Genomic DNA, 55,189 nt, shown 5'->3' with positions numbered 1-55,189 from the left:
TCAACATGACCTACGACCTCGTTGGCGTCGAGCGGGTCGACCTCCAGGTCGAGTCGTGTGACTTCCTCCGGTCCGGAGTGGAGCGCACCTACCAGTGCCGGGGCAGCTGGCAACTGGCGGACGGCCGTACGGCCACCGGGTCGATTTCTTCCGTCGGCAGGTTGACGCCCGGTGATCGGGTCGAGGGCTGGGGCAACGCGAAGCGGGCCACCACGAGTCTGACCATCTCGCTCGTCCCGTTGATGATGGGCGGGCTCGTCGTGCTCGGGGCGGTGGCCGGCATCGTGCTGTCGCTGCGGCTGCGCTGGAGGGCGCGGCGGGGCCGGTGACGCCCGAGCCCGCCGCAGGGCCGCAGCACGACGGCCATCCGTGGCATCCGGGTGCTCAGAAGGTGTAGAAGACGTACACCCCGCCGATCGCCAGGCCGGCGCCCACCGTCAGCAGCGTGACGAACGGGACGACCACGGACTGGGTGCCGCTGCCTCCGCCGGCGACGACCAGGACCCGCGATGGCCGGGAAGGGTCGTAGACCACAGTGACGGGTTTGCCGTCCGGTGTGAAGGGGGCCTGGCGCCCCCGACCGGGCGACGAGGTGATCGGCACCCCGTCGGCGGTGCGGAAGCGCACCACGGGCGTGTAGCTCTCGCCGCTTTTGGTCTTGTTGACCAGCAGGTCGACCACCTCGCCGGGCACCCGGTGGCCCTCGCGCAGCAGGCGCCGGTCGCGCCAGAACCGGACGGTCCCGTAGCCGATCCCGGTCAGCCCGAGGCCGGCCATGATGAGTAGCACCAACAGGTTTATGGTCATCTGTCTCTCCGTTCGGTCGAACCGCCGCGCGGCGAACCGTGTGCGGGTCACTCCACCCAGTCGAGGGTGCGCTGCACGGCCTTGCGCCAGTTGCGCAGCTCCCGGTCGCGCAGCGCCGGGTCCATCTCCGAGGTCCACTGCGCGTCCGCGCGCCAGTGCTCGCGCAGGGTGGCCAGGTCCGGCCAGAAGCCGACCGCCAGCCCGGCCGCGTACGCGGCGCCGAGGCAGGTGGTCTCGGTGATCCGGGGGCGGACCACCGGCACGTCGAGCACGTCGGCGAGGAACTGCATCAGCAGCGCGTTGCCGGTCATCCCGCCGTCGACCCGCAGCCGGCGCAGCGCCACGTCGGAGTCCGCGTTCATCGCGTCGACCACCTCGCGGGTCTGCCAGCCGGACGCCTCCAGCGCCGCCCGGGCCAGGTGCCCCTTGGTGATGTAGCCGGTCAGCCCGGCGATCACGCCCCGGGCGTCGCTGCGCCAGTGCGGCGCGAACAGCCCGGAGAAGGCCGGCACCACGTAGCAGCCACCGTTGTCGTCCACCGTGCGGGCCAGCTCCTCGACCTGCGGGGCGGTGGAGATCAGACCGAGGTTGTCCCGCAGCCACTGCACGAGCGAGCCGGTGACCGCGATCGCGCCCTCCAGGGCGTAGACGGCCGGCTGGCCGTCGATCCGGTACGCCACGGTGGTGAGCAGGCCGTGCCGGGAGACAACCGGGCTGGTGCCGGTGTTGAGCAGCAGGAAGCTGCCGGTGCCGTAGGTGCACTTGGCCTCGCCGGGCTGGAAGCAGGTCTGCCCGAAGAGGGCAGCCTGCTGGTCGCCGAGTGCGCTGGCCACCGGCACCCCGGCGAGCACCCCGTCGGCGACGCCGTAGACCTCCGCCGAGCCGCGGATCTCCGGCAGCATCGCGGCCGGCACCCGCATCGCGTCGAGCAGCTCCGGGTCCCAGTCCAGGGTCTCCAGGTCCATCAGCATGGTCCGGCTGGCGTTGGTCACGTCGGTGACGTGCCGGCCGGTCAGCTTCCAGATCAGCCAGCTGTCGACCGTGCCGAACAGGACCTCGCCCCGCTCGGCCCGCTCGCGCAGCCCGTCGACATGGTCGAGCAGCCAGCGCAGCTTCGGCCCGGCGAAGTAGGTGGCCAGGGGCAGGCCGGTGCGGGCCCGCAGCCGCTCCTCGTCGTACGCCGCGGCCAGCTCGCGTAGCAGCGGGCCGGTGCGGGTGTCCTGCCAGACGATGGCGTTGGCGACCGGGCGGCCGGTGGCCCGGTCCCAGACCACGGTGGTCTCCCGCTGGTTGGTGATGCCGACGGCGGCCAGCCCGTCCGGACCGGTGCCGGCGGCCGCCAGGGCCTCCCGCACCACCTGCTGGACGTTCGCCCAGATCTCCTCGGCGTCGTGCTCGACCCAGCCGGGCTGCGGGAAGAGCTGCCGATGCTCGCGTTGCGCCACGGAGACGACCTCCCCGGCACGGTCGAAGACGATGCACCGCGACGAGGTGGTGCCCTGATCGATGGCGGCGACGAACTCTCCGGTCACGGCAGCACCGTACCCGCCGGGATGGTCCGTCGCCCGCCCCGCACCGACCCGTACGATCGGCAGGCGTGCGTGACATTGCCGTGTTCAGCGGGACCGCCCACCCCGACCTCGCCGCCGAGATCTGCGCCCACCTCGACGTTCCGCTGCACCCGGTACGGGTGTCCAGGTTCGCCAACGACTGCCTGGAGGTGCAGTTGCAGGCGAACTGCCGGGAACGCGATGTCTTCCTCATCCAGCCGCTGGTGCCGCCGGTGCAGGAGCACCTGGTCGAGCTGCTGCTCATGATCGACGCGGCCCGGGGCGCGTCGGCCGGCCGGATCACCGTGGTGTTGCCGCACTACGCGTACGCCCGGTCGGACAAGAAGGACGCGCCCCGCATCTCCATCGGCGGCCGACTGGTGGCCGACCTGCTCACCTCGGCCGGGGCGCACCGGGTGCTGGCGATGACCCTGCACTCGCCGCAGGTGCACGGCTTCTTCAGCGTTCCGGTGGACCACCTGCACGCGCTGCGCGAGTTGGCCGCCCACTTCCGGGGGTACGACCTGAGCAACGCGGTGGTGGTCTCCCCGGACCTCGGCAACGCCAAGGAGGCCGCCGCGTTCGCCCGGATGCTCGGCACCCCGGTCGCCGCTGGCGCGAAGCAGCGGTTCAGCGACGATCGCGTCAAGATCAGTACGGTGATCGGTGACGTGGCGGACCGGGACGTGATCGTGCTCGACGACGAGATCGCCAAGGGCAGCACGGTGATCGAGCTGATGGCGCACCTGCGCGAGCGGAGGGTCCGGTCGATCCGGTTGGTCTGTACGCACGGCCTGTTCTCCAGCGGCGCGCTGGAGCGGCTGAGCGAGCAGGAGGGGGTGCTGGAGATCGTCTGCACCAACACGGTGCCGATCCCGGAGGAGAAGCGGGTGCCGAAGCTGGCGGTGCTGTCGGTGGCGCCGGCCCTGGCCGAGGCGATGCGGCGGATCCACAACGGTGAGTCGGTGAGCGCCCTCTTCGCCTGACGGGAGGTCACTCGCCCGTAAGGCGATCTTGGTAGGACGTGGCCCGCCAGGGGCCGAGATTCACCAAGATCTCCTGCTCTTCCCGCGGATCTGCTTGGGAAGACCGAGTGTCGCGGTGATCCGTACCGTCGTGCCCGCGTCGCCGGTTGCGACCACCATGGTGTCGCTCAGCTCCCGGGCCAGCCACAGGCCCCAGCCGCCGAGGGTGTCGGGGGCGGGCCGGTTGCGGTCGCTGAGCTGCTGGGCGCTGATCCCGTGACCATGGTCGGCGACCTCGCAGACCAGTTCCCCGCCCTGGTGCCACAGCCGCAGCCGGCCCTGACCGCCGCCGTGCCGGACGGCGTTGGTGAGCAGCTCGTTGACCGCCAGCACGAAGTCGTCCAGCCGCTGGCCGCGCAGCCCCATGGCGTGTGCGCAGGAGGTGACCGAGTGCCGCAGCGCGGTCACCTGGGGCTGGTCGAAGGTCTCGGCGATGAGGAGGGCCGGTTCGATGGGCGCGACCGTACGTAATGCGGGGGGTTCATCGTTCGTCATGGCCCGTCCCGGCGGTGCTCGGCGACTTTGCGGCATTTCCACCGTACGTCAGGGTTTCCCGGGGCGCACCCGTCACCCGGTCCGTGACCGGCTGTGGCATGGTGTCGCGCATGCCGTCGTCCCCCGGTGGCCTGGAGGTCCCGCTCTGGCGGTCGATCGCGGTGTTCCGGTTCGCCTCGCTGGCGTACGTCGGGCTGCTGGTGCTCCGCGACGCCCACCGGTACGCTCACCCGCTCGCCGCCGGCGGCGTACTCCTGGCGATGCTGGCCTGGACCGGGGCGACCGCGGCCGGCTACGCGCGCCCGGCCGGGCGGCGCTGGCCGCTGCTCCTGGCCGACCTCGGCGTGGTCCTGGCGATCATGCTGGCCACCCCGTGGGTGGTGGGCCACGCGGCGCTCGCCGCCGGCGTGCCCACCCTGACCGTCGCGTGGCTGGCCGGCCCGGTGCTGACCTGGGCGGTTTCCGGCGGCCGGCGACGCGGCGGGATCGCCGCGCTGGCACTCGGCGGGGTCGACCTGGCCACCCGGGAACGGATCAGTCAGTCCTCGCTCACCGGGGTGATCCTGCTGCTGCTCGCCGGGGTGGTGGTCGGGCACGTCGCCCGGCTGGCCGTCACCGCCGAGCAGCGGCTGCAACGGGCGGTGGAGCTGGAAGCGGCCAGCCGGGAGCGGGAGCGGCTGGCCCGGGACATCCACGACTCGGTGCTCCAGGTGCTGGCGCTGGTGCAGCGGCGTGGCGCGCACCTGGACGGCGAGGCGGGCGAGCTGGCCCGGCTGGCCGGCGAGCAGGAGACCGCCCTGCGCGCCCTGATCGGCGGTGCGGACACCGCGCCGGCCGAGGAGGGGGCCGATCGCGACCTGCGCGACCTGCTTGACCGGTACGCCTCGGCGACGGTCGAGGTCGCCGCGCCGGCCACCCCGGTGCCGCTGCCCGCGCGGCTGGCGGACGAACTGGCCGCCGCCGTCGGTGCGGCACTGGACAACGTGGCTCGGCACGCCGGCGGGCGGGCCTGGGTGCTGATCGAGGACGAGGGGGAGACGGTGACCGTGTCGGTACGCGACGAGGGCCCGGGAATTCCGGAGGGTCGGCTGGCCGAGGCCGCGGCGCAGGGCCGGCTCGGGGTGGCGCAGTCGATCCGCGGCCGGGTGGCCGATCTGGGCGGCGAGGTGCGGATCGTCTCCGCCCCCGGCGCGGGTACGGAGATCGAGTTGAGCGTGCCGAGGAGCGGCCGATGAGCACCGGGGTACGGGTGATGGTGGTCGACGACCACCCGATGTGGCGGGAGGGGGTGGCCCGCGACCTCACCGAGGCCGGTCACCTGGTGGTGGCGACCAGCGGGGAGGGGCGGCAGGCGGTCCGGGTGGCCGCGGCGGCCCGCCCGGACCTGGTCGTGCTCGACCTGCAGTTGCCGGACGTCTCCGGCGTCGAGGTGATCCGCGGGCTGCGCGCCGTGCTGCCCGAGGTACGGGTGCTGATGCTGTCGGCCAGTGGCGAGCCGCAGAGCGTGCTGGACGCGGTGAAGGCCGGCGCCACCGGCTACCTGGTCAAGTCGGCCGCCCCGGCCGAGTTCCTGGACGCGGTGCACCGCACGGCGGCCGGCGAGCCGGTCTTCACGCCCGGGCTGGCCGGGCTCGTGCTGGGGGAGTACCGCCGGCTGGCCGTCGCACCGGGCCCCTCCCACGAAGCGGCACCCCAGCTCACCCAGCGGGAGACCGAGGTGCTGCGTCTGGTGGCCAAGGGGCTGTCGTACAAGCAGATCGCCGAGCGGCTCGGGCTCTCCCACCGGACGGTGCAGAACCACGTGCAGAACACGCTCGGCAAACTCCAGCTCCACAACCGGGTCGAGCTGACCCGGTACGCCATCGAGCAGGGCCTGGAGTGATCGGTCACGGGGTCGCCTCGGGCGGGCGGGTCTCGTGGATGGCCAACTCCTCGGCGGTCGCCCCGCCGCCGGCCGAGCCGGCGTCGTACCCGATGTTGTCGGTCTCCTGATCGGTGTGCGCGCCCTCGTCCGGCTCGACCAGCCGGCCCACCTCGTGGTCCGCGACGGCGCCGAGTTGGCCGTGGTCGTAGAGGGAGACCGGCGAATGCGGGTCGGAGGTCGGGCCGGGGTCGATCACGTCCGCGTCGAACTGGGCCTGCGCGGCGGCCTCCTCGCTGTCCGCCTCGGCGGCGATGTCCGGGTCGACCGGGCCGGCGAGCGGGTCGTCGACAGGCCGCTCGGAAAACTCCCGTTGGAGTTTGTAGTCCAGCGACTCGCCGTCGAGCTGCTCCTCGGCGGTGGTCCCGAACTGGTCCACCGCCACCGGGTCGCGGTCGGCGGGAAGCTGAGCCGGCTCGGGGCCGTCCGCCTCGCGTCCGGTCAGCACGTCGTCGTTGGCCGTGGAGTCGTCGTCGGCGGTGTCGGGCAGGCCCTCCGCCTCCGGGTCGGACACGGGGGTGGGGTAGTCGTCCTCGCGCATGACCGGTCACTACCCGCCGAGCTGACCGGGCTAACCGTCTCCGACGGGGTGGATCAGGAGGAACAGTCGGAAATCGGCCGGTTCCGCCGCCGTCGCGGTTCATCAGCGCCCGGTCCGCGCTCGCCGGCTGATCGCGGCCACGGTGCCGACGGCGGTGCCTGCGGCCAACCCGAACGCCGCCATGCGGACCAGTCGCCGGCGGCGGCCGTGCCAGCCGCCGGTCGGCTCGGCCGCCGCGTCGGGAGCGAACACGTTGCCGGTGGCGCCCAGACGTACGCCGGGGCCGAACCGGGTGCGGGCGGTGTACCAGCCGAGGAGCCGCTCGACCAGCGCCGGGGCCAGCCGCCACTGGAGCCCGACCAGCCGGGCCGCGCCGCCCGCGTACGCCTCTCGCCGGGGCCGGCGCAGCAGCCGGACGATCGTCTCGGCCACCACCTCCGGCGGGTAGACCGGCGGGGGCGGGGTGAGCCCCCGGCGGCTGTGGTTGGCGGCGCGCCGGAAGAACGGGGTGTCGAGGGCCGCAGGCAGCACCGTGCAGAGGGAGATGTGGTTCCGGCCGGTGACCCGCAACTCCTGCCGGACCGTGTCGGCCAGCCCCCGGATGCCGTGCTTGGTCGCGCTGTAGGCCGACTGGTACGGCATGGCCACCTCGGCCAGCATCGAGGCGTTGTTGACCAGGACCCCGCCGCCGGCGACGTCGAGCCAGCGCAGCGCCGCCTTCGTCCCGTGGATCGTGCCGAGCAGGTTCACCGCCACCACCCGGCGGAACTCGGTCACCGGGATCTCGTCGAAGAGACCCACCGCGCTCTCCGTGGCGTTGTTGATCCAGGCGTCGATCCGGCCGAACTCCGCCGCCGCCCGCGCCGCGAGCCGCTCCACCGCCGTCGGGTCGGTCACGTCGGTGGGTACGACCAGCGCCTGGCCGCCCAGCTGCCGGCAGCGTTCGGCGACCCGCTGCAGCGCCTCCTCGGTGCGGGCCGCCAGCACCACGTCGGCGCCCCGGCGCGCCAGCGCGTACGCGGTCGCCGCCCCGACGCCGCTGGAGGCACCGGTGATCACGACCGTGGCGTTGCCCAGGCTGCGGGTGAGCGGCATTCCTCGCCGGTACCCCTGGCCCGGCCCGGTCATGCGGCCGTGGCCGCCCGGAAAACGGCCCGGCGGCCGGCCGGCCCTGGCAGGTGCCGGGAAGCTGACGGAACGTCGGGATCGATCACCACCTGACATGGCCCGCCGGGCGGCTCCCGATCTGCCAGGTTTCGGCGCACCGGGCCCAGGTTAATGGGACCCTCTGACCGGAGGAACATCGCTGGACAGAACGCGTGGAGGTGCACCATGCGCGTCGGCCTTGTGTGCGCGCACGCCGGCCCGCCGGTCGAAGGTTCCACCGTTGGCACGCACCAGCACGTGGCGCGGGTGGCGGCCGAACTCGCCGCGCGGGGTCACGACGTCCGGGTCCACGAGCGGCGCGACGAGCCGGGCCAGCCCGAGTCGATCGAGCTGGATGGCTACCGGTTGGAGCGGGTGCCGGTCGGCCCCCCGCTCCCGCTGGCCACCGCCGAGTTGGTGCCGCACGTGGCCGAGTTCGGCCGCTGGCTGGCGCAGCGATGGTCCGGGGACTGGACGCCGGAGGTGGTGCACGGGCACTACTGGGTCGGCGGCCTGGCCGCCGCCCACGCCGTACGCGAGACCGACATTCCGGTTGTGCAGACCTTCCACTCGCTCGGGATCGAGCAGCTGCGCCACCTCGGCCAGCGGTACGACGGGCCGGGGGAGCGGATCCCGCTGGAGCGCGCGCTGACCCGGGCCGTGGACATCGCGGTCGCCCAGTGCAACGACGAGGTCGACGAGCTGACCCGGATGGGGCTCCAGCGCACCGCGGTGGCGATGGTGCCGACCGGGGTGGACACCACGCAGTTCCACCCGGACGGCGAGGCGGCACCCCGGGACCAGCGACCCCGCATCCTCTCCGTCGGCGGGCTCTCGCCCCGGCACGGCCAGGAGGACGTGATCCGGGCGATGCGACTGGTCGGCGACGCCGAGCTGGTGATCGCCGGCGGCCCGCCCGCCGCGCAGCTCGCCGATCACGCCGAGGCGCGCCGGCTGCGCGAGCTGGCCGAACGGAACGGGGTGGCCGACCAGGTGAAGCTGGTCGGCGCGGTCCCGCACGACCAGATGGCCACGTGGTACCGCTCCGCCGACGTGGTTGCCTGCACGCCGCACTACTCCTCCGCCGGGCGGGTGTCGCTGGAGGCGATGGCCTGCGGGGTGCCGGTGGTCGGCTACGCGATGGGCGGCCTCGCCGACGCGGTGGTCGACGAGGTGACCGGGAAACTCGTTCCGCCCGGAGACGTCCGCGCCCTCGGGGTGACCCTGCGCCGGATGCTGGCCGACAACGCCGGACGGTTCGCGTACGGGCACGCCGCGGTGGACCGGGTGCGGTGCAGCTACACCTGGGAACGGACGGCCGGCGCCCTGGAACGGCTCTACGAACGGGTGGTCAGCCGGCGTAGGCCGGTCGAGGCGGCCTGAGTCAACGCTCGACTCGGGCCCGGCTCAGTGGCGCGGCCGGGCGGCCGTGCCAGCGGTGATCATCGAGCGTTCCCGCTCGCGGGCGACCGCGTGGTGGTGCTGCGGCTCGGCGTACCGGGTCAGGCCGACCACCGAGATCAGCGTGGCCAGGAAGCCGAGGCCGGCCAGCCACTCCCGCCCGGGCCAGATCCGGTCGTTGAGCAGCAGCAGGCCGATGATCGCCGCGGGAACCGCCCCGGCGGCGTCCATCGCGGCCACCGCTGCCGTGGTGGAGCCGCGCTGCATGGCCAGGCCGAGCAGCAGCTGCCCGACCACCGAGTGGGCGATCAGCAGGTAGAGCAGCGGGTCACGGACGAACGCCTCCGCCGAGTCGGCCGAGGCGAGCGGGCGCGCGGCCACCGCCGCGGCGGAGAACGCCATGCCGGCCAGCGAGCCGAGCGCCACCGAGCCGGGGGCGCCGCGCAGCCGGGCGGTGAAGAAGCCGAGCACGGCGATCACGACCAGCGCCACCGCCAGGCCGGCGACCGCAGTGGCGCCGAGATGCCGGGACGGCGCGGGCTGGGCGGCGAGCACCAGCGCGGTGATCCCGCCGAAGAGCAGCACGAGCAGCACGATCTCGGCGACCGGAAGCCGCCACTTGAGCACCAGCACGCCGAGCAGGGCGGTCACCCCGAGCCCGGCCGCCACGCTGGCCTGGACCAGGAACAGCGGTAGGTCTCGGCGGGCCAGGAAGGCCAGTACGAAACCGCTCACCTGACAGAGCAGCCCGACCAGGTAGGTCCGGTGGCCGGCCAGCCGCAGCAGCAGCCCCGGGTCGAAGGTGTGGTGCACGCTGGTCCGCGCCGCGGCCACCGACTGGAGCAGGTTGGCGAAGCCGTACGCGACGATCATCGCCGCGAGGAAACACCAACTGGAGGACGCCACCTGGCGAGGATAGAGGACCGGCGGCGGGTCATCGCGCTGCTGGTCGGCCGAGCCGGGCCAGGATGTCGTCGTGCAACGGGCCGTTGGTGGCGATCGCGCTGAGCTGGTCGGGGCTGGTCCCGGCCGGGGCGGGTCGTCCGGCCAGGTCGGTGAAGGCGCCCCCCGCCTCGGTGACGATCGGGACCAGGGCGGCGATGTCCCAGAGCGACAGCTCCGGCTCCACCATCACGTCCAGCGCCCCCTCGGCCAGCAGCATGTAGCCGTAGAAGTCGCCGTACGCCCGGCTGCGCCAGGTGTCGCGCATGATCTGGAGCACGGCGTCCAGCCGGCCCGCGTCCTCCCAGCCGGTCAGCGAGGAGTAGCAGAAGCTGGCATCGGGCAGGCTCGTCACGCCCGAGACCCGGATCGGCGCGCCGGAGGCCAGGTCGGGGCCGGCGTACGCGCCCGTGCCCTGGGCGGCCCACCAGCGCCGGCCGAGCGCCGGGGCGGAGACCAGGCCGAGCACCGGACGGTCGGCCTCCAGCAGGGCGATCAGGGTGGCCCAGACCGGTACGCCCCGGACGAAGTTCTTCGTGCCGTCGATCGGGTCGATCACCCAGCGCCGGCCGCCGGGTTCGCTGGCGGGCTGTTCGCCGTACTCCTCGCCGAGCAGGCCGTCGCCCGGTCGGTGCTCGGCCAGCAGCGCGCGGATCGCCCGTTCGACGGCGGTGTCCGCGTCGGAGACCGGGGTCAGGTCCGGCTTGGCCTCGACCCGCAGGTCAAGCGCGCGGAACCGGGCCGTGGAGACGGCGTCGGCGGCGTCGGCGAGCAGGTGGGCGAGGGCGAGATCATCGTCGTACCCGGTCATGCCGGACACGGTAGCGACGCCCGGGCGACCGTGGCGGCGGGCTCGCCGGGGTCCCGCCGGTCAGGAACCGGCGAGCGGGTCGATCGGGCCCAGCCGGTCAGGAACCGGCGAGCGGGTCGCCGGGGTTGCGGTCGGGCTCCCGCGGGTCGCCCTCGCCGGACCGGGAGGCCAACAGCCGGCGGTACGACGCCAGCCGGCGCGGGTCGGCCTTGCCGGCGGCCACCCAGGCGTCCAGCGCGCAGTCCGCCTCGTCGGCGGTGTGCTGGCAGTTCGCCGGGCAGTCGACCGTCCCCTCCACCAGGTCGGGGAAGCCGTGCAGCAGGCTCTCCGCCGAGACGTGGGCCAGCCCGAAGCTGCGCACCCCGGGGGTGTCGATGATCCAGCCCTCGGCAGCATCCGGGAGCCGCAGCGCCACCGCGCTGGTCGAGGTGTGCCGGCCCCGGCCGATCGCGCTGACCGTGCCGACCGCCCGGTCGGCCTCCGGGACGAGGCGGTTCACCAGCGTCGACTTGCCCACCCCCGAGTGCCCGACCAGCACCGACACCCGCCCGGCGAGCAGCGCGCGCAGCGCGTCCAGCGCCGAGTCCGGCCGGATCAGCACGTACGGCAGCTCCAGCTCGGTGTAGTAGTCGAGGACCGCCTCCGGGCCGGCCAGGTCGGCCTTGGTCAGGCAGAGCAGCGGCTCGATGTCGGCGTCGAACGCGGCGACCAGGCAGCGGTCGATGAACCCGGTGCGCGGCGGCGGGTCGGCCAGCGCGCTGACGATCACCAGCTGGTCGGCGTTGGCGACGACCACCCGTTCCAGCCGCCCCTCGGCGGTGGTGGCGTCGTCCTCGGCGGTACGCCGCAGCACCGAGCTGCGCTCGGCGATCCGGACGATCCGGGCCAGCGCCCCGGGCGCACCCGAGGTGTCGCCGACCAGCCCGACCCGGTCACCCACCACCACCGACTTGCGGCCCAGCTCGCGGGCGCGCATCGCGGTGACGGTCGGGGCCTCCGGCCCCGTGTCAGGGAGCACGCAGGTGTAACGTCCCCGGTCGACGGCGATGACGAACCCGTCGATTGCGTTCTCGTGCCGAGGCCGGGTACGCGTACGCGGGCGCGACGACTTCCCGGGTCGGACCCGGACGTCGTCTTCGTCGTACTCCCGTCGCCTGGTCGCCAGGACGTCCCCCCGTCGCGTCAGCTCTTGCCGGTCACCATCCCCGACCATAGTGCCGGGAACTCCGGCATGGTCTTCGAGGTGCACGCCACGTCGTCCACCTCGATGCCGGGGACGGCCAGCCCTGCCACCGCCGCGGCGTGCGCCATCCGGTGGTCGGCGTACGTGCGGAAGGTCCCACCGCGCAGCGGGCGGGGGCGGATCTCCAGCCCGTCGGCGGACTCGGTGATGTCCGCGCCCAGTGCGGTGAACTCCTTGGCCAGCGCGGCGATCCGGTCGGTCTCGTGCCCCCGGATGTGCCCGACCCCGGTCAGCCGGGACGGCGAGTCGGCGAGCATCGCCAGCGCGGTCAGCGCCGGGGTCAGCTCGCTGACGTCGGAGAGGTCGGCTTCCAGGCCGTGCACGCGGCCGGTGCCCCGGACGGTCAGCCCGGCGGTGGTCAGTGTCACCTCGCCGCCCATCCGGGTCAGCAGGGTGCGGAGCTGCTCGACCGGCTGCATGCTGCCGTGCGGCCAGCCCTGCAAAGTGACCTCGCCGCCGGTGACCAGCGCGGCGGCGAAGAAAGGCACCGCGCCGGAGAGGTCCGGCTCGATCTCCCAGCAGCGCCCGGTCAGCCGGCCGGGCTCCACCGTCCAGACGTCGGGGGTGGTGTCGTCGACCGCGGCACCGGCGGCCCGGAGCATCTGCACGGTCATCCGCAGGTGCGGCGCGGACGGGACCGGCGGGCCCTCGTGCCGGACCACCACGCCCCGGTCGAAGCGGGGTGCGGCCAGCAGCAGCCCGGAGACGAGCTGGCTGGACGCGGAGGCGTCGATGACCACCTCGCCGCCGGCGACCCGGCCGGCGCCGAGGACCGCCAGCGGCAGGCTGCCGGTGGCCGGGGTGTCGATGCGTACGCCGAGGGCGCGCAGCGCGCCGATCAGCGGGCCGAGCGGGCGGACCCGGGCCTGCGGGTCGCCGTCGAAGGTGACCCGACCCTCGGCGAGCCCGGCCACCGGGGGCAGGAAGCGCATCACCGTGCCGGCCAGGCCGACGTCGACGTGGGCCGGGCCGACCAGCCGGTGCGGCCGGACCAGCCAGCGCTCGTCGTCGGAGATCGACATGTACGCGCCCAGCTCGCGCAGGCCGCCGGCCATCAGCTCGGTGTCCCGCGCCCGCAGCGGCCGGTCGAGCGTCGACGGGCCGCTGGCCAGCGCGCTGAGCACCAGGGCCCGGGCGGTCATCGACTTGGAGCCCGGCAGGCGCAGGGTGGCGGCGACCGGGTCGGTGGCGGTCGGTGCGGTCCACGGCTGCGGCGGCCGGGTCGCGGTCAGATTTCCCACGCTCACATTCTGCCAACTCCCGGGGCAGGTGGAACCGCCCATCGTGCCTGCTCCCGGTTTGCGGGACAGCCGGAACCCGGGCGGCGCGTTAGCGTATGCGCCATGTGCGGGAGGTACGCGACGAGCCGGAGCGCGGGCGACCTGAGCGCGCTGTTCGAGTCGTCCGACGAGACCGGCGCCGGGGTCGGCCCGGACTTCAATGTCGCCCCGACCGACCCGGTGCCGCTGGTCCGGCTGGCCCCGGAGGGGCACCGGTTGCTCTCCGTCGGCCGCTGGGGTCTGGTGCCGCACTGGTCCCGCAGCGCCGCCGGCGCGGCCCGGATGATCAACGCGCGGGCGGAGACCATCGCCACCAGCCGGGCGTACGCCCCGTCCTTCGCCCGCCGGCGCTGCCTGGTCCCCGCCGACGGCTGGTACGAATGGGTCCGCGAGCCGGACGGCCGGCGGCAGCCGTACTACATGACTCCGGTGGACGGTTCGGTGCTGGCCTTCGCCGGCATCTGGTCGGTCTGGGAGTCGGCGGACGCCGCCCTGCTCACCTTCAGCGTGCTGACCACCGCGGCGGTCGGTGAACTGGCCGAGGTGCACGACCGGATGCCGCTGCTGCTGCCCCGGGAGCGCTGGGCGGCCTGGCTCGACCCGGCCGGCGAACCCGCCGCGCTGCTCGCCCCGCCCGCCCCGGACTGGCTCGCCGGGCTGGAGATCCGCCCGGTGTCGCCGGCGGTCGGCGACGTCCGTAACGACGGGCCCGGGCTCACCGCCCGGGTGCCCCTGGCCAAAGGAGAGACGGCCTCGGAAATGACGCTGTTTTGATCATTCTCGGCGCATTGTCGTGTGCTGATTTGCCGGGGTTGCGGCTGAAACGTCGCCCAGCCGTTTAGGTTTGTTTACCGCAGAGGCTTGTCCCCGTGTCCGAAAGTGCGATAGAACACAGCGCTGGCGTTGGGCGTCTGTTCGCACGGGGCGGATGGCACCCATCGATCATTTATGATCATTTGCCGGTCCCACGGGGGAGGTGGGTGTATTGACACGGGCGCGCATGCCCCGCCCGCACGAGGTGGCCGCCGCACGACGAGACCCGCGACTGCTGCGGGCGTTGCGTGAGCGGCGGCAGGACGAGGCGTGGCGGACCAGGGGAACCTGCCAGAGCGTGGATCCCGAGACGTTCTTTCCGGCACCGAACGAGCCGGCCGACGCGGCCGTGGCGCTCTGCCGCGGTTGTGACGTCCAGGGGCCCTGCCTGGCCTGGGCGCTGGAGGTGGGCGACTGCCACGGCGTCTGGGGCGGCACCACGCCGCGCGAGCGGCGCGCGATGCTCGTCGCCTGGCGCGGTGAGGTGCAGCCGGATCCGGACGCGGCCGACGAGGCCGGGCCGCCGGTCCGCGACCACCTGCTCGCCCTGGTGCCGTCCCGCTGATTCCGCGCACCGTCGCCCGCGTCCGGCAAGGACGCGGGCGACGGCCTTTCCCGGTAGGTGCGCGTCGTGCCGGTGAGCACGGTCGTCCCCGCCGGGCGCCATCTGGGCTGGCGCAGTGTGGCGATGCGCCGGGCGCAGAATGGGACGGTGCGGCACAGCGACGAGATCGAGACGCCCCGGGGGCCGGCCCGGGCCGACACCGACCTGCCGGTCGGGCCGGTGGACACCCTGCTGGTGCTCGGGCACGGCGCGGGCGGCGACGTGGACGCGCCGGACCTGCTCGCGGTCCGGGACGCGGTGATCGACGCCGGGATGGGCGTGATCCGGGTGACTCAGCCGTACCGGGTCGCCGGCCGGCGCGCGCCGGCGCCCGCCGGGCACCTCGATGAGGCCTGGCGGGCCGTGTTGACCGTGCTCAGGCAGCGGCACCCGACGGTGCTCCGGTGGGTGGTGGGCGGCCGCTCCAGCGGTGCCCGGGTCGCCTGCCGCACGGCCCGTGCCGTCGGCGCGGTCGGTGTCGTCGCGCTCGCCTTCCCGCTACATCCCCCGGGGCGTCCGGAGCGCTCGCGCGCCGACGAACTGGCCGCCGGCCTGCCCACCCTGGTCGTCAACGGCGACCGTGACCCGTTCGGCGTCCCGAAGCCGGTCCCGGGCGTCGAGGTGGTGGTCCGCCCGGGTGAGCGGCACGACCTGCGGGTCGACCCGGCGGGCACCGCCGCCGTCGTCCGCGACTGGCTGCACGCGCGAGGCTGGGCCTCCGCCTGACTCCGGTCCGGGGGTGGAGCGTGACCGCCGGCGGCGGCGGGTCGTTGCAACGGATGGTGTCGGTCGCCCGGTCCGGGCCCCGAGGCCATCCTCCCAGGCCCTTCCTGGTCCCAGCGCCGGTCGCGGCCGGGGCCGGGACCAGGAACGGCGGGTGGCCGGCGGAATGGGCCGTCGACGGCGGGCGTTACCACCCCCGGACGACTTTTCCAGCCGAGGGGGGTAACCGGTGTCGATCGAGACACGGAGCCGGGAGCGGGACGAGCGGGCGCTGCGACGGCTGCTCGAGGCGCCGGAGTGGCCTGCGGCGGCGGTGACTGCCAGCACACCGGCCGGAACCGAATCTACGGACCGGCCCGTACGCGTATCCTCGGCGGGAAAGCAGCCGACGCGAGGGGATGTGCGGTTGACCACCGAGAAGACGGACGAGCGTAGGGCCCGATTCGAGCGGGACGCGATGCCCTTCGTCGATCAGCTCTACGCTGCCGGCCTGCGGATGACGCGGAACCCGGCGGATGCCGAGGACCTGGTTCAGGAGACCTACCTGAAGGCGTACGCCGCCTTCCACCAGTTCGAGCAGGGCACCAACCTCAAGGCCTGGCTCTACCGGATCCTGACCAACACCTACATCAACTCCTACCGCAAGCGGCAGCGCCAGCCCGTGCAGGCGCCCACCGACGAGATCACCGACTGGCAGCTCGCCGAGGCCGAGTCGCACACGTCCAGCGGGCTGCGCTCGGCCGAGACCGAGGCGCTCGACCGGCTGCCGGACAGCGACGTCAAGGAGGCGCTCCAGCAGTTGCCGGAGGAGTTCCGCCTCGCCGTCTATCTGACCGACGTCGAGGGCTTCTCCTACAAGGAGGTCGCCGAGATCATGGGCACGCCGATCGGCACCGTGATGTCGCGCCTGCACCGCGGCCGACGTAATCTGCGCAAGCTGCTCGAGCGGTACGCGGCCGAGCGTGGGTTCACCGCCGCGCCGTCGAAGGGTTCGACTGCCGCCGCCGGCCGGGAGGTGTGACCGTGAGCTGTGGGAAGCCGCACGAAACGGACTGCCGTGAGGTCCTCGCGGAGGTCTACCTCTACCTCGACCTGGAGTGCGCCGACGAGCGGCGCATGCTGATCCGGACCCATCTGGACGAGTGCGGGCCCTGCCTGCGCGAGTACGGCATCGAGCAGGAGGTGAAGGCGCTGGTCGCCCGCTGCTGCGGCAACGAGACCGCGCCCGAGCAGCTGCGTGAGCGGCTGCGCGCCCGCCTGACCGAGCTGGTGGTCTTCGAGACCACCGAGTCCCGCGAACTCGCCGACTGAGCGTGAGCGCGACGAGCTGAAGGCACCGGTGGCCCGGGTCCGACCGGACCCGGGCCACCGCCACGTCCCGACGATCAGGAGTTGGGGCGCTTGCCGTGGTTCGCGCCGCTCTTCTTGCGCGCCTTCTTCTTCCGGGCCTTCTTCGCCATGCTCTGCCTCCTTGTGCTGGTCACGTCCGGCCGCGGGCGAGCGCGGCGGAGGTCGCGTACCGGTCCCGGGGACCGACCCGCTGATGCTAGTGCCGGCGGTGGCCCCGAACGTCCGGTGGGGGCGGAACCGGCGAGCCGCCCGCTCTCCGTCCGAAGTGACCGCGGTCATGATTGGATACCGTTCGCAGAAACACCGGTGGAGAGGGAGGGCCGTGAGAATGGCCGAGGAGATCCGCGCCGAGATGGTGGCGAACGTCTGGAAGGTCGTCGCGTCGGCCGGGGACAGCGTGTCCGAGGGGGACACGCTGGTGATCCTGGAGTCGATGAAGATGGAGATCCCGGTCGTCGCCGAGACCGACGGCGTCGTGCAGCAGATCGCGGTCAACGAGGGTGACGTCGTGCAGGACGGCGACCTGATCGCGGTGATCGGTTGAGCGGCCTCCTCGTCCGTCGCGCGGAGCCGGCCGACCATCCGGCGGTGGCCCGCCTGACGGTCGCCGCGTACGAGGCGGACGGGCAGCTCAAGGGCGAGAACGGCTACGGCACGGTGCTGGCCGATGTGGCCACCCGGGCGGAGACCGGTGAGGTGCTGGTCGCCGTCGACGAGGCCACCGGCGAAGTGCTGGGCGCGGTCACGTTCGTGCTGTCCGGCACCCCGTACGCCGAGCTTTCCGGCCCGGGCGAGGCCGAGTTCCGGATGCTCGCGGTCGACCCCGCCGCGCAGGGCCGGGGCGCCGGCGAGGCCCTGGTTCGGGCCTGCGTGGCCCGGGCGGCCGAACTCGGGTGCTCGGCCGTGGTGATCTGCGTACGCGCCGGCATGGCCGCCGCGGCGCACCGGCTCTACGCGCGGTTCGGCTTCGTCCGGGTGCCGGAGAAGGACTGGTCACCGCTGCCCGGCGTGCAGCTGCTGGGCCTGCGCCTGGATCTCACCAGCCCCTGACGCCGCCCCGCCCACGCCGCCGCCCCGCCCACGCCGCGTGCAGCGGGCGGCTCAGTCGCTGGTGCCGATCTTCGCCAGCAGTTCGTCGGCCACCTCGAGGGCGATCTTCTTGCGCTCGTCGTCGGTGATGTTCGAGGGGGTCCGGACCGCGAACCAGCTGCTGTGCACGGCGAACAGGGTCAGCGCGGCCCGCAGCTGGGCGGCCGGCGAGTCGTCGCCCCGGCACAGCTCGTTGGCGAGGAGCATCATCCGCTCCCGCATCTGCTGGCCGGCGACGAGGCTCTTCAGCACGGTCTGGTTCTGCTCGAAGAAGCGCATCACGGCCGGCAGTTCGCCGGCGAACATCGCGTCCGCGTACCTGCTGATGAGGGCGCGGCGGGTGGCCAGGGTGGCGGGCTGGGTGCGCGCCCACTCGATCAGCTCGTCCATCCGGCGCAGCCGGTCCTCGACGAAGCTGCTGACGATCTCGTCCTTGCTCTTGAAGTGGTAGTAGAGGGCGGCCTTGGTCACCCCCAGCCGCTCGGCGATCTCCCGGAGCGAGGTCCTCTCGTACCCTTGCTCGGTGAAGAGTTCCAGCGCGACGGCCTGGATACGTTCCCGCGTGCCGCCTGTGCTCTCCCTCACCCTTACCACCTATCTCGCTTGACGGCTTTCCGACCACCAACTTACCGTGCGGCTAGTAAGGTAACTAGCCGGGCGGCAAGTAAGTCGGTCACAGAATTTCGGGGAGCTTACCCATGAGCCAACCAGCACAGGTGATCGCGCGACCCAATGTCCGGGTCGTGCTGTTCGGCCTGATGATCGCGATGATGCTCGCGATGCTCGACAACATGATCGTCAGCACCGCGCTGCCGCGGATCGTCTTCGAGTTCGGCGGGGCCGGCCACTTCACCTGGGTGGTCACCGCGTACGTGCTGGGCACCACGGTCTCCACCCCGATCTGGGGCAAGCTCGGTGACCTCTACGGCCGCAAGGCCGTGTTCCTGACCTCGGTGGTCATCTTCCTCATCGGCTCCGCGCTCTGCGGCATGTCCGGCTCCAGCCTCCTCGGCGGCGTCCAGGACGGCATGATCGAGCTGATCGCGTTCCGGGCCGTCCAGGGCCTCGGCGCCGGTGGCCTGATGGTCGGCGTGATGGCGATCATCGGTGACCTGGTGCCGCCCCGCGAGCGGGGCCGCTACCAGGGCATGATCGCCGGCATCATGGCCATCGCCATGGTGGCCGGCCCGCTGGTCGGCGGCTTCATCACCGACCACCTTTCCTGGCGCTGGGCGTTCTACGTCAACCTGCCGCTCGGCGGTGTCGCGCTGCTGGTGCTGGCCACCACCATGCACCTGCCGAAGCACCGCACCGAACACAAGATCGACTGGCTGGGCGCCGCGCTGCTCTCCGTCGGCATCACCGCGATCGTGCTGGTCACCACCTGGGGCGGCAAGGAGTACGACTGGGCCTCCCCGCAGATCCTCGGCCTCTCCGCACTCGCCTTGGTCACCCTGGTGCTCTTCGGCTTCGTCGAGCGGCGGGCCGCCGAGCCGATCCTGCCGCTGGGGCTCTTCGCCAACCGGAACTTCGCCCTCATCTCGATAATCGGCTTCCTGCTCGGCTTCGCGATGTTCGGCTCGATGAGCTTCCTGCCGCTCTACCAGCAGACCGTGCAGGGCGCCTCGGCCACCAACAGCGGCCTGCTGCTGCTCCCGCTGATGTTCGGCATGCTCGTGGTCTCGCTGGTGGTCGGCCGCACCATCACCAAGACCGGCCGCTACCGGGCCTTCCCGATCATCGGCGGCGTGGTGATGGCCGTCGGCATGGGCCTGCTGACCCAGCTTGAACTGGGCACCAGCAAGACCGAGTCCTCGCTCTACATGATCGTGCTCGGTGTCGGCATGGGCTTCCTCATGCAGACCTCGATGCTGATCGCGCAGAACAGCGTGGCGCAGAAGGACCTCGGTGCGGCCAGCGGCGCGGCCACCTTCTTCCGCTCGATCGGCGGCTCGTTCGGCGTCGCGCTCTTCGGTGCGATCTTCGCCAACCGCCTCACCGCCTCGGCCGGCGGCGCCGCGTTCGGCGGAGGAAAGGGTGGCGAGGGCGGCGCCATGGACCTGGAGAAGCTCAGGAAGCTGGCGTCGCCGATGCGCGAGCTCGTGCTCGGGACGCTCGCCGACGCCATCTCCCACGTCTTCCTCTGGGCGGTCTTCCTAACCGTCGCGGTGCCGGTGCTCGCCTGGTTCATCAAAGAGGTCCCGCTCCGCTCGACCCACGACACCCCGCCCGCCGACGCCACGCCCGAGGACCAGGCCGAGGTCGCCCTCGGCCGGGCCCCCGGGGCCTGACCCGCAACCTCCGCGGCCACGCCGACCCCACCCGGGGTACGGCGTGGCCGCGCCACGTAGGGATCAGGGGCGGGGGAGGAGGAGGGTGGTCAGGCGGTGCCAGAGGCGCGCGAGCGGACCCCGTCGGGATGCCCCGTCGACCGGTCGCCGGATCAGCTCGCGGGCCAGGTCGCGGGTGGCGCGGTCGAGGTCCGGGACGGCCAGCGCCAGGTGTGCCATCGACGCCACGATCGGCACCCGCCGCTCGCGGGCCACGGCCGCCGCGTCGGCGAGCCGCTCGGCCACCACCCCGGCCACGTCGGGGCGTACGGCGGGGTCGACCCAGGCGGCGGCCACCAGGGCGAACAGCGCGGCCTCGGTGATCCAGTCCTCCACGTCCCAGACCAGCTCGAGCAGCACCCGGCGGCGGGTGGACTCCGTCCACGGCTCGTCGGTGCGGTGGTGCAGCAGGCCGAGGCAGGCCCAGACCTGCACGCAGCGCACCCAGAGCGACGGGTCCTGGCCGGCGAGCACCCGGCCCAGCGCGGTGGCCGGCGCCTCGGGCGGGTGCACCAGCAGGCCGAGTAGGTCGGCCAGTTCCAGCGTGGCCAGCCCGACCGCGGCGTCGTACGCGGCCGGCGGGTGCGGCCAGGCCGGGTGGGCGAGGTGCCGGATCCGCTCCGCGGCCTCGGCCGAGGGCGCCGGCAGGGTGGGCGCCACGGTGGTGCCGTCGTAGCGCCACAGCGGGTGGGCGGTAGCCCGGCGGGGCTCGCGCGGGTCCGGGTCGGCGGTCGCGGCCACCTCGACGTCCAGCCCCGGCACGGCCGCCGCGGTACGCATCGCGCTGGGCGGTTCGAGCGCGTCGAGGCGTACGGCCGTCCGGGTGCCGTCCTCCGCGGTGACGGCCTTGCGCAGCGCGTCCGGCACCGGCCCGCCGGCCGGGGTCACCTGCCCGAGCCAGGGACGGCCGCGGCAGCACTCGGCCAGGTCGCCGTGCTCGTGGCTGTCGTCCGGGTGGTCGCGGACGAAGTCGGCCAGGGCCACCAGGTGGGCGACGTCCCCGTCGCGCTGGAAGCGCAGCCGGTGCGCGGTGTGCACCGCGCAGTCGAACGTGGGGTCCTTCGCCAGAGCCCGGTCGATCCAGTCCAGCGCCTCGTCGAGCCGTCCGTGGTCGGCGAGGGTACCGGCGATGTCGGCATAGACGGCGAGGTCGTCGGGGTCGTGCGCGACGGCCCGGCCGAGCGCGGCGAGCGCCTGCCGGATCCGGCCGGCGCTGCGGTACGCGTATCCGAGCCAGACCTCGCCGAGCTTGCTCGGTCCGGCGCGTACGCCGCGGGCGGCCCAGGTGACGGCGAGGGCGGCCTCGCCGAGGCGCCGGGCCAGCGCGGACGCCGCGCCCAGCACCAGCGGGTGGCCGGGGTGCGCGGTGACCGCGTTGCCGGCCAGCGTGAGGTAGGGCTGCAGCGGGTCGCGTAGCCGGCGCGGAACCGGGTCGGGCACCGCCGCGCACAGCTGCATGAGGATCCGGGCGGTGCGCTCGGGTTCGAGCCGTTCCGGTAGCTCCGGGGCGGTCACCCAGGGCACTCCGGCCCAGTCGGCCTCGGGCGCGTAGCCGGTGGCCGCGGCCAGCAGGTCGAGCCCCTCGGCGGGGTGTCCGGCGGCGGCGAGCAGGTGGGCGCGGGCCACCACCGCGCCGACGAAGGCGTGGTGGCCGAGCGGGAAGAGTTCCAGATCGCCGCCGCTGGCCGCGGCCACCCGGGTGAGCACCTCGTGCACCTCGGGGAGCGTCGGGGCCTGGGCGAGGGCGGCGGCGACGTGTCCGGCGGCGTGCGGCAGGTCCCCCTCGGCCAGCGCGAGCCGGGCCAGCGCGAGTTCCTCCGCCGCGGTGAGCGTGGGGTCGTCCTGGGGCACGTGGTCCTCTCGGTCGCCGAGCCGGTCGCGGGCCGCGGCCGCCACCGGCGTGGTCCGTCGGGCAAGCCTAGAAGATCACGGGCTCAGTTGGTGATCTACTGCGCACTGCTGTTCGTTACATTGCCCACCGGGGCCGAAAGGTGCAAGACTGAGCACGGATCGCGCGGCGATCGCGCAGGAGGGGGTCTTTAGTGACGCGTCCAGGGGCCGGCATGGCCGCCGACATCGCCGAGCAGCCGGCCGGTTACGACCGCCTGCTCTCCGCCGAGCACGCGGGGGCGATCGCCCGGGTCGCGGCGGTGATCGCCGAGCGCCGGCCCCGCCACGTGGTGTTCACCGCCCGCGGCACCTCCGACCACGCGGCGCTCTACGCGGCGTATCTGACCGAGATCCGGCTCGGCCTCCCCGCCGGCCTCGCCTCGCCGAGCACGATCACCGTCTTCGGCGCCCGGCCCGACCTCTCCGACGCCCTCGTGGTCGGGGTCAGCCAGAGCGGTGGCTCACCCGATCTGACCGAGGTGCTGCGGGTGGCCCGCGCCTCCGGCGCGCTCACCCTCGCCGTCACCAACAACCCCGACTCGCCGCTGGTGCGCACCGCCGAGCTGAGCGTCGACATCGCCGCCGGGCACGAGCGGGCGGTCGCCGCCACCAAGACGTACACCGCCGAGCTGCTCGCGCTGCTGATGCTCGTGGAGGGGGTACGCGCCGGCGACGGCGAGCTGCCCGCCGAGGAGCGATCCGCCCTCGCCCACCTGCCCGAGCTGGCCGAACGCACCCTGTCCGACGCCACCCCGGCGCAGCTCGCCCCGCGCTACCGGTTCGCCGGCCAGCTCGTCACCACCGGCCGGGGATACGCGTACCCGACGGCCCGGGAGGCGGCGCTGAAGCTGATGGAGACCTCGTACCTGCCGGCGCTCGCCTTCTCCGGCGCCGACCTGCTGCACGGTCCGCTCGCCATGACCGACCCGGACGTCCCGGTGCTCGCCGTGGTCGGCTCCGGCCCCGGCGGGCAGTCGATGCGCGAGGTGCTGCCCCGGCTCGGCGAGCGCCGTGCCGACGTCGTGGTGGTCGGCTCCGCCGAGGTCGAGGCGACCGCCCGGATGGCCGTCCCCGAGGTCGACGAGCGGTACGCCCCGCTGCTGGACATCCTCCCGCTCCAGCGGCTCGCGCTCGCCCTGGCGCTGGCCCGGGGCGAGGACCCGGACGCCCCGCGCGGGTTGAAGAAGGTCACGACGACGATGTGACGCCGGCGTGGCACTCTGGTCAGCGTGTCCACGCTGCGCGACCTCGCCGAGGAGCACACCCAGCTCCGGCCGGCCGACATCGACCACCTGCACCGGATCGCCGGCGACTGGCAGTTGCTGTCCGACCTGTCCTTCGCCGACCTGCTGCTCTGGGTGCCGGTGGACGGCGAGGGCACGTTTCTCTGCGTGGCCCAGGCGCGCCCGACGACCGCGCCGACGGCGTACCTCGACGACCAGGTCGGCCGGATCGTCGGCGGGCCGGAGGTGGCGCACCTGGAGGTCGCCCACCGGCAGGGCCGGATCTGGCGGGAGGGCGACCCGGTCTGGTACGGCGACGTGCCCGCCCGGCACGAGGCGATCCCGGTGCGGCTGCGCACCGCCGACGGGGAGGCCAGCGAGGTGATCGCCGTGGTCGGCCGGGACACCAACCTCTCCACCGCGCGGACGCCCAGCCAACTCGAGCTGAACTACCTGACCACCGCCGACGACCTGGCCCAGATGGTCGCCGACGGCACCTTCCCGCCGCCCCGGCACCCGGGCGAGACCACCTCGGCGCCCCGGGTCGGCGACGGCCTCGTGCGGCTCGACGCCAACGGCACGGTCACCTACGCCAGCCCGAACGCGCAGTCCGCGTACCGGCGGTTGGGCTACGCCTCCCACCTGGTGGGGGAGGACCTGGCCAAGCTGCACCGCCGGCTCGCCAGCGACCCGCTCGAAGGCACCGACGCGGGCAACGCCGTGCTGGCCGCGCTGCGCGGCGAGGCCCCGCCCCGGCGGGAGATCGACGCCCGCGGCGCCACCATGCTCACCCGGGCGCTGCCGCTGATGCCGGCCGGTGTGCCGATCGGCGCGCTGGTGCTGGTCCGGGACATCACCGAGGTACGCCGGCGCGACCGGGCCCTGATCACCAAGGACGCCACCATCCGGGAGATCCACCACCGGGTGAAGAACAACCTGCAGACCGTCGCCGCGCTGCTCCGCCTCCAGGCTCGTCGGGTCGGCATGCCGGAGGCCCGGGTCGCCCTGGAGGAATCCGTACGCCGGGTCGCCTCGATCGCACTGGTGCACGAGACCCTCTCCCTGTCCAGTGACGAGGCGGTCGAGTTCGACGGCATCGTCGACCGGGTGGCCAGCGCGGCGACCGAGGTCGCGGCCACCGAGGTGACGGTCGGCATGCGCCGGCAGGGCAGCTTCGGCGTACTGCCGGCCGAGATCGCCACCTCGCTGGTGATGGTCCTCAACGAACTGCTGCTCAACGCCGTCGAGCACGGCTTCCCGCCGGCCGGCGAGGAGGGCACGGCCCGCCCGGACGGCGCGGCGAAGCCCGAGGTGGTGGTCTCCGCGCACCGGTTCCGCAAGCAACTGCACGTCTCCGTGGCGGACAACGGCCGTGGCCTGCCCGAGCAGTTCGACGCCGAACGCGGCGGCAATCTCGGCCTGCAGATCGTCCGGGCCCTGATCACCGGCGAGCTGCGCGGCACCATCGAGCTGCGTAACGGTGCCGCCGGCGGCACCGAGGCCGTGCTGGCCGTCCCACTCGCCCGTACCCCCACCGACCGCCTCACCACCTGACCCGCACCCCACGCCTGGTGCCCACGCGCTCCGCGCCCGCTCTCAAGATCCGCACAGGTTCACGGAAGCTGCTGCCTCCCGGCGTGCCGAGGCCCCTACTTCCCGGAAGTTGTCCGGATCTGGGCGGCGGGCGGGGATCAGCGGGTGAGGAGGGCGACGGTGATGCCGGGGCGGGGCCAGGCCTGTCGGACGGTGAAGCCGTCCCGTAGGGCGGCGCCCTTCTCGCCGGGCACGACGGCCAGCGGGTCGTTTCGCCGGCCGGCGACCACCAGCCAGACCCGCTCGACGCCGGCCAGGCACTCCGCTGGGCGGGCGCACTCGCTGGCCCAGAGGTCCGCACGCTGCCGCTGGTCGCGGACCACCAGTACGTCCCGGGGCCGCCGTGCCCCCGGTGGTACGCGATCCCCAGGTCGAGAAAGAGCCAGCTCTCCCGGGGCGAGTACACGATCGCGTCCCCCGGCTGCTGGTGTTCGGCGATGACACGGGCCGCGCCCTGGTAGTCGACGGGGGCGGTGCGTGGCCACTCGTGGGTACGGCGCAGTGCCGCCTGGTCGGGCAGGCCGAGCACCCCGGCCAGGGTCACCACGGCGAGCGCCGGTGCCAGGCGTACGCCGGCCAGCGCCGCCCCGGCCAGCAGGCAGGCGAACGGCACGGTGAAGACGAGGTACCGGGTCACCCAGAGCGGCACGAGCGCCCCGGCGGCGAAGAGCAGCAGCACCGGCAGCAGGACGGCGGCCCCGGGCAGCAGGGCCCGCCGGCCGAGCCGCCCCGCGCCGAGCGCGGCGAGGCCGACCAGCAGCCCGCCCACCACCCCGCTCTGCGCCACCGCGCCGGGCAGCGCCGTCAGGTCAGCCGGGCGGGCCAGGTGCACCCAGTCGAGCTGCCGGGACCGCTGCGACCCGGCGAGCAGCACCAGCGGGGTGACCAGCAGCGCGGCCGGCAGCAACGCGAGCACCCACCGCCAGATCAGCCCACGACGCGATCTGCCGGCCGTCCCGTTGGCGGCGGCAAGGGCCGGTGCGCCGAGGCCGGCGACCGCCGGGCCGCGCCACGCGGCGAGCAGCACCACGAGGCCGTGCGCGGCGAGCAGGGTGACGGCGATCAGGTGGGTCAGCCCGAGGGCGGCGACGGCCGGCGCGTACCCGGTCCAGCGTCGCCAGGTCGGCCGACGCAGCGCCTCGACCAGCAGCAGGGTGGCGAGCACGGCGAACAGCGTGGCGAGGGCGTACGGGCGGGCCTCCTGGCCGTACCGGGAGGTGCTCGGGAGGACGGCGAAGAGCAGCCCGGAGAACAGCCCGACCCGGGCGGTGACCAGCCGTTCGCCGAGCCGGGCGGTGAGCGCGGCGGCCGCGGCCATGGCGAGCGCGGACGGCAGCCGCAGCGTGGTCGGTGACGCCCCGACCAGCGCCGTCCAACCGTGCATGAGCAGGTAGTACGGCCCGGTCGCGGCGTCGATGGTGAAGGCCAGCCGGACCAGGTCGCCGACCGGGCGGGTGGCGGCGCTCCAGGTCGCCAACTCGTCCCGCCACGGCTGCGCGTGGCCGATCCCGGTGAGGGTGATCACCAGCGTGAGCAGTGCCGGCGGCAGCCAGACCAGCCAGTCCGGACGGGCGCCGGTCGTCCCGGCCGGTCCGGACTCCGAGGCTGCGGTCACATTCCGCAGCGTCACACAGCGGTCGGGCTCCCGGGCCGGTCCGCCGATTCCCGGCCGATCGACCCCGGGTTGCCGAATGTCGCGCGCTCGCCACGCGTCAACGCCCCGATCTGCCGCAAGCGGAGTGGATCATGGCTAGGTGTGTTGCCGGCGGGCGCGTATACCACCGTCGATGGGCGGGAAATGGCCCGTGATGTGGGATCACAGGTCACGCCATTGGCCCGCACCCGATCGGTGTGGGAGCATGTGCCCATGACCGCCGCTGTCGTCCGCCGCTTCGTGGCCCGTCGCCACGTCGATTACGGCCGCGTGCGCAGCGCGATCTGTCCGGCCCACTGACGACGCCCGACTCATCCGTCTCGGGCGCGCCCGCGCGCCGGCTGTCATCGACATCGCCGTCCACGGCCCTTCCCAGGGCCGGCCGCCGCGTCCGCGCTCCCGGGCACAGCAGACAACGGAGGACGCCGCGATGGCGGTCATCAGCATCCCAACCCGGTCCGAGAAGCCGCCCGCCGCGCGGGCACCCCGCCGTGCCAGGGGCGAGGGGCAGTGGGCGCTCGGGCACCGCGAGCCGCTCAACGCCAACGAGCGGATCAAGAAGGACGACGATCCGCTGAACGTTCGCGCCCGGATCGAGAACATCTACGCCCACCGGGGCTTCGCCTCGATCGACCCGCAGGACCTGCGCGGCCGGTTCCGCTGGTGGGGGCTCTACACCCAGCGCAAGGCGGGCATCGACGGCGGGCGGACGGCCGTGCTGGAGCCGCACGAGCTGGAGGACGAGCTCTTCATGCTCCGGGTCCGGGTGGACGGTGGCCAGCTCAACCTGGCCCAGCTCCGGGCCATCGCGGGCATCTCCCGGGAGTTCGCCCGGGACACCGCCGACATCACCGACCGGCAGAACATCCAGTTCCACTGGATCCGAATCGAGGACATGCCGGAGATCTGGCGCCGGCTGGAGGCGGTCGGCCTGCAGACCACCGAGGCGTGCGGCGACTGCCCCCGGGTGGCCTGCGGCAGCCCGGTGGCCGGGGTGGCCGCGGCCGAGCTGATCGACCCGACCCCGGCCCTGGACGAGATCGTCCACCGGTACGTCGGCAGCCCGGAGTTCTCCAACCTGCCCCGCAAGTTCAAGACCTCGATCTCCTGGCTGGTCGACACCCCGTACGAGGCGAACGACGTCGCCTTCCTCGGCGTCGAGCACCCGGAGCACGGTCCCGGCTTCGACCTCTGGGTCGGCGGCGGCCTCTCCACCAACCCGATGCTGGCCAAGCGGCTCGGCGTCTGGGTGCCGCTGGCCGAGGTGTCGGAGGTCTGGGCCGGCGTGGTCGGCATCTTCCGCGACTACGGCTACCGCCGGCTGCGCAACCGGGCCCGGCTGAAGTTCCTGGTCGCCGACTGGGGCGTGGAAAAGTTCCGCGAGGTGCTGGAGAAGGAGTACCTGGGCCGTCCGCTGCTCGACGGCCCGGCCCCGGAGCTGCCGGCGAAGCCGATCGACCACATCGGCGTGCACCCGCAGCACGACGGCCGCAACTACGTCGGCGCGGCCCCGGTGGTGGGTCGGGTCTCCGGCCCGCAGCTCGCCCGGCTCGCGGACGTGGTCGAGGCGCACGGCAGCGACCGGGTGCGGCTCACCCCGTACCAGAAGCTGCTGGTGCTGGACGTGGCGCCGGAGCGGACCGACTCGCTGGTGACGGAGCTGCGCGGGATCGGCCTGGAGGCCCGGCCGTCGGCCTGGCGGCGCGGCACCATGGCCTGCACCGGCATCGAGTTCTGCAAGCTGGCCATCGTCGAGACCAAGCGGCGTGGCGAGGAACTGGTGGCCCGGCTGGAGGAGCGGCTGCGTGACTTCGACGCAGACATCTCCATCCACCTCAACGGCTGCCCGAACGCCTGCGCTCGCACCCAGGTGGCCGACATCGGGCTCAAGGGCCAGTTGGTGGTCGGCCCGGACGGCCGGCAGGTGGAGGGCTTCCAGGTGCACCTGGGCGGCGGCCTCGGCATGGCGCAGGGGCAGACCGCCGGCTTCGGCCGCAAGCTGCGCGGCCTGAAGACCACCGCCGAGGAGCTTCCGGAGTACGTGGAACGCCTGGCCCGCCGCTACCTGGCCGGCCGGACCGAGGGCGAGACCTTCGCCAACTGGGTGATCAGGGTCGACGAGGAGGAGCTTCGATGAGCGATGCCCGATCCGCGCCTCTCTACTGCCCGTACTGCGGGGAGGAGGACCTGCGGCCGAGCGAGGCCGGGCACGGTGCCTGGGAGTGCCACGCCTGCACACGGGTCTTCACCGTGAGGTTCACCGGTCTGCTCGCCCGGGCGGTGGAGCGATGAACCTGGCTTCCGCCGTCGAACTGGGCCTGGTGGGGGTCGGACCGACCCCCACCGAGCGGCGCGACCCGGAGGAGCTGCGCGCGCTGGCCGAAGAGGCCGGCCGGGAGTTGGCGGACGCCCCCGCACTGGAGATCGCCCGCTGGGCCGCCGAGACGTTCGGTGACCGGTTCTGCGTGACCAGCTCGATGGCCGACGGGGTGCTGGCCCATCTGGTGTCCCGGGTCGCGCCGGGCGTCGACGTGGTCTTCCTGGACACCGGGCTGCATTTCCCGGAAACGCTCCGGGTGCGTGACGAGGTGGCCCGGCGGCTGCCGGTGAACGTGCGGTCGATCCGGCCCCGGATGACCATCGGGCAGCAGGACGGCCAGTACGGGCCCCGCCTGTTCAGCAGGTCTCCGGACGACTGCTGCCACCTGCGCAAGGTCGAGCCGCTGGAGCGGGCGCTGACCGGGTACGACGCCTGGGCCGCCGGGCTGCGCCGGGACGAGTCGTCGACCCGGGCCAACACCCCGGTGGTGACCTTCGACGCCCGGCGCGGCAAGGTCAAGGTGAACCCGATCGCCGCCTGGACCCAGCGGGACGTCGACGCCTACATCGCCCGCTACGACATCCCGGTCAACGAGTTGTTCGGCCGCGGCTACGGCTCGATCGGCTGCTGGCCCTGCACCGGCCGGACGAAGGCGGGGGAGGACCCGCGGGCGGGCCGGTGGGCCATGTTCGAGAAGACCGAGTGCGGCCTGCACACCTGAGCCCCGACCCGCCGGTGGTGCTGGTCGCGCATGGCAGCCGTGACCCGCGGGCGGCCGAGGCGACCCGGGCGCTGGCCCGGGCCGTGGCGGCCGCCCGTCCTGGCACCACCGTGCGGCCGAGCTGGCTGGACCACACCGCACCCGGGCCGGCCGCCGTGCTGCGGGAACTCGCCGCCGCCGGTCACCCCCGGGCGGTGCTGGTGCCGCTGCTGCTGACCGCCGCGTACCACCGGAAGGTCGACATTCCCGCGGCCGTGTCCGCTGCCGCCGAGGACGGCCCGCCGATCGACGTACGGATCACCCACGTGCTCGGGCCGGCCGACGGGATGGTGGACGGCGCGCTGGTGGCCGGGTTGCGCCGCCGGCTGGCCGAGGCGGCACCCAGCGGGTACGACGCTCTGGTGCTGGCAGCGGCGGGCACCCGGGATCCCCGGGCGCGCGGCTCGGTGGGTCGGGTCGCCCTGGCCCTCGGCAGCGAACTGGGCGTCCCCTGTCGCGTGTCGTACGCCTCGGCGGCGCCCCCGTCAGCCGGCGTCGCGGTGGCGAAGCTACGCGCCCGCGGGGCGCGCCGGGTGGCGGTGGCCGCCTACTTCCTGGCTCCGGGCCTGTTTCACGACGCCGTCCGGGCCACCGCGGCGGAGGCCGGTGCGGTCGCCGTCGCCGGCCCTCTCACCGACCTCCCCGAACTCGCCGACCTGGTCCTGCGGCGCGTCGACGGACAGCAGCACGCCCCGGCGGGGAACCCGGCCGGGGCGTGCTGTTAGCTGTGGTGCGATCAGGCGGAGTGAGCGCGCAGCACCCGGAGACCGCCGCGGCGCTTCACCGCGCGGCGCTCCTCCTCGCTCATCCCACCCCAGACGCCGGCGTCCTGACCGGACTCCAGCGCCCACTGCAGGCACTGGTCGGTCACCGGGCAGCGCCGGCAGACGGCCTTCGCCTGCTCCACCTGCAGGAGAGCCGGGCCGGACGTCCCGATCGGGAAGAACAGCTCCGGGTCCTCGTCGCGGCAGACGGCATCGTGGCGCCAGTCCATGGCGGCAACACTCCTCATTCTTTGGTGGGTGGCCAGATAACGCTTCGGTGCTTTTCCTATTGCATCCGCATCGCCGATTGGTGACGGTCAGCATCCATCAATTCGGCGCTGCGTGAACAGGCTGCAGGTCCCGGGGCCTGCTGGAACAGCTCAACCTGCCGAGCATATCCAGGCAATGTCCCGGTAACACGAGTTCGCTTGTGAATACTTTCACGAACTGTCGCAATGTCAAGGGTGACGCTCGGAAAAACTCCGAGCAGTGAGCAGCCTCACCACCCTTTTGTCCGGGTTTCAGAGCGCTCTGGTTACCCGGTGTGCCACAGCCGCGGATCAATATAGTACGGTCTGCGTGACGTTGCTGACATTTCCGGCGCCCTTTCGTCGGCGTGGCGGCCCCCCGCTGGGGGGCGGTGGTTGCGCGTCAACCGACGGGAGTACCCGAGAGCTAGCAGATTACTCTCAACGCGGCCGGAACGGATGCGAATCTAACTTTCTCCCGTTTGCCCAGGTAGTCCCCGTCGAGCTGGAAGGCCAGCGGACGGGCCGAGAGCAGGGTGAACTCCGGTACGTCGTGCAGCCGAAGCACCTGCCGGCCGTGCGGATCGGGCCGGCTGGAGAAGAACTGCGTCACGGTACGGGCCGTGCTGCCGACCCGGAGCCGCCGCATCGCGAGCACGTCCAGCCCGAGATCGAACGACGCCTCCGGGTTCGGGTTGATCTCCCGTTCCCCCAGATAGGTCCAGGGCGTGGTGTTCTGGATGATGACGGTGGCCAATTCGGCCTCCTCGGCCTCACCCGGGCGCTCCACCGTGATCGAGGGGTGCCGGCGGTCCGAGGCGAGGAAGTATTGGCCCACCGTCGACCGTAGGTAGAGCGCCGGTGTGGACACCCGGCCTCGCCTGCGGGCCTGCTCGACCCGGTGGATCACCGCGGCGTCGATGCCGAAGCCGGCGCAGAAGGTGAAGTAGCGGTCGTCCGCCCGGCCCAGGCCGATCGTGCGGGACCGGCCCAGGCGCAGCGCCTCCAGGATCATGCTGGTCCCGTCGGGCCACTCCCGCGGCAGGCCGAGCGCCCGGGCGAAGACGTTGGTGGAGCCGCCGGGGACGGTCGCCAGCGCCGGCAACCGCTCCGCCGGGGTCTCCCCGGTGCGGAAGGTCGGCGGCTCGGCGGTCATAAGGCCGTTGACCACCTCGTTGACCGTGCCGTCGCCACCCAGGGTGACCACCAGGTCGACGCCCTCCTCGGCGGCCTCCCGGGCCAGGTCGGTGGCATGGCCCCGCCGGCGGGTGTACCGCACCGACAGGTCGACTTCGCTGCGCAGCGCCCGGACCAGGACGTCCCGGCTGCGTTCGCTGGTGGTGGTGGCCTTCGGGTTGACCAACAGGACGGCCCGCATGGCCGGCACTGTACCGCGCCTACCCACGGGTATCGTGGCGCCCGTGATGATCGACTCCGCCCCCGTCCCCGCTACGCTCCGTTGGGCGGTCTGGCTGCTGCGCGCCGAGGCGGCGGCGCTCGGCCTGGTCGCGGCGTGGCTGATCTGGTCCGACCTGACCGCGCGTAGCGCCGACCTGACCTCGGCGCTGCTGGTGACCGCGTTCGCGATCGCCGGGGCGGCGGCGCTCTGGGCCCTCGGTGGTGCGCTGGTACGCCGCCGGGCGGGTGCCCGGGCGCCGGCCATCGTGCTCGAACTCATGCTGCTGCCGGTCGGCTGGTACATGATCCAGGGTGGGCTGGGCTGGCTGGGGCTGCCGCTGATGGCGCTCGGCTTCGGGATCACCGGGCTGCTGGTCAGCTCGCCGACCAACCGCGCGCTCGGCTTCCACTGACGTACCCGCCCCGAGCACCGTTACCCCGGCCCGGCCCGGCTGGGAACGGCGGACGGTCAGTAGCCGGAGGCGCGGCGGGTGAGCAGGGAGATGGTGGCCCGACCGTCGACGGCCTGGGCGGACGCCGCGGTGGTCAGCGCGGTGAGCACCTTCCAGGCGAAAGACGACTCGGAGGGCAGGGCGGCCCCCCGCACGGTCGGCACCGTCACCTCCACGGTGAGCGCGTCCTCGGTGACCGCGAACCGGCACTCCAGTTCGGCGTTGCGGGTGGCGATGGTGAGCAGCATGGCGCATGCCTCGTCGACCGCGATGCGCAGGTCCTCGATCTCGTCGAGGGCGAACTGGAGCCGGGCGGCGAGACCAGCCGTGGCGGTGCGGAGCACGCCGAGATAGCCACCGTCGGCGGGCACGGTGAGGTGCACGACATCGTCCTCGGTTGGCGGTTGGCCGGTCAGTTGAGTCACGCCTCATCCCCCCGGTGCGGGACTCTACCCGCTCAGGCGTCTGAGTGCGTGGGCGCGGCGAACGCCTGAGCGGCGAGGTCGTGCAGGGCGGTGCCGGTGAGCCGGTACGGTACCCACTCGTCCATGGGGGTCGCCCCGATGGACGAGTAGAAGCGGGCCGCCGGGTTCCAGTTGATCATCCACCACTCCAGCCGCCGGTAGCCGCGTTCGACGCAGATCGCGGCCAGGGTGGCGAGCAGCCGGCGACCCACGCCGGTGCCCCGGACGGCCGGACGGACGTACAGGTCCTCCAGGTAGATGCCGTGTACGCCCTCCCACGTGGAGAAGTTGAGAAACCAGAGGGCGAAGGCCACCGGCTGGTCCGCCGCGTCCACCGCGACGTGCCCGAAGAGCGCGGCGCTCCGACCGCTCGGTGCGTCTGACGCCACGCCGCGACCTGGTGCAGTCGGGAAGAGTGCGGCGGTGAGCTGCTCCTCGGTGAGGTGGCACTGCTCAGGAGCCCGCTCGTAGTCGGCGAGTTCGTGCACCATCGCGACGACGGCCGGCACGTCCTCGGGACGCGCCGGCCGGATCGTCGGTGCCGGGACGGGCAGGGTCACGCCTGCTTGGTCTCCCAGAAGATCTTCGAGATCTCGTCGATCTTCGACAGCAGCTCGTCGGCCTTGGCCGGGTCGGTGGCGCCCTTGGCCCCGGCGGCGCCGGCCAGCTTCGTGGTCTCGTTGAAGAGCTGGTGCAGGTGCGGGTACTTCTCGAAGTGGGCCGGCTTGAAGTAGTCGGTCCAGAGCACCCACAGGTGGTGCTTGACCAGCTCGGCCCGCTGCTCCTTGATCAGGATCGCCCGGGTGCGGAACTCCGGGTCGGTGTTCGCCTGGTACTTCTCGCAGATCATTTTGACCGACTCGGCCTCGATCCGGGCCTGCGCCGGGTCGTAAACGCCGCAGGGCAGGTCGCAGTGGGCGCTGACGGTCACCCGGGGCGTGAGGATGCGAGGAAGGCGCATCAGGGTCCTCCATGGGATGTTTGCGATGATCCAAGCCGACACTACTCCTGGACATGCTCCCCAGCGGGCGGGAGGTGAAACCCGATGCGCGCCACGAACGGATTCGGCGCGCCGGTGCTGCGCGGTCCGCTGGCACCGGTGCTGGTCACCGGCCCGTCCATGGCCCCGACGCTGCGGCACGGGGACGCGGTCCTGGTGCGTACCGGCGGCCGGCCGGTCCGCCCCGGCGACGTGGTGGTCGCGGTCTTCCGCAACCGCCCCGACCTGCTCGTGGTCAAGCGCGCGGTCCGTCCGCAGGACGGCGGTTGGTGGGTACGCGGCGACAATGACCTGGTCACCGACGACTCCCGGGCGTACGGGGTGGCCGACGTGCGGGGCCGGGTGGTGGCCCGGTACTGGCCGCGTCCAGGGTTGGTCAAAGGCCGGCAGCGGTGGATATGACCCCGCTCACACCTGGGTGACGGGTCCTGACTATGCTCGGAAAGTGCCCGGGTGACCCCCCGCACCACCGCCCCGCTGGCCGCTGACCGCCGCGCGCCGAGCCGGCCGGTCCGCGCTGCACGACAGATCCTGGAGTCACCATGTCGACGTCCACCCCGGACCCTGCTGATCCCGTCTTCCGGCTGCACGCCGGTGGCAAGATGGCGGTCGCCTCGACCGTTCCGTTGACCAGCCGGGAAGACCTCTCCCTCGCGTACACGCCGGGGGTTGCTCGGGTGTGCGAGGCGATCGCCGCCGATCCCGACCTCGCCGACGACTACACCTGGGTGTCGCACACCGTCGCCGTGGTCACCGACGGTTCCGCCGTACTCGGCCTGGGCAACATCGGCCCGCGCGCGGCGCTGCCGGTGATGGAGGGCAAGGCGGTGCTGTTCAAGCAGTTCGCGGGCGTGGACGCGGTGCCGGTCTGCCTGGACACCCAGGACGTGGACGAGATCGTCGCGACGGTCCGGGCGCTCGCCCCCTCGTTCGGCGGGATCAACCTGGAGGACATCAGCGCCCCGCGCTGCTTCGAGGTGGAACGCCGGCTGGACGAGGCGCTGTCGATCCCGGTCTTCCACGACGACCAGCACGGCACCGCGATCGTGGTGCTGGCCGCGCTGCGCAACGCGGCGACCCTGCTCAACCGCAAACTTGGCGATCTGCGGGTGGCGGTCAGCGGGGCCGGCGCGGCCGGCGTCGCGGTGACGAAGATGCTGATCGCCGGGGGTGTGAATCCGGACCAGGTGGTGGTCTGCGACTCCAAGGGCATCATCGGCCGGCACCGCGAGCTGACCGGCACCAAGGCCGAGCTGGCCGAGACCACCAACGCCGACGGCCGGCAGGGCGACGTCACCGAGGCGCTGCGCGGCGCGGACGTGCTGGTCGGTGTCTCCGGCGGGCAGATCCCCGAGCAGGCGGTGGCCGGGATGGCCCCGGGCGGGATCGTGTTCGCGCTCGCCAACCCCACCCCGGAGGTGCACCCCGAGGTCGCCGCCCGGCACGTCGCGGTGGTCGCCACCGGGCGCAGCGACTACCCCAACCAGATCAACAACGTGCTCGCCTTCCCCGGTGTGTTCCGGGGCGCGCTGGACGCCCGGGCCACCCGGATCACCGACGGGATGAAGGTGGCCGCGGCCGACGCCATCGCCGGCGTGGTCGCGGAGACGCTCACCGCGGAGGCCATCGTGCCCTCCCCGCTGGACCCGCGGGTCGCCCCGGCCGTCGCCGAGGCCGTCGCCGAGGCCGCCCGTCGCGACGGGGTCGCCCGCCGCTGACGTGTAAGGAAGGGCCCCTTCTTATCGCATTTTGCATAGGAAGGGGCCCTTCTTAACGCCTGCTCTCCTTGTTACGGTGCCGATCATGCGTGCCGCCTATGCCTCGGCCTTCGACGCCGACAACCCGCTCACCGCGCTCACCGTCGGCGACCGCCCCGAGCCGACCCACCCCGACCCGGACTGGGTCACCGTGCAGGTGCGAGCCAGCTCGCTCAACCACCACGACCTCTGGTCGCTGCGCGGGGTGGGCCTGAGCGGCGACCAGCTCCCGATGATCCTGGGCTGCGACGCGGCCGGCACCGACCCGGACGGCAACGAGGTGGTCATCTACCCGGTGGTGCCCACCCTGGGCGACCCGCGCGGGGTCTCCATCCTCTCCGAGCACTTTCCCGGCACCTTCGCCGAGCGGGTGGCCGTACCCCGGATGAACCTGCTGCCGCTGCCGGACGGCCTGTCGGCTACCGACGCGGCCTGCCTGCCCACGGCCTGGCTCACGGCGTGGCGGATGCTCACCACCAAGGGCCGGGTGGCCGACGGTGAGTCGGTGCTGGTGCAGGGGGCCGGCGGGGGCGTGGCCACCGCCGCCGTCGCGCTCGCCGTCGCGCTCGGCAAGCGGGTGTACGCGACCAGCCGCGACGCCGCGAAGCGGGAGCGGATCGCCGAGCTGGGCGCGACCGCGCTGGAGCCGGGCGCCCGGCTGCCCGAGCGGGTCGACGTGGTGATCGAGACGGTCGGGGCGGCCACCTTCGACCACTCGCTGAAGTCGGCCGCGCCGATGGCCCGGATCGTGGTCTCCGGGGCCACCGCCGGGCACGAGCCCAAGGTCAACCTGCGCCGGGTCTTCGCCATGCAGCTGGAGATCCTCGGCACCTCGATGGGCACCCCGGGCGAGCTCACCGAACTGCTCGCGTTCTGCGCCGAGCGCGAGGTACGCCCGGTGGTCGACAGTGTGGTGCCGTTCAGCCGGATCGAGGACGCCTTCGCCCGCCTCGCCTCGGGTGACGTCTTCGGCAAGGTCGTCATCGACCACACCGCCTGAACGCTGCGCTCAGAGGTGGTTGTCGAGGGTGGCCAGGCCGCCTCGGCTGGCGTCCGCCGGGAGCCGTTTCTTCGCCGCCGCGTCCCCGTAGAGCGTCCAGCGCAGGAACTCGACGGTGGTGTCGGCGACCACCCGCAGCGCCTTGCCGTCGCTGAGCAGGGCACGGCCGTGGTCGCCCTTGGGCAGGCTCAGCATCGCCTTCGGCCAGGGCACCGCGTCGTAGACCGCCTTGCCGGCGGCGTAGTCCACCACTTCGTCGGCCCGGCCGTGCACGAAGAGCTGCGGCGCGGCCGCCCCGGCGAAGCCGGTGCCGACGCCGAGCGCGGTACCGGCGAAGACGATGCCGGCGTCCAGCCGGTCGTCCCGGCCGGCGGTGAACAGCCCGATCGTGGTCACCCCGCCCGCGCTGTGCCCGGCCGCGGCCACCCGGTCGGTGGCCAGCCGGCCGCGCAGCGGGTCGTCGGGCTTCTCGTCGAGGGCCAGCACCTGGGTCAGCGCGTACGACACGTCGGCCGGCTGGTTGAGCACGTCGAGCACGTTGCCGTCGCCGCCCGTGCCGGTGTGCGGGAACCGGGGCGCGGCCACCACGAACCCGGCCGCCGCCCAGCGGCTCAGCAGCAGCTGGTAGTCCTCCGGCCGGGCACCCAGCCCGTGGCTGAACATCATCACCGGGAACCGCCCGGTCGCCGCCGGGGCCGAGCGCTCCGGCGCGCCGCCGGCCGCGCCCCGCGCCGGGTACCAGACGGTCACCGGCAGGGCGCGGTCGCCGTCGCGGTTCAGCTTCAGCTGGCGTACGCCGACGGCGAAGCTCTCGGTGGGGGCGTGCCCGGCGGGTGGCCGCGGCGCCGGAGTGGTCGCCTTCGGTGACACGCTCGGTGCGGCGCGCTCGGCCGGGTGGATCGCACAGCCGGCCAGACCCGCGGTGAACAGGGTGGCGATGGCCAGCGCGGCACGGCGACGCAGCATGAAGCCGATTCTGCCTCGTGACCCGGGTTCACCGGCCCGGGATCCGCCCACCGAGGACGGGTCAGCGGGGGAGGCGGGTGGTGAGGGTGGTGGTGCCGGGAAGGTGGGCGTCGGTGGGGAGGCGGTGCAGGGCGGCCCGGTCGCCGTAGAGGGTCCACCGGAGGAAGTCGGTGGTGGTGGCGAGGACCTGGGGGAAGCCGGGACGGCCGGGGATCAGATACTCGCCGTGGCCCTGGCCGGGGAGGCTCAGGAAGGCGGCCGGCCCGGGCGCGCGGGCGTACGCGGCCCGGCCGACCGACTCCGGCACGATCGGGTCGGCGCCGCCGTGCACGAACAGCATCGGCGCCACCGGTCCGGCGAAGCTGCCGGCCAGCTCACCGCCGGCGAGCACGATCCCGGAGCGCAGCCGGGCCGGGTGCCCCGAGGTGAACATGCCGGCCGTCGTGAAGCCGCCCGCCGAGTGGCCGGCCGCGGCGATCCGGTCGACGGCCAGGTGCCCGGCGAGCGGGTCGCCGCGGCGGGTGTCGAGGCGTACCAGATGGCGGATCAGCCGCCAGCCGTCGGCGGGCTGGTTGCGGACGTCATTCCGGGTGAAGTCCCGCGCCCGCAGGTTGGTACGCGGAAAGGTCGGCGCGGCCACCACGAAGCCGGCGGCCGCCCAGCGGGTGGTCAGCGGGGCGTGCAGTTCGGGCAGGCTGCGCAGCCCGTGGCTGTAGATCACCACCGGGAACCGCCCGGCGGCCACCGTCGCGCCCGGCCGGACGACCGGCGTGCCCGGGATCGACGGCGTGATCGACGGCGTGATCGACGGCGTGATCGACGGCGTTGCTGCGGGCGTCGTCGACGGCGTGGTTGCCGTCGCCAGACCGGTCGGTACGGCCGGGCCGGCCGGCTCAGCCGGGTACCAGACGGTGACGGGCAGCGGCCGGGGGCCGCCCGGGTCGACGACGAACTGCCGCACGCCGACGGGGTACGCCGGCTGCGGGGCCTGCCGGACAGCTGGCGGGATGGGGTCACCGGTCGCGGCGGTGGCCGAACCACAACCGGCGAGCAGCGCCGGCACCAGCGCGGCGACCAGCCGCAGCACTTTCACGTCTTCACGGTAGGCGGCCGAGTGGCCGATGCGGCCTGGACTTCTGGACCGAGCATCGCCGCCACCTGGCCAACATGCCTCAGCCGGCCGGATCGTGTCGTGGCCACCGGCGGGGCGAAGAACCGCTCGGGTGGACGAGCTTCGCTAGCGTCACCCCCATGGCTGAGAACTACACCGACCCGAGCGGCAACACGGCCCAGTTCCGCGCCTTCGTCGATTCGCCCGATCGAGCCGCGGCGGCGCAGGCCCCGTCCCGGCTGCCGTTGATCGCCGGCATCGCCGTCGCCGTGGTGATCGTCGCCCTGGTCGCCTGGCTGGCGCTGGCCTGAGCCGCCGCCGGCGCTCCATCGCTCCGGCGGCCGGGCCGAGGCGCTGCAGCGGTCGCGGAAACGTGCTTGCCCGGCCCGCCGAGGGGCGGCCGGTCCGGGCTGGCGACCGAGCTGCGAGGGGCGGCCGGTCGGGTCGGTGAATCGTTTGTGCCAGCAGCTCCACAGCGAGCGGATACCCATGTATGGCGACCGCGGTGCCCGCTGCCGCGGCACGGCTCGGACCGCCCGCCAGCAGCTCAGCCGGGTGAGCCGAGCACGTCCCGGGTCTCCCGGGCGATCTCGCGCTCCTCGTCGGTACGGATCACGCAGACGGTGACCTCGGCACCGTCGGGGGAGATCACCCGGTCGCCGGTGCCGTCGTTGCGCGCCGGGTCCACTGCGATTCCCAGTCGGTCCAGGCCCGCCAGTGACGCGGCCCGGACCGGTGCGGCGTGCTCGCCGACCCCGGCGGTGAAGGTGACCGCGTCGACCCGCCCGAGCAGGGCGTAGTACGCGCCCACGTACGCCGTGATCCGGTGGCGGTAGACGTCGAAGGCGAGCGCGGCGGCCGCGTCGCCGGCGTCCCGGCGGGCCAGCACCTCGCGCATGTCGTTGACCCCGGTCAGGCCGAGCAGGCCGCTGCGGTGGTTGAGCAGGTCGTCGATCTCGTCCACGCCCATCCCGGCCTCCCGGCGCAGGTGGAAGATGACGGTCGGGTCCAGGTCACCGCTGCGGGTGCCCATGACCAGCCCCTCCAGCGGGGACATGCCCATCGAGGTGGCCACGCTCCGCCCGCCGCGGACCGCGCAGGCGCTCGCCCCGTTGCCCAGGTGCAGGGTGATCGTGTTCAGCTCCGCGTACGGCCGGTCGAGCAGTTCGGCGGTGCGCCGGGAGACGTACGCGTGCGAGGTGCCGTGGAAGCCGTACCGGCGGATGCCGTACCGGTCGGCGGTCGCCCGGTCGATGGCGTACGCGGCGGCGGCCTCGGGCAGCGTGTGGTGGAACGCGGTGTCGAAGACGGCGACCTGCGGAGTGTCCGGCAGCGCCCCCCGGGCGACCCGGATACCGGCCAGGTTGACCGGGTTGTGCAGCGGCGCGAGCGGCACCAGGTCCTCGATCGCGGCGATGACCCCGTCGTCGATCAGCACCGGCTCGCTGAACGTCCGGCCGCCGTGCACCACCCGGTGCCCGATCCCGGCCAGCCCGTCCAGGTCGAGCCGGTCGATGATCTCCCGTACCGCGCTCTCGTGGTCGACCGGCCCACCGCCCGGCTCGCCGATCCGCTCGACGGTGCCCTTGTCGCGGACCTCCTCGCCGTCGTACAGCCGGTATTTGACCGACGACGACCCGCAGTTGAGGACCAGGATCCGGTCGGTCACGCGACCTCCTCGGACGACGCGGCGGCCTGGATGGCGGTGATCGCCACCGTGTTGACGATGTCCGGCACGGTGGCCCCCCGGGACAGGTCGTTGACCGGCCGCCGCAGGCCCTGCATGACCGGGCCGACCGCCACCGCGCCGGCCGACCGCTGCACCGCCTTGTACGTGTTGTTGCCGGTGTTCAGGTCCGGAAAGATGAACACGGTCGCCCGCCCCGCCACCGGGCTGTCCGGCAGCTTGGTGGCCGCCACCTGCGGGTCGATCGCCGCGTCGTACTGGATGGGGCCCTCCACCAGCAGCTCCGGCCGGCGCTCCCGGACCAGCTTGGTGGCCGCCGCGACCTTCTCCACGTCCGCGCCGAAACCGGAGTCGCCGGTCGAGTACGACAACATCGCCACCCGCGGTTCGATGCCGAACCGGGCCGCCGTGTCGGCCGACGAGATGGCGATGTCGGCGAGCTGGGCGGCGTCGGGGTCCGGGTTGACCGCGCAGTCGCCGTAGACCAGCACCCGGTCGGCTAGCAGCATGAAGAAGACGCTGGAGGCGACCGAGACGTCCGGCACGGTCCGGATGATCTCGAAGGCCGGCCGGATGGTGGCCGCGGTGGTGTGGGTGGCGCCGGAGACCATGCCGTCGGCGCGCCCGGTCCGCACCATCATGGTGCCGAAGTAGTTGGGCTGGGCGACGACGTCGTGGGCGAGCTCGGGAGTCATGCCCCGGTGTGCGCGGAGCGCCGCGTACTCGGCGGCGAACTCGTCCCGCCACTCGCTGCCGACCGGGTCGACCACCTGCGCGTCGCCGATGTCCACGCCCAGCTCCCGGGTACGCCGGGCGATGTCGTCGGGGCGGCCGAGCAGGGTGAGGTCGGCGACGCCCCGGCGCAGCAGGATCTCCGCCGCGCGCAGGATGCGCTCCTCCGCGCCCTCCGGCAGCACGAGCCGCCGGCGCTGTGCCCGGGCCCGGTCGATCAGGTCGTTCTCGAACATCAGCGGGGTGATCCGCCCGGAGCGGCTGACCCGCAGCCGGCCGGCCAGGTCCACGGTGTCCACGCAGCGCTCGAAGGCGCCGAGCGCCGCCTCCACCTTGCGCGGGTTCGCCGTGCTGGGCCGGCCCTCGATCCGGCTGGACGACGCGACCGTGTCGTAACTGTCGCTGGCCACCGAGAGCACGGCGAGCCCGGTGTTCAGCCGCTCGACCAGCCGCATCGCCCGCGGGTCGGGCTGCTCGCCGAGGGTGAGCACCAGGCCGGCCAGGGATACCTGCCCGGCTACGTGCGCGGCGCCGGCCGCCACCAGCAGGTCGGCCCGGTCGCCGGGGGTGATCACCAACGCTCCGTCGGTCAGGTGGTCCAGCAGGGTGGGCACGTGCGCCGCGCCCACCACGTAGTCGAGCACGTCCCGGTCGAGCGCGGCGTCGTCGCCGGAGAGCAGGGTGGCGCCGAGCGCCGCCGCCACCTCGGCCACCGTCGGCGCCGACACGGCCGGCACCTCCGGGATCGCGTACGCGGGGACGGGCAGCTCGGGCAGCGTCATCGGCCCGGGCACCCGGTTGGCCACCACGGCCACCACGGTCGCGCCCAGGTCCGCCAGGTCGTGGTACGCCCCGCGCACCGCCGCCGCGATCGCCTCGGGCTGCTGGCCGAACCCGTCGATCACCGGCACCACCACGCTGCCGAACTCGGTGGCGAGCCGGGCGTTGAAGGCCAGCTCGCGCGGGCCGGCGCCGTCCCCGTCGGCGAAGTCGCTGCCCACCACGACCACCGCCGGGCAGCGCCGCTCCACCGCACGGTAGCGGGCGACGATCCGGGAGATCAGCTCCTCCCGCCGGCCGTCCGCGACCAGCGCGGTGGCCTCCGCGTACGTCGAGCCGTGCAGCTCGTCGACCGGCAGCTCCACCCGGTAGCGCTCGGTGAGCAGGGCGAGGATCTGGTCGGGGCCGGTGCCGGGAACCAGTGGCCGGAACGCGCCGATCCGCTCGACCTGCCGGGACAGCAGCTCGGCCAGCCCGAGCGCGACGGTCGACTTGCCCCCGCCCGACCCCACGCCGGTCAGGTACACGCTGCGCGCCACGACCTCACGCTACAAGGTTCGCGCGGTCCCTCGCCCGGGTCCTTGTGCCCGCCGGCCGACGGCCCGTTCCGGGTCAGGACGTTGTCGGCGCGGCGGGCCGGGTGTCCGGTTCCGCACCGATCTCGTCGGTCGTCTCCGCGGCTCGGAACAGCGCGTCGCTCTTCGCCACCCAGGCCGCCCCGAAGGCGAACACGGCGACGGTCTCGCACCACAGCACCGGCTTGGCCGCCTGCCGTACGTCCGCGGGGAGCTGCGTGCTGGCCAGCGCGAGCGCGATCGCCGCCAGGATGAGCCCGCCGCAGAGGCGGTGGAACCGGACCGCCGACCGGGACGGCGGCACCCCGACCCGGTCGGGGCGGGTGAAGAGAAAGAGGCAGAAGGCCGCGAGGAGCACGAAGAGCGCCGCGGCGGCGACCTGGTGCACCGTGCCGATGATCCGGTCGCTGTGGCTGGTGGTGCCGGATGGCGCGCCTGCCGTGGTGGGGAAGAGGGCCACCGCGACCGCCAGCACCCCGGCGACGGTGCCGAGCGTGTCGTCCGGCCGGCGGTATCGATAGGCGATCAGGAACACCCCGACGGCGCACAGCGAGCCGACGAAGACGTCGCGCATCTCGGTGTGGTAGTAGCTGCTGAGCGAGTCGAGCAGGGTGAGCCGGCGGGCCGCGACCAGGTGACCCACCACCAGCACGACCGGCAGTGCGATGCCGACGGATCCGATGCCGAGGCGCAGGTGGCGTACCGTCACCGCGTCCTGCGGCGGCTTGCGGGGTTCGGGATTCATCTTCGCCTCCCTGGCGTCGGGCGGCGTGTGGTCCGGCGTGTCCTCGTCGGACTCTGGACGCTGCTCTCCAGTGGACGCCAGGGGACGGCCCGCCGTCAATCCGTCACGGTCAGTCCTCGTCCTCGTCGTCGAGGCGGGCCAGCCAGGTGGCGAAGCGCTCGATCGGGGTCTCGAACTCGGGGTTCAGGTCGACGAAGTCGCGCAGCCGTTCGCCCAGCCACTCCATGCTGACCTGCTCGTCGCGCCGGCGCTCGACCAGCTCCTCGATGCCACGGTCGGTGAAGTACATGTCTGTCCTCTCGGGAAGAAAGGGGCCGCCACGCGAGCGGGGCAGCGGCCGTCGTACGGTCGCTGCCCCGGCTCACAGTGCGGTCAGGTCACGGGCGGGGGAGAGCCGCCTCGATCAGCGCGGTCTGCTCGACGTCGTGCATCTTCGCCGAGCCGACCGACGGGGCGGCGGCGGCCGGGCGGGAGATGCGGCGCAGCCGGACGTCGCTCAGGTGCTCCAGCAGGTTGAGCGCGACGAACGACCAGGCACCCTGGTTGGCCGGCTCCTCCTGGACCCAGGCGAAGTCCTCCGCGTTCGGGTACTGCGCCAGGGCGGCCCGGATCTCCTCCACGGGCAGCGGGTAGAGCTGCTCCATCCGGAGGATCGCGGTGTCCGTGATCCCCCGCTCCTGCCGGGCCTGGAACAGGTCGTAGTAGACCTTGCCCGAGCAGAGCAGCACCCGCTTCACCTGCCCCGGTGCCGTGGCGGCGGTGTCCCGCAGGACCGGCTGGAAGGTGCCCGAGGCGAAGTCCTCCACCGGCGACACGCAGAGCTTGTGCCGCAGCAGCGACTTCGGCGTGAACACCACCAGCGGCTTGCGCTTCGGCGACAGGGCCTGGCGGCGTAGCAGGTGGAAGTAGTTCGCCGGGGTGGTCGGGATGGCCACCCGCATGTTGTCCTCGGCGCAGAGCTGAAGGAACCGCTCCGGGCGGCCGGAGGTGTGGTCCGGGCCCTGGCCCTCGTGGCCGTGCGGCAGCAGCAGGGTGACCGCGGAGCGCTGGCCCCACTTGACCTCGCCCGAGGAGACGAACTCGTCGATCACCGACTGGGCGCCGTTGACGAAGTCACCGAACTGGGCCTCCCAGCAGACCAGCGCGTTGACGTTCTCCACCGAGTAGCCGTACTCGAAGCCCATCGCGGCGTACTCGGACAGCAGCGAGTCGTGGACGAAGAAGCGGGACCGCTCGCCGTCGGCGGTGAGCGACTGCAGCGGAAGGAAGTCGTCGCCGGTCTTCGAGTCGACGACCGAGGCGTGCCGCTGGACGAAGGTGCCGCGGCGGGAGTCCTGCCCGGCGAGCCGGACGGTGACCCCGTCGTGCAGCAGCGCGCCGAACGCGATGATCTCGCCGAAGCCCCAGTCGATGCCGCCCTCGACAGACATCTTGGCCCGCCGGTCCAGCAGCTGCTGGATCCGCTTGTGCGGAGTGAAGCCCTCGGGCAGGTTGACGTGCGCCTCGCCGATGGCCTTGATCAAGGCGGCGTCGGTGGCGGTGTCGACCTGCGGCTCCGGCTCCTCCTCGTGGCGCGGCCGGCTGAGCTGGCGCGGCGTGGTGGCCGCGTCCCGGGTGGCCTTGAAGACCCGCTCGAGCTGTGCCTGGTAGTCGCGCAGCAGCTCCTCCGCGTCCTCCACGGTGATGTCACCCCGCCCGATGAGCTCCTCGGTGTAGAGCTTCCGGACCGACCGCTTCGAGTCGATGATCAGATACATCTGCGGGTTGGACATCGACGGGTCGTCGCCCTCGTTGTGCCCGCGCCGGCGGTAGCAGACCAGGTCGATCACGACGTCCTTGTTGAACGCCTGCCGGTACTCGAAGGCGAGCCGGGCCACCCGGACGACGGCCTCCGGGTCGTCGCCGTTGACGTGGAAGATCGGCGCCTGGATCATCCGCGCGACATCGGTGCTGTAGAGGCTGGACCGGCTGTACTCCGGGGCGGTGGTGAAGCCGACCTGGTTGTTGACCACCACGTGCACCGTGCCGCCGGTGCGGTAGCCGCGCAGCTGCGACAGGTTGAGCGTCTCGGCGACCACGCCCTGGCCGGCGAAGGCCGCGTCGCCGTGCACCGCCAGCGGCAGCACGGTGTAGCCCTCCAGCTTGAGGTCTATCCGGTCCTGCTTCGCCCGGACGATGCCCTCCAGCACCGGGTCCACGGCCTCCAGGTGCGACGGGTTCGCCACGAGCGACACCTTGACCGCGTGCTCGCCGTTCGGGGTGGTGAACTTGCCGTTCTGGCCGAGGTGGTACTTCACGTCGCCCGAGCCCTGTGTGGAGCGCGGGTCGAGGTGCCCCTCGAACTCGGAGAAGATCTTCTCGTACGGCTTGCCGACGATGTTGGCCAGCACGTTGAGCCGGCCGCGGTGGGCCATGCCGATGACGACCTCGTCCAGCCCGCCCTCGGCGGAGCACTCGAGCACCTCGCCGAGGAGCGGGATCAGCGATTCGCCGCCCTCCAGCGAGAAGCGCTTCTGGCCGACGTACTTGGTCTGCAGGAAGGTCTCGAACGCCTCGGCGGCGTTGAGCCGGTTGAGCACGTGCTTCTGCTCGTCCGGGGACGGCTTCTCGTACTTGCGCTCGATCCGCTCCTGGATCCAGCGGCGCTCCTCCGGGTCCTGGATGTGCATGTACTCGATGCCGACCCGGCGGCAGTACGAGTCGCGCAGCACGCCGAGGATCTCGCGCAGCTTCATCCGCTGCCTGCCGGCGAAACCGTTGACCGGGAAGACCCGGTCCAGGTCCCACAGGGTCAGCCCGTGCTGGAGGACGTCCAGGTCCGGGTGCTTGCGGATCTTGAACTCCAGCGGGTCGGTGTCGGCCATCAGGTGGCCCCGCACCCGGTACGCGTGGATCAGCTCGTGCACCCGCGCGGTCTTGTTGATCTGGCCCTCGGAGTTGACGGCCACGTCCTGCATCCAGCGCACCGGCTCGTACGGGATGCGCAGCGAGGTGAAGATCTGGTCGTAGAAGCCGCGCTCGCCGAGCAGCAGCTCGTGCATCACCTTGAGGAACTCGCCGGACTGCGCGCCCTGGATGATCCGGTGGTCGTACGTGCTGGTCAGCGTGATGACCTTGCTGACCGCCAGCTCGGCCAGGGTGGCCTCGCTCATGCCCTGGTACGGCCCCGGGTACTCCATCGCGCCGACGCCGATGATGGCGCTCTGGCCCTGCATCAGGCGCGGGATCGAGTGGACCGTGCCGATGCCGCCCGGGTTGGTCAGCGAGATGGTGGTGCCGGAGTAGTCCTCCATGGTCAGCTCGTTGCGGCGGGCGCGCCGGACCACGTCCTCGTACGCCTGCCAGAACTGCCGGAAGTCCATCTGCTCGCACGCCTTGATGGACGGGACCACCAGGGTGCGGGTGCCGTCCGGCTTGGCCAGGTCGATGGCGATGCCCAGGTTGACGTGCTCGGGGCGGACCACCGCCGGCTTGCCGTCGACCTCGGCGTAGGAGTTGTTCATCTCCGGGTGCTCGACCAGCGCCCGGACCATCGCGTACCCGACCAGGTGGGTGAAGCTCACCTTGCCGCCGCGCCCGCGGGCCAGGTGGTTGTTGATCACGATGCGGTTGTCGACCAGCAGCTTCGCCGGGACCGCGCGCACGCTCGTGGCGGTCGGCACGGCGAGCGAGGCGTCCATGTTCTGCACGATCTTGGCGGCGACCCCGCGCAGCGGGGTGGTGCCGGCGGCGGTCGCGGTCGGGGCCTTGGCGGCCGGCTTGGCGGCGGGCTTCGCCGCCGGCTTGGCAGCCGGCTTCGCGGGGGCGGCCTTGGCGGCGGGGGCCGGCTTGGCCGGGGCCGGCTGCTGGGCCACGCTGGCCACGGCCTCCTGCTGCTCGCCCGGCTCCGGGCGGGCGGCCGGCGTGACCTTGCCGTCGGGGCGCGGGGTGGCGGCGCCGGGGCCCGGCCGGTAGTCGGCGAAGAAGTCGTGCCAGGCCGAGTCCACGCTCGAGGGGTCGGCGAGATAGCGCTGGTACATCTCCTCGACGATCCACTCGTTCGGGCCGAAACCCGCCAGTGGATTCTCCTGCGAAGTTTGCTGGGTCGACACGGCCGCTGATCGCCTCTTTCACGCCGGTTCGTATGCACGCGGTGTCCGCCGGTGCCCGGAAATGGGCGCACGGACGGGTCCCAGGCTACGCCGTGCGAATCGCAAGAGCATTCTCGCCTCCGGCTGGTGGCCCGTTTCACAGAAGACGCCAGAAGTTCGACAAACGCTGCGCGCCCCGTCGACTCCTGCTATCGCCCAGGGACCAGAACGGCCCCGGTGGGTGACGCCCACCGGGGCCGTTTCGGGTACGGCTCAGGCGATGTCCCGCCGCCGCGTGATCAGGATGCCGCTGACCCCGCTGACCAGGGCGTACCCCGCCAGCACGAGGGCGCCGACCCACCAGGCGGGGAAGAACTCGTTGGCTTCCCCGCCGATCATCACCCGGGAGGCGGTGGCCGGCCAGACGACCATCCACTTGGTCAAGGCCTGGTTGTCGAGCAAGTGGGCCAACAGGAGGAAGAGGCCCTGCACGATCTCGGTGCCGATCAGGTAGAGCACCGCCGCGGTGATCACCGCGCCGAGCTGGTTGGGGATCAGCGTCCCGATGCCGACCCCGAGGCTCGTCCAGACCGCGTACGCCAGCAGGTTGAACAGCAGCGCACGCTGCACGTCCCACTCGCCGAGCTGGGTGCCGTGGCCGTCCAGGGACAGGAAGGCCGCCCCGGCGAGCAGGTCGAGCACCGTGGTGGCCAACCAGAAGCCGAAGCCGAGCAGCGATGCCGCGCCGAGCTTGGCGAGGATCACCGACGTGCGGCGCGGCGTGGTGAGGAAGGTGGTGGTCGCCGTCTGGTGGAAGAACTCGTTGGTGACCATCAGGATGCCGATCAGCATCACGAAGAACAGCCCGAGGTACTGCCCGGAGGTGTAGAGGTTGGCCGCCAGGGCCGGGGCGCTCGTCTGCACACCGAGAGCGCTGCCGTCCTCCCTCGGGCCGCTCAGGACACTGTGCGTGGCCCAGGCATTGATGGAGAAGGCCAGGGCCGTGGCGAGGAACGCCCCGATGCCCAGCAGCCACCAGGTGCTGGTGGTACGGATCTTGAGCAGCTCGGATCGGACCAGGTTCATCGGATCTCCGCCTTTCCGGCCGTCAGTTCCAGGAAGACGCCTTCCAGGTCAGGGCGTTCGGTGGTCAGCTCGTGCAGTTCCACCTTCGCGCTCAGGGCGACCCGGCCGACCGTCGGGGCGTCGATCCCGGAGACCAGCAGCGCGCCGTGCTCGTCCTTGTGCACGGTGGCCGCCTGCTCGCGCAGCGCCGTGGCCAGCTCCTCGGCCTGCGGGGTGCGTACCCGGACCCGGGTGCCGTGCGCCATCGAGCCGATCACCTGGTCCACCGGCCCCTGCCGGACCAGCCGGCCGGCCGCGATGATCACCACGTCGTCGGCGAGCAGCTGCATCTCGGAGAGGAGATGGCTGGAGACCAGCACGGTGCGCCCCTCGGCGGCCAGCCCCTTGAGGACGCCGCGCATCCAGCGGATGCCCTCCGGGTCGAGGCCGTTGGCCGGCTCGTCGAGGATCAGCACCCGCGGGTCGCCGAGCATCGCGGCGGCGATGCCGAGCCGCTGCTTCATGCCCAGCGAGTAGCCCTTGAACTTGCGCTTCGCCGCCGGGGTCAGCCCCACCAGCGCGAGCACCTCGTCGGCCCGCTCGCGGGGCAGGCCGGCCGCCGCGCAGATCACCCGCAGGTGGTTGATCCCGGTGCGGCCCTTGTGCGCGCTGGACGCCTCCAGCACCGCGCCCACCGAGCGCAGCGGGTCGGCCAGGTCGGCGTACCGGTGGCCGCCGATGGTCGCGTGGCCGGCGGTCGGGGTGACCAGGTTGAGCAGCATGCGCAGGGTGGTGGTCTTGCCGGCGCCGTTCGGGCCCAGGAAGCCGGTCACCCGACCCGGCTCGACGGTGAAGGACAGATTGTCGACCGCCCGGACGTTCTTGTACTGCTTGGTCAGCCCGGACACCACGATCTGTCCGGCGCTGGGGCTTGACTGCCCGTCGGACATCGTTCTCCTCTCCTCGCACGGCGCGGACGCGCCGGTGGGGGCGCGGTTGCGGAAAGCGCCGTGGCACAGCCTGGCAACCCCGCGCAACCTGGTCAATCAGGCAGGACGCGGACCTCGGCCTCCGCCCCAAGCAGGAGGTGGTCGTCCTCAGGGAGGAGAGGTCAGGCCGCCGGCAGCGCGATCCAGGTGGCCCGGGCGTACCCGAGCAGTGCCCCGTCGGGGCCGTAGAGGCTGGAGTGGACCTCGGCCTTGCGCCCCTCGCCGCCGACCATCGCGCCGGTCACCACGCACTCCTCGCCGGGACGCGGCAGCGCCGTGACCACCGCGGCGATCCGACCCAGGACGTACGGGCGCCCAGGCGCGATCACCGCCCAGCCGCCGGGGCAGTCCAGCGCCGCCCAGACCGTCGCCGGCACCACGTCGGCCGGGGCGCGGAACGGCGCGGCGGTCCGCCCGTCCGGCAGCCGGCCCGGGAAGATCCACAGCCCGTCCGGATTCTCCGGGCCGCACACGTAGCAGCCGGGGAAGGGGTGGGCCGTCAGCCCCGGGTACGCCTTCGCGGCCGCCTCGGCCGTCGGCCGGTCCACCGGCGGGACCACGGCACTGAACGCCTCGACCCGGCGTACCTGCGCGATCACCTGGCCGTCCGGGTCGCGTACCTCGCCGTCGACGGCGGCCAGCGGGGTCTCCAGCGGGGGTGGCTTGCGCAGGGTGACCTCCACCGGCCCCCGGTCGTCGACCGCAGCCGCGAAGATCCCGGCGCTCCAGCCGCCGTTGCCCGAGCCGGCTGGCCCGTGGAAGCGGGACTCGATGATCATGTTTGTCCTCCGCGGGTGGTCCGGGTGCCGGCGGGATCGCCGGACCCGGCCCGGCAAGCCTCGCACGGCGGTCGCGGCTCGGCCGGCACGGGTGGCTGGCGCCCCACCTCGCGGCCCGCCGCAGGTGGGAGCCGGGACCGGAGCGCCGATTGCCGTTCACCGGATCGACACCCCTCACCACCGGGACCGGCAACCCGCGGCACCTACACAGATACCCATGGCCGTTCTACATGCCGCTGGCGCACCCATCACGACCAGCGGTTACACCCTGCTGATCGCCGACGACCCGGCTCTGGTCGCGGCCGCGCAACGCCTGCGTCACGAGGTGTTCGCCACCGAGCTCGGCGCGACCCTGCACCCCGGGGCCGCCGGGCTCGACACCGACGAGTTCGACGAGCACTGCGACCACCTGGTCGTGCTGCGGGAGGGCACCGACGAGGTGGTCGGCACCTACCGGCTGCTGCCGCCCGGCCGCGCGCACCGCCCGTACTCCGACGGTGAGTTCGACCTGGCCGCGCTCGCCCCGCTCCGCGACGACCTGGTCGAGGCGGGCCGCTCCTGCGTGCACCCGGACCACCGCTCCGGCGCCGTGATCAACCTGATGTGGGCCGGCATCGCCCGCTACCTGCACCTGCGCGGGTCGCGCTGGCTCGGCGGCTGCGCCTCGGTGTCGGTGACCGACGGCGGGACGGCGGCCGCCGAGGTGTGGACCCAGGTCGCCGCCCGGCACCTCGCCCCGCCGCCGCTGCGGGTCACCCCCCGCCGCCCGTGGTTCGCCGAGGCGCCGGCCGCCGTCGACCTGGCTCTGTCTCCGGCCGGGCGCCGGGCGCTGGTCCCGCCGCTGCTCCGCGGCTACCTGCGGCTCGGCGCCTGGGTCTGCGGGGAGCCGGCGTACGACCCGGAATTCGGCTGCGCCGACTTCTACGTGCTGCTCTCGATGGACCGGATGAACCCGCGTTACCTGCGGCACTTCCTCGGTGCGGAGCCGTCGTGACCGTCGACGAGCTGTGGCGGCCCACCTCGGGCTGCGGGCCGTGGTGCCTGCCGGCCGCCGCCGGGCCGGCCGTGTCGCTCCCGCGCCGGGCGGGGCGGCTGCTGGGAGTGGTCGGGATGCTGCTGGCCGGGATCGGGCTGGTCGTACTGCTGCCGCTGCTGCCCACGTGGGAGCGGCGGGCCGCGCTGCGCGGCTGGGCCCGGGGCACCCTGCGCGCCCTCGGCGTGCGGCTGGTGGTCCGGGGCCGGCTGCCGCGCCGGCGGGCCCTGCTGGTCGCCAACCACCTTTCCTGGCTGGACGTCCTCGCGGTGCTCGCGGTCGGGCCGGCCCGGATGCTCGCCAAGCGGGAGGTGCGGGAGTGGCCCGTGGTGGGGCCGCTGGCCGCCGCTGCCGGCACGATCTTCGTGGACCGGTCCCGGCCGCGTGGCCTGCCGGCCGCGGTGGGGCGGGTGGCCGCCGCGCTGCGCGCCGGGCACTCGGTGGCGGTCTTTCCGGAGGGCACGACCTGGTGCGGCGACTCGGCCGACTGCCGGCCCGGGCGGGGGTTCCGGCCGGCGATGTTCCAGGCCGCGGTCGACGCCGGGGCGCCCGTCGTGCCGCTGCGCCTCACCTACCGGTACGCCGGCGACCCGACCACCGTGGCCGCCTTCCTCGGTGACGAGACGCTCTGGGAGTCGCTGCGTCGGGTGGTGGCCGCCCGGAACCTGACCGTGTCGGTGGTGGTGGCCGGCGCGCTGCACCCGGCCACGGACGCCGACCGGCGGGTGCTGGCGAGGGCCGCCGAGTCGGTGATCCACCTGACCCCGGCCCGCCCGGTGCCCGCCGTCCCGGTGCTGGAGTTCCCGTCAGTGGTGCGTCCCGGTGACCACGGGGTCGTGGTGCCGAACGGTGGGGAGGTCGCGCTGGACCTGGCCGCCTGACGCCTTCGCGATATATCTCGCGACCGTCTTGTTCAGTCGCGATGTATCGCGTTATGCTTCTTCCCGTCGCTCGACGTGCCGCCGGCGCGTCATCGAGGGGAGGACGCCATGGCCAGCTGGACGGTCGACAGCCCGCAGCGGCTCACCCTGGACGGGCCGGTCACCCGGCTCGACGTACGGCTGGTCGCCGGCCGGCTCAACGTGGTCGCCACCGACGGCCCCGCCCGGATCGACGTCGCCCGGGTCAGCCGTCGGCCCGTGATCGTGGAGCACCGCGACGGCCGCCTGTTCATCGGGCACGAGCGGCACCCCCGCTGGCCGGGTGTGCTCTGGTGGCTGGGCCAGCTCGGCCGCCGGTTCCGGGCCGAGGTCTCCGTCGCCGTACCGGCCCACGTGCTGGCCGACCTGCACCTGGTGGCCGGTTCGCTGGTCGCCTCCGGCCTGCGCCGGGACACCCGGGTCGACGTCACCTCCGGCCAGGTCACCCTGATGGGGCTGCGCGGTCAGACCACCGCCAAGGTCACCTCGGGTCCGGTGGAGGCGCTCGGCGTGGGCGGCGAACTCAACCTGGAGACAGTCTCCGGCGAGCTGATCCTCGCCGACAGCGCGCCTGAGCGGGTGCGCGCCCACGCGGTCTCCGGGTCGATCACCTGCGACCTCGACAATCCCCGGGGCAGCGACATCCGGCTCAGCGCCATCTCCGGCAGCATCACCGTCCGGGTCCGTGAGGACAGCGACCTCACCGTCCACCTGCACACCACCTCCGGCCGGATCACCAGCGGCTTCCCGCAGGTGTCCGGCGGCGGCCTCGGGTTCGGCTCGGTGAAGGACAGCCACGGGGTGCTCGGCGCGGGCGAGGGTAAGCTCTGGGCGTCCGCGACGTCCGGCAGCATCGCGCTGCTGGCCCGGCCCGTCGAGGACGCCGACGACGTGGAGGAGTTGCCGTGACCGCCGTGTTCAGTCACGGGCGGCTCCGGCTCTATCTGCTCAAGCTCCTCGACGACGGCCCGAAGCACGGCTACGAGCTGATCCGGCTGCTGGAGGACCGCTTCCTCGGCCTGTACGCGCCGAGCGCCGGCACCATCTATCCCCGGCTGCAACGCCTGGAGGTCGAGGGGCTGGTCACCCACACCGCCGCCGGCGGCCGCAAGGTCTACGAGATCACCGAGGCGGGCCGCGCCGAGCTGCGGCAGCGCGCCGACGAGCTGACCACCCTGGAATCGGACATCGCCGCCTCCGTGGAGGATCTCTCCGCCCTGGCCGGCGAGATCCGCACCGAGGTACGCGGCTCGGTGCGCGACCTCAAGCGGGAGCTGCGCGAGGCGGCCCGGCAGACCCGGCGGGCCCACTGGGAGCCACCGCCGGCCCGGCCTGCGGCCAACGGCGGCCCGCCGGCGGGCGCCGAGTCACCCCTGCTCGCCGAGTTCGACCAGCGGCTCGCCGAGTTCACCGTCGAGGTGGGCGCGCTGGTCCGCGCCGGGCGGCTCACCGACACCCAGCTCCGGACGGCGATCCGGCTGCTCGACGGCGCGCTGGACGGGCTGCGCCGGCTGCTCCGCTGAGCCTCCGCCCGGAGCCGGTCCGCTCACAGGTTGTTTCCAGCATCCGTCCAGCGGGACCGCAGCCGGGGCGCGGATGATGGCTGACATGGTGGCTACCCAGACCGAGGCTCGACTGCTCGTCGTCGAGGACGACCCGAACATTCTCGAGCTGCTCTCCGCGAGTCTGCGCTTCGCGGGCTTCGACGTCGCCACCGCGACCAGCGGCAGCGGGGCGCTGACCGCCGCCAGGGAGCACCGGCCGGACCTGGTCGTGCTCGACGTGATGCTGCCCGACCTCGACGGCTTCGAGGTCATCCGGATGCTCCGCGAGGGCGGTACGCGTACCCCGGTGGTCTTCCTGACCGCCCGCGACGCCACCGACGACAAGATCCGCGGGCTCACCCTCGGCGGCGACGACTACGTCACCAAGCCGTTCAGCCTGGAGGAGTTGACCGCCCGGATCCGAGCGGTGCTGCGGCGTACCGTCACCGGCGAACACGCCCCCTCCCGCCTCACCTTCGCCGACCTGGAGTTGGACGAGGAGACCCACGAGGTGCACCGGGCCGGCCAGCGGGTGCAGCTGTCGCCGACCGAGTTCAAGCTGCTGCGTTACCTGATGCTCAACGCCAACCGGGTGCTGTCCAAGGCGCAGATCCTGGACCACGTCTGGAACTACGACTTCCGCGGGGACGACAACATCGTCGAGTCCTACATCTCCTACCTGCGGCGCAAGATCGACAACACCCAGCCCCGACTGATCCACACCCTGCGCGGGGTCGGGTACGTGCTGCGCAAGCCGGCGGCGTGAGCGCCATCCACGGCGCGAAGGGCTGGCTGCGCGGCGTACCGCTGCGGATGAAGCTGGTCGCCGCGGTCCTGGCACTCGTCGCCGCGGCGCTGCTGGTGATCAGTTCCCTGACCACGTACTTCCTTCGCCAGTACCTGATCGGCCAGGTGGACGACCAGCTGCGCGGCGGTGCCGTTGGCGTGGCCCAGGCACTGGAACAGACCCCCAACGGGGGGCAGATCGTGGTCGGCATCCCCTCCGACTACGTGGCCAGTGAAGCCACCCCCAGCTGGGTTCGGCCGCCGGTCCGCTACGCGGGCCTGAGCATGGACGAACTGCCACGGTTCCCCGCCGACTACGCCGGCTACCAGGCACAGGTCGGTGAGCCGTTCACCGTGCGCTCGGCGGACGGTCGGACCCGCTGGCGGATGCTCTACAGCGACCTCGGCGACGGACGCATCCTGGCCTTCGGGCAGCACCTCACCGCCGTCGACCAGGCCGTGAAGCAGCTGATCTGGATCGACCTGCTGGTCGGCGGGGCGGTCCTGATCATCGTGGCCGCGGTGGGCGCGGGGATCGTGCGTACCAGTCTCAAACCGCTCGTCGAGATCGAACGGACTGCGGCGGCCATCGCCGGCGGTGACCTGACCCGGCGCGTGCCCGACCCGGAGGAGGGCCGGCCGGTGCCGACCTCCGAGCTGGGCCGGCTCTCCCGGGCGTTGAACGCGATGCTCGCCCAGATCGAGGCGGCCTTCACCGCGCGGGCGGCGTCCGAGGCGGCGGCCCGCAGCGCGGAGGTCAGCGCCCGGGACGCCGCCGTGGCGGCCCAGGCGTCCGAGGCGCGGGCCCGCCGC

Annotated in this window: 56 protein-coding genes and 2 pseudogenes (1 of these 58 cut by a window edge); 30 read left to right on the top strand and 28 right to left on the bottom strand. The window is 73.2% G+C overall.

What is annotated here, in order from left to right:
- A protein-coding gene (locus tag ACNAW0_RS15810) for a hypothetical protein (RefSeq protein WP_416288615.1) crosses the window boundary here: on the top strand, positions 1-329 show its 3' portion. It extends 127 nt beyond the left edge of the window; the window shows 329 of its 456 coding nt (coding positions 128-456); its start codon lies beyond the left edge, outside the window; its stop codon occupies positions 327-329.
- Between the two features lie 55 nt (positions 330-384).
- Here ACNAW0_RS15810 and ACNAW0_RS15805 read toward each other — a convergent pair whose 3' ends face one another.
- Both ACNAW0_RS15805 and glpK read right to left on the bottom strand, forming a co-directional pair.
- Positions 385-807, bottom strand: coding sequence for a DUF3592 domain-containing protein (locus tag ACNAW0_RS15805; protein ID WP_416288614.1), 423 nt, complete (start codon positions 805-807; stop codon positions 385-387).
- 47 nt (positions 808-854) lie between these two features.
- Entirely contained in the window at positions 855-2,339 is a 1,485-nt protein-coding gene (gene glpK / locus ACNAW0_RS15800) for a glycerol kinase GlpK (protein ID WP_416288613.1), read from the bottom strand.
- A gap of 65 nt (positions 2,340-2,404) precedes the next feature.
- Between glpK and ACNAW0_RS15795 the strand changes: the two genes are divergently transcribed.
- On the top strand, positions 2,405-3,343 hold the full coding sequence (locus tag ACNAW0_RS15795) for a ribose-phosphate diphosphokinase (RefSeq protein ID WP_416288612.1): 939 nt from the start codon (positions 2,405-2,407) through the stop codon (positions 3,341-3,343).
- A 60-nt stretch (positions 3,344-3,403) separates the two neighbouring features.
- Here ACNAW0_RS15795 and ACNAW0_RS15790 read toward each other — a convergent pair whose 3' ends face one another.
- Positions 3,404-3,877, bottom strand: a complete 474-nt coding sequence (locus ACNAW0_RS15790; RefSeq protein ID WP_416288611.1) for an ATP-binding protein — start codon at positions 3,875-3,877, stop codon at positions 3,404-3,406.
- Positions 3,878-3,987: 110 nt separating this feature from the next.
- Between ACNAW0_RS15790 and macS the strand changes: the two genes are divergently transcribed.
- Positions 3,988-5,112, top strand: coding sequence for a MacS family sensor histidine kinase (macS, locus tag ACNAW0_RS15785; RefSeq protein WP_416288610.1), 1,125 nt, complete (start codon positions 3,988-3,990; stop codon positions 5,110-5,112).
- Positions 5,109-5,759, top strand: coding sequence for a response regulator (locus ACNAW0_RS15780; RefSeq protein WP_416288609.1), 651 nt, complete (start codon positions 5,109-5,111; stop codon positions 5,757-5,759). Before macS ends, ACNAW0_RS15780 begins: the two co-directional genes overlap by 4 nt.
- Positions 5,760-5,763: 4 nt before the next feature.
- Here ACNAW0_RS15780 and ACNAW0_RS15775 read toward each other — a convergent pair whose 3' ends face one another.
- The gene (locus ACNAW0_RS15775; RefSeq protein WP_416288608.1) at positions 5,764-6,339 is read right to left on the bottom strand and encodes a DUF5709 domain-containing protein; all 576 of its coding nucleotides are present in this window, start codon (positions 6,337-6,339) and stop codon (positions 5,764-5,766) included.
- 102 nt (positions 6,340-6,441) lie between these two features.
- Positions 6,442-7,434: an SDR family oxidoreductase gene (locus tag ACNAW0_RS15770; protein WP_416288607.1), complete on the bottom strand. Its 993-nt coding sequence runs from the start codon at positions 7,432-7,434 to the stop codon at positions 6,442-6,444.
- 237 nt (positions 7,435-7,671) lie between these two features.
- Here ACNAW0_RS15770 and ACNAW0_RS15765 point away from each other — a divergent pair, with 237 nt between their 5' ends.
- Positions 7,672-8,868: a glycosyltransferase gene (locus ACNAW0_RS15765; RefSeq protein WP_416288606.1), complete on the top strand. Its 1,197-nt coding sequence runs from the start codon at positions 7,672-7,674 to the stop codon at positions 8,866-8,868.
- On the opposite strand, the pseudogene ACNAW0_RS15760 reads toward ACNAW0_RS15765, so the two are convergent.
- The 4 genes and pseudogenes from ACNAW0_RS15760 to aroA all read right to left on the bottom strand — a co-directional run bounded on the left by ACNAW0_RS15760 (position 8,823) and on the right by aroA (position 13,123).
- A pseudogene (locus ACNAW0_RS15760) lies at positions 8,823-9,759 on the bottom strand (hypothetical protein). The gene ACNAW0_RS15765 and the pseudogene ACNAW0_RS15760 sit on opposite strands and share 46 nt — an antisense overlap.
- Before the next feature lie 61 nt (positions 9,760-9,820).
- Entirely contained in the window at positions 9,821-10,639 is an 819-nt protein-coding gene (gene hisN / locus ACNAW0_RS15755; RefSeq protein ID WP_416288605.1) for a histidinol-phosphatase, read from the bottom strand.
- Positions 10,640-10,736: 97 nt separating this feature from the next.
- The gene (gene rsgA / locus ACNAW0_RS15750; protein WP_416288604.1) at positions 10,737-11,852 is read right to left on the bottom strand and encodes a ribosome small subunit-dependent GTPase A; all 1,116 of its coding nucleotides are present in this window, start codon (positions 11,850-11,852) and stop codon (positions 10,737-10,739) included.
- Positions 11,822-13,123 carry a 3-phosphoshikimate 1-carboxyvinyltransferase gene (gene aroA, locus ACNAW0_RS15745; RefSeq protein WP_416288603.1) on the bottom strand — a complete coding sequence of 434 codons (1,302 nt, stop codon included), beginning with the start codon at positions 13,121-13,123 and terminating at the stop codon, positions 11,822-11,824. Before aroA ends, rsgA begins: the two co-directional genes overlap by 31 nt.
- Positions 13,124-13,225: 102 nt before the next feature.
- Here aroA and ACNAW0_RS15740 point away from each other — a divergent pair, with 102 nt between their 5' ends.
- The 5 genes from ACNAW0_RS15740 (at position 13,226) to rsrA (ending at position 16,613) form a co-directional block, all read left to right on the top strand.
- Complete coding sequence (locus ACNAW0_RS15740) at positions 13,226-13,936, top strand: SOS response-associated peptidase (protein WP_416288602.1); 711 nt, start codon at positions 13,226-13,228, stop codon at positions 13,934-13,936.
- A 211-nt stretch (positions 13,937-14,147) separates the two neighbouring features.
- The gene (locus ACNAW0_RS15735) at positions 14,148-14,540 is read left to right on the top strand and encodes a WhiB family transcriptional regulator (protein ID WP_416288601.1); all 393 of its coding nucleotides are present in this window, start codon (positions 14,148-14,150) and stop codon (positions 14,538-14,540) included.
- 123 nt (positions 14,541-14,663) lie between these two features.
- Positions 14,664-15,305 (top strand): alpha/beta family hydrolase, encoded by a 642-nt coding sequence (locus ACNAW0_RS15730; protein ID WP_416288644.1) that lies wholly within the window; start codon positions 14,664-14,666, stop codon positions 15,303-15,305.
- Between the two features lie 226 nt (positions 15,306-15,531).
- Positions 15,532-16,323 carry a sigma-70 family RNA polymerase sigma factor gene (locus ACNAW0_RS15725; protein ID WP_416288600.1) on the top strand — a complete coding sequence of 264 codons (792 nt, stop codon included), beginning with the start codon at positions 15,532-15,534 and terminating at the stop codon, positions 16,321-16,323.
- 2 nt (positions 16,324-16,325) lie between these two features.
- Positions 16,326-16,613, top strand: coding sequence for a mycothiol system anti-sigma-R factor (gene rsrA / locus ACNAW0_RS15720; RefSeq protein WP_416288599.1), 288 nt, complete (start codon positions 16,326-16,328; stop codon positions 16,611-16,613).
- Positions 16,614-16,687: 74 nt separating this feature from the next.
- On the opposite strand, the gene ACNAW0_RS15715 is transcribed toward rsrA, so the two are convergent.
- Complete coding sequence (locus ACNAW0_RS15715; protein WP_369700219.1) at positions 16,688-16,762, bottom strand: 50S ribosomal protein bL37; 75 nt, start codon at positions 16,760-16,762, stop codon at positions 16,688-16,690.
- A gap of 212 nt (positions 16,763-16,974) precedes the next feature.
- Between ACNAW0_RS15715 and ACNAW0_RS15710 the strand changes: the two genes are divergently transcribed.
- Positions 16,975-17,196, top strand: a complete 222-nt coding sequence (locus ACNAW0_RS15710) for a biotin/lipoyl-binding carrier protein (protein WP_416288598.1) — start codon at positions 16,975-16,977, stop codon at positions 17,194-17,196.
- Positions 17,193-17,702: a GNAT family N-acetyltransferase gene (locus ACNAW0_RS15705; RefSeq protein WP_416288597.1), complete on the top strand. Its 510-nt coding sequence runs from the start codon at positions 17,193-17,195 to the stop codon at positions 17,700-17,702. Before ACNAW0_RS15710 ends, ACNAW0_RS15705 begins: the two co-directional genes overlap by 4 nt.
- 51 nt (positions 17,703-17,753) lie before the next feature.
- Here ACNAW0_RS15705 and ACNAW0_RS15700 read toward each other — a convergent pair whose 3' ends face one another.
- Entirely contained in the window at positions 17,754-18,326 is a 573-nt protein-coding gene (locus ACNAW0_RS15700; protein ID WP_416288596.1) for a TetR/AcrR family transcriptional regulator, read from the bottom strand.
- Between the two features lie 113 nt (positions 18,327-18,439).
- On the opposite strand from ACNAW0_RS15700, the gene ACNAW0_RS15695 reads away from it, so the two are divergent.
- On the top strand, positions 18,440-20,032 hold the full coding sequence (locus tag ACNAW0_RS15695; RefSeq protein ID WP_416288595.1) for an MDR family MFS transporter: 1,593 nt from the start codon (positions 18,440-18,442) through the stop codon (positions 20,030-20,032).
- 63 nt (positions 20,033-20,095) lie between these two features.
- On the opposite strand, the gene ACNAW0_RS15690 is transcribed toward ACNAW0_RS15695, so the two are convergent.
- Positions 20,096-21,922: a tetratricopeptide repeat protein gene (locus ACNAW0_RS15690; protein WP_416288643.1), complete on the bottom strand. Its 1,827-nt coding sequence runs from the start codon at positions 21,920-21,922 to the stop codon at positions 20,096-20,098.
- 212 nt (positions 21,923-22,134) lie between these two features.
- Between ACNAW0_RS15690 and ACNAW0_RS15685 the strand changes: the two genes are divergently transcribed.
- Both ACNAW0_RS15685 and ACNAW0_RS15680 read left to right on the top strand, forming a co-directional pair.
- Positions 22,135-23,166 carry an SIS domain-containing protein gene (locus tag ACNAW0_RS15685; RefSeq protein WP_416288642.1) on the top strand — a complete coding sequence of 344 codons (1,032 nt, stop codon included), beginning with the start codon at positions 22,135-22,137 and terminating at the stop codon, positions 23,164-23,166.
- Positions 23,167-23,190: 24 nt separating this feature from the next.
- Entirely contained in the window at positions 23,191-24,738 is a 1,548-nt protein-coding gene (locus ACNAW0_RS15680; RefSeq protein WP_416288594.1) for a histidine kinase N-terminal domain-containing protein, read from the top strand.
- A gap of 137 nt (positions 24,739-24,875) precedes the next feature.
- On the opposite strand, the pseudogene ACNAW0_RS15675 reads toward ACNAW0_RS15680, so the two are convergent.
- A pseudogene (locus tag ACNAW0_RS15675) lies at positions 24,876-26,392 on the bottom strand (glycosyltransferase family 39 protein).
- A gap of 469 nt (positions 26,393-26,861) precedes the next feature.
- Between ACNAW0_RS15675 and ACNAW0_RS15670 the strand changes: the two are divergent.
- The 4 genes from ACNAW0_RS15670 to ACNAW0_RS15655 are packed head-to-tail and all read left to right on the top strand — an operon-like array spanning position 26,862 to position 30,236.
- Positions 26,862-28,568, top strand: a complete 1,707-nt coding sequence (locus tag ACNAW0_RS15670; RefSeq protein WP_416288593.1) for a nitrite/sulfite reductase — start codon at positions 26,862-26,864, stop codon at positions 28,566-28,568.
- Positions 28,565-28,723 (top strand): hypothetical protein, encoded by a 159-nt coding sequence (locus ACNAW0_RS15665; protein ID WP_416288592.1) that lies wholly within the window; start codon positions 28,565-28,567, stop codon positions 28,721-28,723. The genes ACNAW0_RS15670 and ACNAW0_RS15665 overlap by 4 nt, the downstream gene beginning before the upstream one ends.
- Entirely contained in the window at positions 28,720-29,472 is a 753-nt protein-coding gene (locus tag ACNAW0_RS15660; RefSeq protein ID WP_416288591.1) for a phosphoadenylyl-sulfate reductase, read from the top strand. Before ACNAW0_RS15665 ends, ACNAW0_RS15660 begins: the two co-directional genes overlap by 4 nt.
- Positions 29,454-30,236, top strand: coding sequence for a sirohydrochlorin chelatase (locus tag ACNAW0_RS15655; RefSeq protein ID WP_416288590.1), 783 nt, complete (start codon positions 29,454-29,456; stop codon positions 30,234-30,236). Before ACNAW0_RS15660 ends, ACNAW0_RS15655 begins: the two co-directional genes overlap by 19 nt.
- Before the next feature lie 11 nt (positions 30,237-30,247).
- On the opposite strand, the gene ACNAW0_RS15650 is transcribed toward ACNAW0_RS15655, so the two are convergent.
- The gene (locus ACNAW0_RS15650) at positions 30,248-30,505 is read right to left on the bottom strand and encodes a WhiB family transcriptional regulator (RefSeq protein ID WP_073834718.1); all 258 of its coding nucleotides are present in this window, start codon (positions 30,503-30,505) and stop codon (positions 30,248-30,250) included.
- Between the two features lie 445 nt (positions 30,506-30,950).
- A complete protein-coding gene (locus tag ACNAW0_RS15645; RefSeq protein WP_416288589.1) occupies positions 30,951-31,901 on the bottom strand; it encodes a diacylglycerol/lipid kinase family protein in 951 nt (316 codons plus the stop codon).
- Positions 31,902-31,947: 46 nt separating this feature from the next.
- Here ACNAW0_RS15645 and ACNAW0_RS15640 point away from each other — a divergent pair, with 46 nt between their 5' ends.
- Positions 31,948-32,334 carry a hypothetical protein gene (locus ACNAW0_RS15640; RefSeq protein WP_416288641.1) on the top strand — a complete coding sequence of 129 codons (387 nt, stop codon included), beginning with the start codon at positions 31,948-31,950 and terminating at the stop codon, positions 32,332-32,334.
- A gap of 56 nt (positions 32,335-32,390) precedes the next feature.
- Here the strand turns inward: ACNAW0_RS15640 and ACNAW0_RS15635 are convergent, their stop codons facing one another.
- Genes ACNAW0_RS15635 through sodN form a run of 3 tightly spaced genes read right to left on the bottom strand, consistent with a single transcriptional unit; the run spans position 32,391 to position 33,798 of the window.
- Positions 32,391-32,798 (bottom strand): ATP-binding protein, encoded by a 408-nt coding sequence (locus ACNAW0_RS15635; protein WP_416288588.1) that lies wholly within the window; start codon positions 32,796-32,798, stop codon positions 32,391-32,393.
- 32 nt (positions 32,799-32,830) lie between these two features.
- Positions 32,831-33,397, bottom strand: a complete 567-nt coding sequence (locus ACNAW0_RS15630) for a GNAT family N-acetyltransferase (protein ID WP_416288587.1) — start codon at positions 33,395-33,397, stop codon at positions 32,831-32,833.
- The gene (sodN, locus tag ACNAW0_RS15625; protein WP_416288586.1) at positions 33,394-33,798 is read right to left on the bottom strand and encodes a superoxide dismutase, Ni; all 405 of its coding nucleotides are present in this window, start codon (positions 33,796-33,798) and stop codon (positions 33,394-33,396) included. Before sodN ends, ACNAW0_RS15630 begins: the two co-directional genes overlap by 4 nt.
- Before the next feature lie 84 nt (positions 33,799-33,882).
- On the opposite strand from sodN, the gene ACNAW0_RS15620 reads away from it, so the two are divergent.
- The 3 genes from ACNAW0_RS15620 to ACNAW0_RS15610 all read left to right on the top strand — a co-directional run bounded on the left by ACNAW0_RS15620 (position 33,883) and on the right by ACNAW0_RS15610 (position 36,594).
- Complete coding sequence (locus ACNAW0_RS15620; RefSeq protein WP_416288585.1) at positions 33,883-34,239, top strand: S26 family signal peptidase; 357 nt, start codon at positions 33,883-33,885, stop codon at positions 34,237-34,239.
- Positions 34,240-34,379: 140 nt separating this feature from the next.
- Positions 34,380-35,555, top strand: a complete 1,176-nt coding sequence (locus ACNAW0_RS15615) for an NAD(P)-dependent malic enzyme (protein WP_416288584.1) — start codon at positions 34,380-34,382, stop codon at positions 35,553-35,555.
- A gap of 76 nt (positions 35,556-35,631) precedes the next feature.
- Positions 35,632-36,594 (top strand): zinc-binding dehydrogenase, encoded by a 963-nt coding sequence (locus ACNAW0_RS15610; RefSeq protein WP_416288583.1) that lies wholly within the window; start codon positions 35,632-35,634, stop codon positions 36,592-36,594.
- A gap of 9 nt (positions 36,595-36,603) precedes the next feature.
- Here ACNAW0_RS15610 and ACNAW0_RS15605 read toward each other — a convergent pair whose 3' ends face one another.
- Positions 36,604-37,560, bottom strand: coding sequence for an alpha/beta hydrolase family protein (locus ACNAW0_RS15605; protein WP_416288582.1), 957 nt, complete (start codon positions 37,558-37,560; stop codon positions 36,604-36,606).
- 61 nt (positions 37,561-37,621) lie between these two features.
- A complete protein-coding gene (locus ACNAW0_RS15600; RefSeq protein ID WP_416288581.1) occupies positions 37,622-38,653 on the bottom strand; it encodes an alpha/beta hydrolase family protein in 1,032 nt (343 codons plus the stop codon).
- Between the two features lie 158 nt (positions 38,654-38,811).
- Here ACNAW0_RS15600 and ACNAW0_RS15595 point away from each other — a divergent pair, with 158 nt between their 5' ends.
- Positions 38,812-38,982 carry a hypothetical protein gene (locus ACNAW0_RS15595; RefSeq protein WP_416288580.1) on the top strand — a complete coding sequence of 57 codons (171 nt, stop codon included), beginning with the start codon at positions 38,812-38,814 and terminating at the stop codon, positions 38,980-38,982.
- 236 nt (positions 38,983-39,218) lie between these two features.
- Here ACNAW0_RS15595 and ACNAW0_RS15590 read toward each other — a convergent pair whose 3' ends face one another.
- The 8 genes from ACNAW0_RS15590 to ACNAW0_RS15555 form a co-directional block, all read right to left on the bottom strand.
- The gene (locus tag ACNAW0_RS15590) at positions 39,219-40,340 is read right to left on the bottom strand and encodes an acetate/propionate family kinase (protein WP_416288579.1); all 1,122 of its coding nucleotides are present in this window, start codon (positions 40,338-40,340) and stop codon (positions 39,219-39,221) included.
- A complete protein-coding gene (gene pta, locus ACNAW0_RS15585) occupies positions 40,337-42,409 on the bottom strand; it encodes a phosphate acetyltransferase (protein WP_416288578.1) in 2,073 nt (690 codons plus the stop codon). The genes ACNAW0_RS15590 and pta overlap by 4 nt, the downstream gene beginning before the upstream one ends.
- A 73-nt stretch (positions 42,410-42,482) precedes the next feature.
- Complete coding sequence (locus tag ACNAW0_RS15580) at positions 42,483-43,190, bottom strand: DUF998 domain-containing protein (protein WP_416288577.1); 708 nt, start codon at positions 43,188-43,190, stop codon at positions 42,483-42,485.
- A gap of 109 nt (positions 43,191-43,299) precedes the next feature.
- On the bottom strand, positions 43,300-43,479 hold the full coding sequence (locus ACNAW0_RS15575; RefSeq protein WP_416288576.1) for a DUF6104 family protein: 180 nt from the start codon (positions 43,477-43,479) through the stop codon (positions 43,300-43,302).
- Positions 43,480-43,567: 88 nt separating this feature from the next.
- Entirely contained in the window at positions 43,568-47,281 is a 3,714-nt protein-coding gene (locus ACNAW0_RS15570; protein ID WP_416288575.1) for a multifunctional oxoglutarate decarboxylase/oxoglutarate dehydrogenase thiamine pyrophosphate-binding subunit/dihydrolipoyllysine-residue succinyltransferase subunit, read from the bottom strand.
- Between the two features lie 252 nt (positions 47,282-47,533).
- Entirely contained in the window at positions 47,534-48,346 is an 813-nt protein-coding gene (locus tag ACNAW0_RS15565) for an ABC transporter permease (RefSeq protein WP_416288574.1), read from the bottom strand.
- Positions 48,343-49,275: an ABC transporter ATP-binding protein gene (locus ACNAW0_RS15560; protein ID WP_416288573.1), complete on the bottom strand. Its 933-nt coding sequence runs from the start codon at positions 49,273-49,275 to the stop codon at positions 48,343-48,345. Before ACNAW0_RS15560 ends, ACNAW0_RS15565 begins: the two co-directional genes overlap by 4 nt.
- A gap of 161 nt (positions 49,276-49,436) precedes the next feature.
- Positions 49,437-50,093 carry a hypothetical protein gene (locus ACNAW0_RS15555; protein WP_416288572.1) on the bottom strand — a complete coding sequence of 219 codons (657 nt, stop codon included), beginning with the start codon at positions 50,091-50,093 and terminating at the stop codon, positions 49,437-49,439.
- A gap of 217 nt (positions 50,094-50,310) precedes the next feature.
- Here ACNAW0_RS15555 and ACNAW0_RS15550 point away from each other — a divergent pair, with 217 nt between their 5' ends.
- The 6 genes from ACNAW0_RS15550 to ACNAW0_RS15525 form a co-directional block, all read left to right on the top strand.
- On the top strand, positions 50,311-51,087 hold the full coding sequence (locus ACNAW0_RS15550; RefSeq protein WP_416288571.1) for a GNAT family N-acetyltransferase: 777 nt from the start codon (positions 50,311-50,313) through the stop codon (positions 51,085-51,087).
- Complete coding sequence (locus ACNAW0_RS15545; protein WP_416288570.1) at positions 51,084-52,007, top strand: lysophospholipid acyltransferase family protein; 924 nt, start codon at positions 51,084-51,086, stop codon at positions 52,005-52,007. Before ACNAW0_RS15550 ends, ACNAW0_RS15545 begins: the two co-directional genes overlap by 4 nt.
- A 108-nt stretch (positions 52,008-52,115) precedes the next feature.
- Positions 52,116-52,955, top strand: coding sequence for a DUF4097 family beta strand repeat-containing protein (locus ACNAW0_RS15540; RefSeq protein WP_416288569.1), 840 nt, complete (start codon positions 52,116-52,118; stop codon positions 52,953-52,955).
- Positions 52,952-53,569: a PadR family transcriptional regulator gene (locus ACNAW0_RS15535; RefSeq protein ID WP_416288568.1), complete on the top strand. Its 618-nt coding sequence runs from the start codon at positions 52,952-52,954 to the stop codon at positions 53,567-53,569. The genes ACNAW0_RS15540 and ACNAW0_RS15535 overlap by 4 nt, the downstream gene beginning before the upstream one ends.
- Positions 53,570-53,654: 85 nt before the next feature.
- On the top strand, positions 53,655-54,356 hold the full coding sequence (locus ACNAW0_RS15530; protein WP_416288567.1) for a response regulator transcription factor: 702 nt from the start codon (positions 53,655-53,657) through the stop codon (positions 54,354-54,356).
- 47 nt (positions 54,357-54,403) lie between these two features.
- Positions 54,404-55,189, top strand: a 786-nt coding sequence (locus tag ACNAW0_RS15525; RefSeq protein ID WP_416288640.1) for a HAMP domain-containing protein, incomplete at its 3' end; no start/stop codon positions are given.

It is taken from the genome of Micromonospora sp. SL1-18 (assembly GCF_047921505.1).
Classification (GTDB): domain Bacteria; phylum Actinomycetota; class Actinomycetes; order Mycobacteriales; family Micromonosporaceae; genus Micromonospora.
This window is presented reverse-complemented; position numbering and strand designations above follow the sequence as displayed.

Coding starts and splice junctions, on each gene's coding strand:
- ACNAW0_RS15805 (WP_416288614.1), bottom strand. CDS start 807: ATGACCATAAACCTGTTGGTGCTACTCATCATGGCCGGCCTCGGGCTG.
- ACNAW0_RS15790 (WP_416288611.1), bottom strand. CDS start 3,877: ATGACGAACGATGAACCCCCCGCATTACGTACGGTCGCGCCCATCGAA.
- macS (WP_416288610.1), top strand. CDS start 3,988: ATGCCGTCGTCCCCCGGTGGCCTGGAGGTCCCGCTCTGGCGGTCGATC.
- ACNAW0_RS15780 (WP_416288609.1), top strand. CDS start 5,109: ATGAGCACCGGGGTACGGGTGATGGTGGTCGACGACCACCCGATGTGG.
- ACNAW0_RS15775 (WP_416288608.1), bottom strand. CDS start 6,339: ATGCGCGAGGACGACTACCCCACCCCCGTGTCCGACCCGGAGGCGGAG.
- ACNAW0_RS15770 (WP_416288607.1), bottom strand. CDS start 7,434: ATGCCGCTCACCCGCAGCCTGGGCAACGCCACGGTCGTGATCACCGGT.
- ACNAW0_RS15765 (WP_416288606.1), top strand. CDS start 7,672: ATGCGCGTCGGCCTTGTGTGCGCGCACGCCGGCCCGCCGGTCGAAGGT.
- hisN (WP_416288605.1), bottom strand. CDS start 10,639: ATGACCGGGTACGACGATGATCTCGCCCTCGCCCACCTGCTCGCCGAC.
- rsgA (WP_416288604.1), bottom strand. CDS start 11,852: ATGGTCGGGGATGGTGACCGGCAAGAGCTGACGCGACGGGGGGACGTC.
- ACNAW0_RS15740 (WP_416288602.1), top strand. CDS start 13,226: ATGTGCGGGAGGTACGCGACGAGCCGGAGCGCGGGCGACCTGAGCGCG.
- ACNAW0_RS15730 (WP_416288644.1), top strand. CDS start 14,664: ATGCGCCGGGCGCAGAATGGGACGGTGCGGCACAGCGACGAGATCGAG.
- ACNAW0_RS15695 (WP_416288595.1), top strand. CDS start 18,440: ATGAGCCAACCAGCACAGGTGATCGCGCGACCCAATGTCCGGGTCGTG.
- ACNAW0_RS15685 (WP_416288642.1), top strand. CDS start 22,135: ATGGCCGCCGACATCGCCGAGCAGCCGGCCGGTTACGACCGCCTGCTC.
- ACNAW0_RS15670 (WP_416288593.1), top strand. CDS start 26,862: ATGGCGGTCATCAGCATCCCAACCCGGTCCGAGAAGCCGCCCGCCGCG.
- ACNAW0_RS15665 (WP_416288592.1), top strand. CDS start 28,565: ATGAGCGATGCCCGATCCGCGCCTCTCTACTGCCCGTACTGCGGGGAG.
- ACNAW0_RS15660 (WP_416288591.1), top strand. CDS start 28,720: ATGAACCTGGCTTCCGCCGTCGAACTGGGCCTGGTGGGGGTCGGACCG.
- ACNAW0_RS15650 (WP_073834718.1), bottom strand. CDS start 30,505: ATGGACTGGCGCCACGATGCCGTCTGCCGCGACGAGGACCCGGAGCTG.
- ACNAW0_RS15645 (WP_416288589.1), bottom strand. CDS start 31,901: ATGCGGGCCGTCCTGTTGGTCAACCCGAAGGCCACCACCACCAGCGAA.
- ACNAW0_RS15640 (WP_416288641.1), top strand. CDS start 31,948: ATGATCGACTCCGCCCCCGTCCCCGCTACGCTCCGTTGGGCGGTCTGG.
- sodN (WP_416288586.1), bottom strand. CDS start 33,798: ATGCGCCTTCCTCGCATCCTCACGCCCCGGGTGACCGTCAGCGCCCAC.
- ACNAW0_RS15620 (WP_416288585.1), top strand. CDS start 33,883: ATGCGCGCCACGAACGGATTCGGCGCGCCGGTGCTGCGCGGTCCGCTG.
- ACNAW0_RS15615 (WP_416288584.1), top strand. CDS start 34,380: ATGTCGACGTCCACCCCGGACCCTGCTGATCCCGTCTTCCGGCTGCAC.
- ACNAW0_RS15605 (WP_416288582.1), bottom strand. CDS start 37,560: ATGCTGCGTCGCCGTGCCGCGCTGGCCATCGCCACCCTGTTCACCGCG.
- ACNAW0_RS15595 (WP_416288580.1), top strand. CDS start 38,812: ATGGCTGAGAACTACACCGACCCGAGCGGCAACACGGCCCAGTTCCGC.
- ACNAW0_RS15580 (WP_416288577.1), bottom strand. CDS start 43,190: ATGAATCCCGAACCCCGCAAGCCGCCGCAGGACGCGGTGACGGTACGC.
- ACNAW0_RS15575 (WP_416288576.1), bottom strand. CDS start 43,479: ATGTACTTCACCGACCGTGGCATCGAGGAGCTGGTCGAGCGCCGGCGC.
- ACNAW0_RS15565 (WP_416288574.1), bottom strand. CDS start 48,346: ATGAACCTGGTCCGATCCGAGCTGCTCAAGATCCGTACCACCAGCACC.
- ACNAW0_RS15560 (WP_416288573.1), bottom strand. CDS start 49,275: ATGTCCGACGGGCAGTCAAGCCCCAGCGCCGGACAGATCGTGGTGTCC.
- ACNAW0_RS15555 (WP_416288572.1), bottom strand. CDS start 50,093: ATGATCATCGAGTCCCGCTTCCACGGGCCAGCCGGCTCGGGCAACGGC.
- ACNAW0_RS15550 (WP_416288571.1), top strand. CDS start 50,311: ATGGCCGTTCTACATGCCGCTGGCGCACCCATCACGACCAGCGGTTAC.
- ACNAW0_RS15540 (WP_416288569.1), top strand. CDS start 52,116: ATGGCCAGCTGGACGGTCGACAGCCCGCAGCGGCTCACCCTGGACGGG.
- ACNAW0_RS15530 (WP_416288567.1), top strand. CDS start 53,655: ATGGTGGCTACCCAGACCGAGGCTCGACTGCTCGTCGTCGAGGACGAC.